Origin of the sequence: Streptomyces parvulus (assembly GCF_014648855.1) — a bacterium.
Taxonomy (GTDB): domain Bacteria; phylum Actinomycetota; class Actinomycetes; order Streptomycetales; family Streptomycetaceae; genus Streptomyces; species Streptomyces parvulus.
Window position 1 is genome coordinate 396,681 of record NZ_BMRX01000004.1, and the last position, 55,208, is coordinate 451,888.

Consider the following 55,208-nt stretch of genomic DNA (forward strand, 5'->3'; position numbering starts at 1 on the left):
AGGTCCTCGTCGAAGACGTTGATGAAGTCGCTGTGGTCGGTGACCGGCTTGTGCAGCTGCTCCGGGAAGGAGTCCACCGCGAACAGCGGCACGGTCCGGCCGCCGTCCTGGAGGCTCGGCGCGTCCACGTCGTACACGACCCGCTGGACCAGGCGCGGAATGGGCTTGAAGCCCTCCGGGCAGCTGCCGTCGGCGGTCGCGAAGGCCATGTGGGTGCGGTGGTTGGCGCTGTCGATGTTGCGGCCGTCCCAGCAGCTCTGGAACGTGAAGGTGCGCACCACGTCGCTGCCGGAGGGGCAGAGCGGGTACTTGTCCTTCAGCTGCCGGTCCTCGAAGCCGGTGCAGCTCCAGGAGGCGTTCGCGTTGGCGTTGCCGTTGACGAACGCCTTCGCGTCGCCGGTGATGATGCGCAGCAGCCGCGGCATCTCCGCGACCTCGCCGCGCTCGTTGCCGACGAAGGTGAGCGTGACCTCGGCCGGCGTGACGATCTCGCCGGCGTTGCCCTCGATGCCGCCGCCGGGCGACTGGGCGTCCTGCTCGGCGGTGCCGTTCTGGAGGCGGATGACGGGCCAGTAGTACGAGGACTTGTCACCCTGGTCCGCGCAGCTGGTCTCGGCGGCGGCCAGGTCCTCGTCGCTGGAGAAGGCGTTGCTGTCCTGGTTGCCGACGTAGTCGTGGAAGTGGTGGGCGCCGTTGCCGACGCCGGGGGCGGCGATCAGGTTGTCCGAGTTGAACAGACCCTCGGCGTTGACACCGCAGCTGGTGGTGAAGGAGCCGTTCGAGGCGGCCTTCTGGCGGGGCGCCTTCGCGACGTTCGGTGCGACGGACTTGATGTCGGCGTAGTCGGCCGCCACCGGGCCGTTGCCCGCCTGCCCGCCGTTTCCGGCCGCGTCGCCCTCGCCCTCCTGCTGCTCCTGTCCCTCCTGCCCCTCTTCCTGCTCCTGCCCCTGATCCCCGCCCTGCTGCTCCTGCTCGTCCGGGCTGCCGCTCCGCGTCTGGTCGGATGCGACCTCGGTGCGGCGCAGCGCGCACGCCGCCAGGGTGTCCAGGCCCTCGGGGCGGTCCCCGGCCTTCTCCATGGCGGCGGCGATCCGCTCGATGGTGGCCGCCCTGTCCCGCTTCAAGGGATCGAGGATGGCGGCCTCGTCGAGCGCGCCGTCGTCCGCGGTGCGGGCGGCTTCCTGGAGTTGGCGGTAGGCGGTCGCGATCTGGCCGTCGAGCTGGGCCAGTTCGGTGTCGACCTCCGGCCGCGCCGGCTCCGGCACCGCGGTCAGCCGCTCGGTGAGGTCGGGGCAGTCGACGGTGGCCGCGATTCCGGAACTGCCCAGGGGCACGGCGGTGCCGGGTTCGGTCGCGGAGGCGAAGACGTTCACGGCCACCAGGCCGCCGCCCCCCAGTATCAGCGCGACCGCTCCGAAGGTCGCGCGCCGCGCCCCGGTCGGGCGTCTGCGCCTGTTGTGTCCCAAGGCGTGCTCCTGTGTCGTGACGGACTCGGGCATGGAATGCCCCCGGCTCCATACGGAAGACGGGGCCGCGGCGTTCAGCCGTCCCGGTGATTCTCAGGAATCCCTCACCTCACGGGTGCGCGACGATCACCCGCGCGGGGCTCGGAGGTGGGCCGTCCGCCCGGGCCGTCGCCCGGCGGAGTCCTTGTCGGAGCGTCGCCCGCGGTGGAACGATGCCGGGGGCACCGGCTCAGCGCACCGAAGGGACCCGTCGTGACCGACGACCAGCACCGGCCGCACCCGGCCGCCGCGTTCGACGCGCTCGGCGCCGAGTACGAGAAGGCGTTCGCCGGGTCGCGGACGCACCGGCATTCGCTGGAGTGGCTGCTCGGGCGGCTCGCGCCCGGCAGCAGGGTGCTGGACGTGGGCAGCGGCACCGGCCGCCCCACCGCCGAGACCCTCGCGGCCGCCGGCCACGACGTGCTGGGCGTCGACGTCTCCCCGGTCATGGTCGAACTGGCGGCCCGGCAGGTGCCGGGCGCCGCCTTCCGGTGCGCCGACATCCGCGAGGTACCGCTGGAGGAGGCCTCGTTCGACGCCGTCTGCGTGTACTTCTCGCTGCTCCAGCTGGACCGGCGGGAGCAGCGGGACCTCGTCGGGCGGCTGGCCCGGGTGGTGCGGCCGGGCGGCCACCTGGTGCTGGCGACCGTGCCGCTGGACGTGGCGGACGCCGACGCCACCTTCATGGGGCAGCCCGTGCGGGTCTCCAGCTTCACCGGGCAGGCCCTCACCGCGTTGACGGAGGAGGCCGGTCTGGAGGTGCTGGAGGAGGAGGCGACGCTGTTCACCCCCGCCCATCCGGACGCCCGGCCGGAGCCGCACCTCTTCCTGCACTGCCGGCGCCCGCTCGCCACCGCGCCGGACGCCTGACCGGCCCGCGCCGCGACCGGCGGCGCTCCCCCGGGCAGCCCCGGATGGGGTAACCCCGCACGCGCACGCCGAGTCCCGCGGCCAGAGTGGGCTGCATGACAGAGCCTGGCGAGCGGCGACGCGGCACGACCTCCACCCGCACCCGCGAACGTCCCGTGCGCGGGGCGCGGGAGGCGGCCCGGCGTGCCGCGGACGCGCTGTCCGAGCTGATCCGGCACCGCCTCGAGGGCGTCTCCGCGGTGTGCCGCAGCAAGGACGAGGGCTGGATCGTCAACGTGGACGTGCTGGAAGTGGCGCGCATCCCCGACACCACCAGTCTGCTCGCCACCTACGAGGTCGAGCTGGATCCCTCGGGCGATCTCGTGCAGTACCGCAGGATCGCGCGCTACCGGCGCGGTGCCCAGGACCAGTGAGCCGGCCGTGAGGCGTGTACCCGGAAGGACCTCCGCATGATCACGTACGACGACGAGGTGGTCTGCGCGCCCCGCGCCGGCACCCTTTACGACGTCCTCGAACTCATCCTCGACCGCGGCATGGTGATCGATGTCTTCGTGCGCGTCTCGCTGGTCGGCATCGAGATCCTCAAGGTGGACGCGCGGATCGTGGTGGCGAGTGTCGACACCTACCTGCGGTTCGCCGAGGCCTGCAACCGGCTGGACCTGGAGCACGACGTCCGCTCCAAGACCGTCCCCGAGATGTTCGGCAGCCCGGTCGCCAAGTCCGTCGGCAAGGCGGGCGCCAAGCGTACGGCGCGCTCCCTGACCGACAAGGTGCGGGACGTGCTCGCGCCGGACGACGACTCGGACGACGCGGATGACGCGGACGACACGGACGAGCTCCCCCGCGGGCGCTCGGCACGCGGCCGGGGCGAGGAGCGCTCCGAGCGGCCCCGCGGCCGCTCGTCCGGGCGGTCCCGTGCCGAGGAGGACCGCCCGCGTGACCGGCCCCGCCGCCGCCCCCGCCGGGAGGACGCATGACCGCGCCCGCCACCACCGGCGCCCCCGGGACCGCGGTGAAGTCGCTCTACGTCTACGGCATCACGCCGGCCGGGATCCGGGCCCCCCGCTCCCCCGGTGTCGACGGCGCCCGGGTACGCCTGCTGACCGGCTCCGGGCTGTGTGCCGCGGTGTCGGACGCGCCCGCTCGGCTCCTGCCCCGGCGCCGCGACCTGCTCGCCCACCAAGCGGTGCTGGACGAACTGGCGGCGCAGGGGCCGCTGCTGCCCATGCGATTCGCCGTCCTGAGCCCACGCGCCGACACACTGCTTACCCAACTGCGTTCCGACGTCGACCACTTGCAGCGGCAGCTCGCCGAGGTACGGGGGTGCGTCGAACTCAACGTCAAGGGGACGGTGGTGCCCGGCCACTTCGCCGACCTGGTACGCCGGGACGACAGTCTGCGGACGCTGGCGCTGCGGACCCGGCGCCGGCCGGACTACGAGGCCAACGTCCGGCTGGGCGAGGCGCTCGCCCTCGGGGTGCGCCGGGAGGCCCGGCGAGCCGCGCGGGAGGTCCTGGACCGGCTGACGCCGCTGGCGGTGCGCGCGGCCGGCGGCACGACCGACGAGCAGCAGGTGCTCAGCACGTCGTTCCTGGTCCGCGCGGAGGACGAAGGACGCTTCCGGAAGGCGGTGGACGCGGGCGCCCGCGCCGTCGGGGGCCGGCTGGCCCTCAGCGTGACCGGCCCCCTGCCCTGCTACAGCTTCGTCGAAGCGCGTCCCGCGCCGGCCGGGCGGTGACCCGGTGGGCATCGTGAGCGGTCTCCTGCTGCTGCCCCTGGCGCCGGTGCGCGGCACGGCGTGGATCGCCGACCACCTGCTCCAGGAGGCCCGGCGCCAGGCCCACGACCCGCGTGCCGTCCAGGCACGGCTGGCCGCGCTGAACCGTGCCCTGGACGAAGGCGCCATCGACGAGGCGGCCTTCGAACGGGAGGAGGAGCGCCTGCTGGCCCTCCTGGAACGTCCGGCCCGCCCGGGCCGCCGTACGACAACCACGGACCGAGCGCAGGGAAGGCACGCATGAACGACAACAGGACGGCCCTCGCGGCGGCCATCGCCGGCGGATACCTCCTGGGGCGCACGAAGAAGGCCAAGCTCGCCTTCGCGGTCGGCTCCTACCTCGCGGGACGGCGCTTCGGCCTGTCGCCCGGCGACCTGCTGTCCCAGGGGCTGAGCGGGCTCCAGCAGACGCCGCAGGTGCGGGAGCTCGCCGAGCAGGTGCGCGGCGAGCTGCTGACCGCCGGCCGCACGGCCGCCACCGCGGCGGCGAACCGGCGCCTCACCGGCCTGGCGGACGTCCTCCGGGACCGTACCGAGGCGCTCACCGGCGAGTCCCTGCGGGACGACGACCAGGACGAGTACGAGGACGACGAGTACGAGGACGACGAGTACGAGGACGACGAGTACGGGGACGACCGGGACGAGGACGCCCGGGACGAGGACGACTACTTCGACGAGGAGGAGCGGGAGGAGGACCGCGAGCCCGCGCCACGCCGTCGCACCGCCAAGAAGGCGCCGCCGCGCAAGTCCGCGGCCCCCGCCGGGAAGCCGGCCCGGAAGGCCGCTCCCGCTAAGAAGGCGACGAAGAAGGCGACGGGGAAGACGGCCAAGAAGGCGGCGAAGAGCCCGGCCAAGAAGGCCGCCAAGAAGACCGCCAAGAAGGCCGCTCCCGCGAAGAAGACCGCGAGCTCGCGCAGGCGGGGAGGTGAGCGCGGATGACCCCCGACCGGCAGGACAAGGACACCCCGTCCCCGCTGGGCAACCTCAAGGACGCCCTCGGCGGGTACCTCTCCGCCTCGGGGCACAGCCTCGTCGGCAAGGCGGGGGAACGCATCGGAGGCCTCACGGACCGCCTGACCGCGTCCGCCGACGGCAACGGCGACGGCAACGGCAACGGCAACGGCGGCTCCAAGGGCGGGGGCTCCTCCAAGAGCGGCGCCGGCAGTGTCAAGGCCACGCACATCATGGAGGTCGTCGACATCGGCGTCCCCCTGCGCACCGTCTACGACCAGTGGACCCAGCTCCAGGAGTTCAGCGACTTCACCAAGGGAGTCCGCAGCGTCAACTCCGAGGACGAGGTGACCAGCAACTGGAACGTCAAGGTCGGCCCGTCCAGCCGCAGTTGGAAGGCGACCGTCCTGGAGCAGGTCCCCGACGAGCGGATCGTGTGGACCTCCGAGGGCGCCAAGGGGAGCACCCGCGGTGTGATCACCTTCCACGAACTGGCTCCCCGGCTGACCCGCGTGGTGGTCGTCGTCGAGTACTACCCGGCGGGCTTCTTCGAGAAGACGGGCAACCTCTGGCGGGCCCAGGGGCGCCGGCTGCGGCTGGACCTCAAGCACTTCGCCCGGCACGTGACGCTGACGGACGAGGAGGAGATCGAGGGCTGGCGCGGCGAGATCCGTGACGGCGAGGTCGTCCGCACCCACGAGGAGGCCATGGAGGAGGAGGCCGCGGACGACCGGGACGACGACGACTACGAAGACGACGAAGACGACGACTACGAGGACTATGAGGACGAGGACGGTGACTACGACGAAGACGACGACGAGGACGAGGACGACGAGGACAGTGACTACGACGACGAGCACGAGGACGACCGCCGTGCCCGCCGGCGCCGCTGACCTCGCGGGGAGCGTGTCGTGACCGACCTCGACCACCGGTACGCGGACCCGGACGGCCTCGCCTACGGACCCGCCGCGGGCAGCCTCGCCGACCTCCTCGAACGCGTCCTCGACAAGGGCGTCGTCATCGCGGGGGACATCAAGATCGACCTCCTCGACATCGAACTGCTCACCATCCGGCTGCGGCTCTTCATCGCCTCGGTGGACACCGCCAAGAAGGCGGGCATCGACTGGTGGGAGACCGACCCGGCGCTGTCGTCCCGGGCCGCGCGGGACTCCCTCGCCGACGAGAACGCCCGCCTGCGGGCCCGGCTCGACGCCCTGGAGTCCTCGCTGGAGGGCGACTCGGCGGACGCCGTCGAGGAGACGTCGGGGGCCGCCCGGTGAGCGCCGCCGAGCGGGCCGAGCCGGGCCTCGTCTGCGCCTTCGCCGTCACCCGCACGCCGCCCGGCCCCACCGCTCTGGCGTCGGTGCCGGGGCACGAGGAGGGCGGTCCGCTGCGCGTGCTCGACGCCGGCGGTCTGTACGTCGTCGTGCAGGACGTCCCCGAGACGCTGTTCGGCGAGCAGGCCCTGGCGGAGCGCCTCAACCGGCCCGCCGACCTGGAACGCTGCGCCCGTGCCCACCACCGCGCGGTCGAGGCCGCGGCGGGAACGGGCGGGCCGAGGGCGGGAGCGGCCGCAGGGGCCGCGGTCGTCCCGCTGCCGATGGCGACGCTCTACCGCGGCGACCGTTCGGCGCTGCGGGCCGTCGACGAGCGGCGGCCGGTGCTGGAGGCACTGCTCGACCGCCTGCGCGACCGCACCGAGTGGGCGGTGAAGGTGCACGCCGCCGAGGGATCGGTCGACGCCGCACCCGGCCCGCCCGCCGGTCCCGAAGGCTCCGGCTCCGGCGGGCGCGCGTACCTCAGCCGTGCCAGCGCCCGGCGACGGGACCGGCAGGAGGCGCACGGGAAGGCGCGGACCGAGGCGGAGGCGATCGACGCGGAGCTGCGCCGCCACGCCGTCGCCGCGACCCGGCACCGTCCGCAGAGCGAGCGGCTCACGGGCCGCCGCACCCCGCAGCTCCTCAACGCCGCCTACCTGGTGGAGAACGCGGACCGCGACGCCTTCACCCGCGCCCTGGCCGCCCTCACCGCCGAGGGCGGCCGTCCGTCCGTGCGCGCGGACGCGTCGGGGCCGTGGATCCCGTACTCCTTCGCGCGCTGGGACGAGGAGCCGGTCCCGGAGACCGGCCGCCGGGAGGTCCCCGCGTGAGCGTCGTGGACACCCGTACGCCGGGCCCGGCGCCCGTGCCGTGGGACGGCCCGGAGCCGTACGCGCCGGCCGGGGTGCCCCTCGTCGACCTGCTCGACCGGGTGCTGGCCACCGGGGTCGTGGTCAGCGGGGACCTGGTGCTGGCCATCGCGGACGTGCCGCTGGTGCGGATCTCGCTGCACGCGCTGCTGTCGTCGGTGAGCGAGCGGATGCCCGCTCCCTGGCCGGACAGCGGACCGTTGTGAGCGCGCCCCGGGCACACGCCGTCGACCTGGACCCCGAGCGGGTCACGAACGACCTGGCCGCCCTCGTGCTCACCGTCGTCGAGCTGCTGCGCCAGCTCATGGAACGGCAGGCCGTGCGCCGGTTCGACGAGGGCACCCTGAGCGAGGCGCAGGAGGACCGGCTCGGCACGGCGCTCATGCTGCTGGACGAGCGCATGGACGACCTGTGCGCCCAGCACGGGCTGAGCCGGTCCGACCTCAACCTCGACCTGGGACCACTGGGACCGCTCCTGGCGGACCCCGAGCCGTAGCTCCCCTCCGGCCGGAAGCCCGGACCACCCGGCACGAGCGATCGCTATGATGACCGTGAATCGCTCAAACGAACATTCCGGGGTGGGGAGGCCTGATGCGGGAGCCGGTCGATCTCAGGCGCCAGCGGATACTGGCGGCGGTGCAGGCACGCGGGACCGCGCGGGTGCGTGATCTGGCCGACGAGTTGCAGGTCTCGGTGGTCACCGTGCGCCGTGACGTCGAGGAACTGACCCGCGAGGGCAGGCTGCGCCGGGGGCACGGGGTGGTCCGGTCGACGCTGCCGGACCAGGAGGCGCCCGCGGACCCCGGCGGCCCGGCCGGGGACCGGGTGGCGGTGGTGGTCCCGGTCCGGCACTCGTACCTCACCGAGACCCTGCACGGGGCGCGCACGGTGCTGGAGGAGTCCGGGCTGCGCATGGCCCTGCACCTGGCGCCCCAGGCGTCCGGCACCGAACGGCCCCTGGTGGAGCGGGCGCTGGCGGACGGCGCGCAGGGGCTGCTGATCGCCCCGCGCTGGCGCCGCCGGGCGGAGGAGGCCGCCGACCACGAGTGGCTCGCCGCGACCGGGGTGCCGACGGTGCTGATGGAGCGGCGGCCGTGGCGGGGCAGCGCCCTGCACGCACTGGACTCGGTGTGCTCGGACCACTGGTACGGCGCCCATCTCGCGGTGGAGCACCTGGTGGGCCTCGGCCACCGGCGGATCGTGTTCGCCACCCGCCACGACAGTCCGACCGCCCGTTCGCTGCGGGCCGCGTTCACCGAGATCGCCGGGGCGCATCCGCTGGTGGAGCGGTGGGCGTGGACGCTCATCTCGCCGGAGGCCGGGGTCGACGGGCCCTACTCCGCGGACGAGTCGGCGGAGCCGCCCGCGCTGCTGCGCGAGGTGGGGGCGACCGCCCTGGTGCTGCACGGCGACGTGGACGCGCTGATGATCGTCCAGCGGCTGGCCGAGGAGGGGGTGCGCGTACCGGAGGACTGCTCGGTGGTGGCGTACGACGACGTGGTGGCGGGGCTGGGTTCGCCGCCGCTGACGGCCGTCGCGCCGCCGAAGGCCGAGGTCGGGCGGGCGGCGGCGGAGCTGCTGCTGCGGCGGCTGGCCGAGCCGCCCGGGAGCCGGCCGGGACGGCGGATCGAACTGCTGCCGCGGCTGATGGTGCGCGGGTCGACCGCGTCTCGCACCGCCGACTCCAACCAATGAGCGTTTGAGCGTTTTATTTTCTTCTGATCGATCTCTTGACCGTTTGAGTCGGGGCGTTCAGGATTCCCGTGTCCCGAACAGTCGTGGCCGCACCTGAGCGGACACGCAGGAGCCGCGGGAGGCGCCATGCCCGGACGACAGAGCCGTCGGTCCGTGCTCGCCGCGATGGCCGCCGTACCCCTGACAGGAGCCCTGGGCGCCTGCAGCGCGGGGAACGGCGCATCGTCGGCCCGCACCGGAACCACCACGCGCGTCACCTTCTGGTCCGCCCTGCGCGGCAGCCAGGAGGTGGTCGACGCCTTCAACCGCACACACCGCAGCATCCAGGTCGACTTCCAGCAGATCCCCTCCGGCGGCCAGGGCGGCTACGCCAAGCTCAGCAACGCCGCCCGGGCGGGCAACGCGCCCGACGTGGCCACCATCGAGTACCCGCAGGTCCCGGGGTACGCGATCGACGGGGTGGCACGCGACATCACCGACCTGGTGAGCGACGGCCTGCGCCGCAGGCTGCTGCCGCAGGCGCTCGCCCTGACCACCTTCGAGGACCGCGTCTTCGCCGTGCCGCTGGACGTCGAGCCGATGGTCATGCACTACCGCGCCGACCTGTTCGACCACTACGGGCTCGGCGTCGCGCGCACCTGGGAGGAGTTCGCCGAGCAGGCCGCGACCGTCCGCCGCAAGGCACCGGACCGGCGCCTGGTGCTCTTCCCCACCGACGGCATGACGCAGATGGCCTGCTACGCCTGGCAGGCGGGCGCCCAGTGGTTCGACACCTCCGGCGGAGCCTGGAACGTCTCCCTCGCCGACGCGCCGTCCAGACGGATCGCGGAGTACTGGCAGCGGCTCATCGACCGGGACCACGTGTTCGTGAACGCGGTCGAGAGCCGGCAGTCCGACGCGCAGATCGGCAACGGGCTGGTCCTCACCCGGCTCAGCGGCGCCTGGGACGCCGGCGCGCAGATGAACGCGCGGCCCGGGCAGAAGGGCCAGTGGCGGATCGCGCCCATGCCGCAGTGGGACACGGGACGTCCGGCGACGGGCACGCACGGCGGTTCCACGTTCGCGGTCACCAAGGACAGCCGGAACCCCGAGGCCGCCATGGAGTTCATCGAGTGGCAGGTCTCCCACCCGGACGCGCTGCGCGCCCGCCTCTCCAGCGGCACCAGCAGTCAGTACCCGGCCGCGCCCGGGCTGGTCCGGGTGGGACGCGAGGCCTTCGACCGGTCGTACTACGGCGGACAGGACATCTACGGCCTGTTCGAGCAGGAGGCCGGGAAGATCGGCGAACAGTGGCTGTGGGGACCGCGGATGAGCGCGACCCAGAAGGTCATGCAGGACTCCTTCGCCCGGGTCGGCGGCGGCCAGGGCAGCCTCCTGGAGTCCCTGCGCACCGCGCAGGAGGGCACCATGCCCGACCTCAAGGCCCTCGGCCTGTCCACCACCCAGCGCACCACCTGAGCCGACGAGAGGCAGGTGACACCCATGACCACGACGACCCACTCGCGGGTGCCGGCCGGCGCCGCACGCGCAGCCGCCCCGCAGCCCTCCGCCTCCGGCGTCCGCGCCCGCAGAGCGGCCAGGAGACGCCGACTGGGCGCCTGCGGCGTCCTGATGACGCCGTTCTTCGCCCTGCTGGTCACCGTCTTCCTCATCCCCGTCGGCACCGCCGTCCACCTGAGCTTCTTCAGCGACGACCAGCCCGGCCTGGGCTTCGGCCCCGAGCGGCAGGTCTTCGTCGGGCTGCGCTCCTACGCGGCCGTCCTCACCGACCCCACCTTCCTCGGCGGGCTCGGCACGGTCGCCCTGTACTGCCTCATCTACATCCCGCTGATGGTCGTAGGCGCGCTCGCCCTGGCGCTGATGCTGGACTCCGGGGTGGTCCGGCTGCGCGCCTTCGCCCAGCTGGGCCTGTTCCTGCCGCACGCGGTGCCCGGCATCATCGCCGCGCTGATCTGGCTGTACCTGTACACGCCCGGCATCAGCCCGGTCATCGAGCTGTTCGCGAAGGGCGACATCACGATCGACTTCCTGGGGGTGCACACGGTGGTCCCCTCCATCGTGAACATCGCCCTGTGGAGCAACCTGGGCTACAACATGGTGGTCTTCTACGCCGCCCTGCAGGCCGTGCCGCGCGAGGTGATCGAGGCGTCCGTCGTCGACGGCGCCGGGCCGGTGCGCGCGGCGCTCCAGGTCAAGACGCCGCTGGTGCGCGCCTCCATCGTGATGGTGTCGATCTTCACCCTGATCTGGGCGCTCCAGCTGTTCACCGAGCCCATGCTGCTCAGCCAGTCCTCACCGATGATCAGCTCCCGGTTCTCCCCCAGCATGTACATCTACGACGCGGCCTTCACCCGCAACAACTACGGTCTCGCGGCGGCCGCTTCGGTGGTCCTGCTGGTGTGCACCATCGCACTGTCCTACGGCGTCACCCGCTTCACCAGCCGCGCCGACTCCGAGGAGGCCCGATGAGCGCCACCGACAGCTCGCTGCTCCGCCCGGGACTGCTCGGCCGCGCCACGGTCAACGTGGTCGTCACCGTCTCCGTCCTCTACACGCTGCTGCCCGTGCTGTGGCTGGTGCTGGCCTCCACGAAGACGCGGGACGCCCTCTTCAGCAGCGACCTGCTCTCCCTGAGCGACTTCTCGTTCCTGCGCAACCTCGACGACCTCTTCGCCATGGACGGCGGGCTGTACGGGCGCTGGTACGTCAACAGCCTGCTGTACGCCGTCCTCGGCGCGGCCCTCGGCGCGCTGATCAGCGTGGCCTGCGGCTACGCCTTCGACAAGTACCGCTTCCGGCACAAGGAGAAGCTGTTCGGCCTGGTGCTGGCCGCGGTCATGGTGCCGCAGACCGTGCTCGCCCTGCCGCTGTACCTGATGGCCTCCGAGGCCGGCCTGGTCAACACCTTCTGGGCGGTCTTCATCCCGGTGCTGTTCAACCCGTTCGGCGTCTACCTGGGCCGGATCTTCGCGCGCGGCTACGTGCCCGACGAGGTGCTGGAGGCGGCCCGGGTGGACGGGGCGGGCGAGCTGACCACGTACGTCCGGGTGGCCCTGCGGATGCTGGGGCCGGGCCTGATCACGGTCTTCCTGTTCCAGCTGACCGCGATCTGGAACAACTTCTTCCTGCCCATGGTGATGCTCTCCGACCAGGACCTGTACCCCGTCAGTCTCGGCCTGTACCAGTGGAACAGCTCGGCGTCCGTCTCGCCCGAGTACTACCCCGTGGTGATCATGGGGTCACTGCTCGCCGTACTGCCGCTCATCCTCGCCTTCGTGCTGCTCCAGCGTTTCTGGCGCAGCGGCCTGACCGCCGGAGCCGTCAAGTGACCGTGCACGCCCCAGGACCCGGCCGCCGGCCCCGTGCCGCCGTGGCCATGTCCGCGGACGCCGCCTCGGCCGTCCTCGATCCCCAGTCCCTCGCCGCCTTCCGCCGGGTCTGCGACCTCGCGCCCTTCCCGGTGCTCGACGACCTCTCCACCGCCCGGGCCGTGTCCGTGCTGGCCGGCGTGGAGTTGCTGGTCACCGGCTGGGGCTGCCCGCCGCTGGACGCGGACGTGCTGCGGGCGGCGCCGCGGCTGCGGGCCGTCGTGCACACGGCGGGCAGTGTCCGCGGGCACGTCACCGACGCGTGCTGGGACCGCGGGATCGAGGTCTCCTCGGCCGCCGCGGCCAACGCTCTGCCGGTGGCCGAGTACACCCTGGCCATGATCCTGCTCAGCGGCAAGCGGGTCCTGGAGCGGGCCCGGGACTACCGGACGACGCGGGCCCGCGGCAACTGGCTGCGCACCTCGCGCGGCGTCGGCAACTACCGGCGCACGGTGGGCATCCTGTCGGCCTCCCTCATCGGCCGCCGGGTGATCGAGCTGCTGCGGCCGCACGACGTCGAGGTGCTGCTGCACGACCCCTACGTGAGCGAGGCCGAGGCCGCCGCACTGGGCGTCGAGGCGGTCGGGCTGCCGGAGCTGTTCGCCCGCTGCGACACCGTGAGCGTGCACACTCCGCTGCTGCCGGCGACCCGGAGGCTGGTCGGACGCGAGCTGATCGAGTCGATGCCGGCCGACGCCGTGCTCGTCAACACCTCGCGCGGCGCGGTCGTCGACCAGGCGGCCCTGACGGACGCGGTGCTGGCCGGCCGCGTCCGCGCCGTGCTCGACGTCACCGACCCCGAGGCGCTGCCGGCGGACCACCCGCTGTGGGACTGCGAGCACGCCCTGATCACCCCGCACCTCGCCGGCTCCGAGGGCAACGAGTGGCGCCGGCTCGCCGACCTGGCGCTCGACGAGACGACCCGCTGGGCCTCCGGGGCCGGCTTCCTCCACCCCGTACGACGCGAAAGGCTGGCGTTCCTGGCATGAGCATCCCGTTCGAACTGCCCACCGAGGACCGTGCGTCGAGCCCGTACACCGGCTACACCCGCGCCCACTGGGAGGCCGTCGCCGACGGGCTGCTGTGGGCGGCGTGGCGCTGGGGCACGCCCGGGTGCGCGCTGCTCGACCTGCCGGGGCGGCCGTCGCGCTCGGGCGTGCGCTCCGACGGCCTGGAAGGGTTCGCCCGGACGTTCCTCGCGGCGGCCTTCCGGGTCACGGGCGCCGGCGGCGAGGACCCGCACGACTGGCTGGGGCGGTATGCGCGCGGCCTCGCCTCGGGCACCCGCACGCCCGGCCGCGACGACGCCGAGTCCTGGCCGCTGATCCTGGACCACGACGTGCAGGGCCAGCCCATGGTCGAGTCGGCGTCGGTCGCGCTCGGCCTGCGGCTGACCGCGCCGTGGCTGTGGAAGAACCTCGACTCCGCGGTCCAGGACCGGGTGGAGGAGTGGCTGCGCGGGGCGCTGCGGCACGTGCCGGCGCCGAACAACTGGTACCTGTTCCCCTACACGGTCGCCGGGTTCCTGGAGTCGGTCGGCCGGGGCGACGCGGAGACGGGCGCGGCGCGGGAGCGGGCGCTGGAGCTGATGGAGGGCTGGTACCGGGGCGGGGGCTGGTACGCCGACGGCGACGGACGCGCCTTCGACCACTACAACGGCTGGGCCCTGCACCTCTACCCGGTGCTCGACGCCCACCTCGGCGGCGACACCGAGGCCCTCGCCCGGTACGGGGGGCGGCTGCGCGCCCACCTGGACGGGTTCGGCTCGATGTTCGGGGCGGACGGGGCGCCACTGCACTACGGCCGCTCGCTGACCTACCGTTTCGCGGCCTCGTCGGCCGTGGGGCTGGGCGCGCTGACCGGGCACACGCCGCTGGCGCCGGGCGCCTCGCGGCGGCTGGTGAGCGGGAGCCTGCGGTACTTCATGGACCGCGGGGCGCTGAGCGACGAGGGGCTGCTGAGCCTGGGCTGGTTCGGGCCCCACGGGGCGACGCTCCAGCCGTACTCGGGCCCGGCCTCCCCGTACTGGGCGTCGAAGGCCTTCGTGTCCCTGCTCGCCCCCGCGGACCACGCCCTATGGACGGCGACGGAGGAGCGCGCGCCGGTGGAGGAGGCGGACCGCGTGCTGGCCCTCGCGGCTCCGGGGCTGCTGGTGCAGTCGACGCGCGAGGACGGGATCGTACGGCTGCACAACCACGGCAGCGACCATGTCCGGCCGCACGAGGGCGAGTCGGCGGCCGAGGACGACCCGCACTACGGCAGGCAGGCCTACTCGACCCGGACCGGACCCACCGCCGGGGAGAACGCGGCCGACAACCATCTGTCGGTGGAGGTCGGCGGCCGGGGCAGCGTGCGGCGGCGGATCCACCCGCTCGGCGCCGGGCAGGGCGAGGGCTGGGGCTGGGCGGCCTCCTGGCACCGGCCCGTGTTCACCGGCGGCGCCCCGATGGTGCCGGGGCTGCGGGTGGAGAGCGTGACGGTGGCGCGGGGTCCGTACGAACTGCGGGTCCACCGGGTCCTCGGGGCGCCGCCGGGTGCCCGGCTGACCCACACCGGGTGGGCCACAGGACCCGAGGAGCCGCTGGTCTCCGCGCTGCACGGACTGCACGGCTGGCTCCCGGGGACGGAGACGGTGCGCGCCCCGCAGGGCACGGCGTTCGTGCCGTGGGCCGAACTGCCCCGGCTGTCGGGCGAGGCGGGGGGCACCTCCGTGCACGTCTGCGTGGCCGTGCTCGCCGGGGAGCCGGTGAACGTCTCCCCCGCCGAGGCCGTCACGGCCGTCGAGGCCGGCGACGGCGGCGTCGAGGTGGTGTGGGCGGACGATGCCGCCCGCACCCGGATCTCGTTCGACCCCGTCACGGTGACGCACGCTCAGGGGGCGGCCGGTCCGGACGCCTAGGACTCGGACAGGACGCGCAGGGCGCCGGGCAGCACCCGCGCGGTGACGGGGACCGCGGCGTCGACCTCGCCGTCGGCGCCGTACGGTATCGCCCGGTCCGCCTCGATGCGGACCTCCCTGCCGCGCACGACGCGGACCTGGGGCCGGTGCACGTGGGCGCCGGTCCCGAGTTCGTTCATCAGCGCGAAGAACAGCCGCCGCGGCGCGTCGTGGATCATCACCACCTCCAGCAGGCCGTCGTCCACCTCGGCGGCGGGCGCGATCAGCCGGTTGAAGCCGTAGTAGCCGGAGTTGGCGGCCACCACCGTGTAGCCGGTGAAGGCGTGCTCCTCGCCGTCGACCGTCACCCGGTAGCGCGGGGCGCGCCACCCGGCGACGGCCCGCAGGGCGCCCGCGTAGTAGGAGGCCGTACCGCGCAGCAGGCGGGCGCTGTTGGCATGGTGGTTGGCGAGCGCGTCGACCCCGGCGTAGACGCTGCCGAGCACGACGGTGCGGTCGTGGACGGCCGAGGTGACCTCGATGGTGTCGACGGCGCGGGGTTCGCCGTCGAGCAGGACCCGGGCGATTTCGGCCGGGTCGGTGGGCAGGCCCAGCGCGCGGGCGAAGTCGTTGCCCCGCCCGGCCGGCACCAGCCCCAGCACGGCGCCGGTGCCGCTGAGCGCGCCGCCGATGCCGCCCGCCATCCCGTCGCCGCCGACGGCGAGCACGATCCGGTCGCGTTCGCCGGCCCGGCGGGCGAGTTCCCGGGCGTGGTCGAGGCTGTGGCTGTACTCGGTCTCCAGCCCCGCGCCCGCCTCCCGCAGCAGCCGCGCCACCCCGAGCAGCGCGGCGGCCGAGGTGGCGCCGCCTGCGGTGGGGTTGACGACGGCGGTGAACTGTCGCATCGATCTGCCTCCGGGCTGACGGGTGGTGCCGACTGTTGTCTCACGGGTGCGGTGGCCGCCGGCCGGCGGGGTCAGTCCGCGGGCAGCAGGACGCCCGGGCTGAGCACTCCGGCGGGGTCGAGGGTCCGCTTGACGGCGCGCAGGGCCTCGATGCCGAGGGGGCCGGCCTCCTGGACGTACCAGTCGCGGTGGTCGGTGCCGACGCCGTGGTGGTGGGTGATGGTGCCGCCCGCGGCGAGGATGGCCTCGTTGGCGGCGTGCTTGGCCCGGGTCCAGTGCGCGACGGTGTCGTCGCCCTGCGCGCAGACGACGGTGAAGTACAGGGAGGCGCCGTTCTCGTAGACGTGCGAGATGTGGCACATGACCAGGGGCGGGGTGCCGGCGTCGGTGAGGGTGCCGGTGAGCGCGTCGCGCACGGCGGCGTAGAGGGCGGGGACGCGGGACCAGTAGGTCGCGGTCTCCAGGGTCTCGGCGAGGGCCCCGGCGTCGAGCAGGGAGTCCCGCAGGTACGGCGCGGAGTAGCGGCCGTGGGCCCAGCGCTCCCCCGGCTCCTCGCCGGCGAAGGTGCCGCCGCCGTCGGCCAGGACCCGGGCGGCCTCCTCGCGGCGGTGCGCGGTGTCGGCCTCGGTGCCCTCGAAGCCCACGACGGCCAGGCAGCCGGCGTCCTGCCGGTCGAGGGAGGCGCCCAGGGCGTCGGGCTGGGCGAGGCCGATGAGCGTCTCGGTCTCGTCGGACAGCCGCAGCACCGTCGGACGGGGGCCGTCCTGGGCGAGCCTGCGCAGGGCGGCGGCGCCCGCGTCGAAGGAGGCGAAGCGCCAGCCCTCGTAGCGGCGGACCTCGGGCACGGGCCGCACCCGGACGGTGACGGAGGTGATGACGCCCAGCGCGCCCTCCGAGCCGAGGACGAGCTGGCGCAGGTCGGGCCCTGCGGCAGAGCGCGGGGCGCGGCCGGTGACGAGGGTGCCTTCGGGGGTGGCGAGGGTGAGGCCGAGGACCATCTCGTCGAAGCGGCCGTAGCCGGCCGAGGCCTGTCCGCTGGACCGGGTGGCGGCGAAGCCGCCGATGGTGGCCCACTCGTAGGACTGCGGGAAGTGCCCGAGGGTGTACCCGTGCGCGGCGAGCAGCGCCTCGGCCTCGGGAGCGCGCAGGCCGGGCTGGAGCCGGGCGGTGCGGGAGACCTCGTCCAGTTCGAGCAGCCGGTTCATGAGGCGCGGGTCGAGTGCGACGAACGGGCCGCGGCGCCCGGGGGCGAGGCCGCCCACCACGGAGGTGCCGCCGCCGAAGGGGACCACGGGCAGACCGTGCCCGGCGCAGGTCTCCAGCACGGCCAGCACCTCGTCGTGACCGTCGGGCAGCACCACGGCGGCCGGGGTGTCACTGACGTCACCGGCGCGCATCAGCAGCAGGTCGGGGGTGGACTTGCCCCGGGTGTGGCGCAGGCGGGTCTCCGCGTCGGTGCGCACGCCGTCCGCGCGGTCGCCGACGGCGGCCGTGAGCGCCCGCAGGACGGCGTCGTCCAGGCCCGGTCCGGGGACGTCGATCTCCGCCAGCGGGAGCGGGGCGGCGTCGAGGGGCTTGACGCCGAGCAGATCGCGCAGCAGCCCGGTCACCGTGTCCGGCAGCGGCGTCGCCCTGGCCGGGTCGCCCCAGCCGTTCCACAGCATGTCCATGGCCTGTCGTCCTCACGGTCGCTTCGGGGGATGCCTGCCGCACCACCCGGCGGGGCGTTACACTGTTACACATGACGCCCAACCGTCACAACCACTCGACCCGGCCGAACCCCTCGGACAACGACGCGGTGCTCGACGCCGTGCGCGACTGCGTGATGGCCGTGGGGGTCCGCCGCACGACGATGACCGACGTGGCCCGCCGGGCCGGCGTCTCCCGGATGACCCTGTACCGGCGCTGGCCGGACGTGCGGTCCCTGGTCGGCGACCTGATGACCCGCGAGTGGATCGCGGTGGCCACCGGTGCCATCCCGGACCCCGTGACGGGTGGCGGCACCCGTGCGCGCGTCGTGGCGGGCATGGTCGCAGGGGTCGAGGCGTTCCGCGCCCACCCGCTCTTCCGCAAGATCGTCGACGTCGACCCCGAACTGCTCCTGCCCTACGTACTCGACCGGCGCGGCGCGAGCCAGGAGGCCCTCCTCGAACTGCTGACCGACGCGCTCGGGCAGGGGCACGCGGACGGGTCGGTGCGCCGGGCGCACCCCGAGCGGCAGGCCCGGTCCGTGCTGCTGGTCGTCCAGTCCTTCGCCCTGTCGCTGCGGACCATGACCGACGAGGACGACGCCGAGCTGACCTCCGCGGCCTTCCTCGCGGAGCTGCGCACCATCCTGGAGAGGACCCTCACCCCATGAGCCCCACCAGCAGCCCCGCCGCCGGGGACGCCTCCCTGTCCGCCGCCCGGCGCTCCCGCGAGCTGGCCGCCTGCGTGGGCGGACCCGTGGTGGACGTGCTGGTCGTCGGCCTCGGCGCGACCGGTGCGGGGGCCGCCCTGGACGCGGCGGCCCGCGGACTGAGCGTCGTCGCCGTCGACGCGCACGACCTGGCCTTCGGCACCTCCCGCTGGAGTTCCAAGCTCATCCACGGCGGTCTGCGCTACCTCGCCTCCGCGCAGCTGGACGTCGCGCACGAGAGCGCGGTGGAGCGCGGGGTGCTGATGGAGCGCACCGCGCCCCACCTGGTGCGTGCCCAGCCCTTCGTGCTGCCGCTGACGCCGCTGGTCTCGCGCGGCCAGGCGGCGCTGGCGTGGGCGGGCTTCCGGGCCGGCGACACGCTGCGGCTCGCGGCGCGCACGGCCCGGGCCACGCTGCCCGCGCCGCGCCGGCTGTCCGCCGTGGAGACCCGGCACCTGGCGCCCGCGCTGCGCTCCGACCGGCTGCGCGGCGGGCTGCTGTCCTGGGACGGTCGGCTCAGCGACGACGCCCGGCTGGTGACCGCGCTGGCCCGGACCGCGGCCGCCCGCGGCGCCCGGATCCTGACCCGGACCAGGGCGCTGGAGCTGACCGGGTCCGGTGCCCGGATCCGCGACGAGCTGACCGGCGAGGAGGGCGTGGTGCGGGCCCGCGCCGTGATCAACGCCTCCGGAGTGTGGGCCGGCGGCCTGGTGGACGGCATCCGGGTCCGGCCCTCCCGTGGCACCCACCTCGTCCTGCGCTCCGAACGCCTCGGCCCGCTCCCGGCGGGTCTGCACGTGCCGGTCCCCGGCGAGACCAACCGCTTCGTCCTGGTACTGCCCCAGGGCGACGGCCGGGTCTACGTCGGTCTGACCGACGAGCCCGTGGAGGGCGACGTCCCGGACGTCCCCGAGGTGCCGGAGACCGACGTGGGCTTCCTGCTCGACGTGCTCGGCTCCGTCCTGGACGCGCCCGTGCACCGCGAGGACGTGGTGGGCGCCTTCGCCGGCCTGCGCCCGCTGCTGGACACCACCTCGCCGGACCGGCCGGGCGGCGCGCCCCGCACGGCGGACATCTCGCGCCGGCACGCCGTGCTCACCTCGTCCGAGGGGGTGGTCACGGTGGTGGGCGGCAAGCTGACCACGTACCGGCGGATGGCCGAGGACGCGGTCGACGCCGCCGTCGCCGCGCGCGGCCTGCGCGCCGGACCGTCCCCCACGGCGAGCCTGCCCCTGGTCGGCGCCGCCGCCCCCCGCGACCTGGCCGCGGTGCGCGCGCCGGACCGCCTGGTGCGTCGCTACGGCACCGAGGCACCGGACGTCGTGGCCCTCGCCGCCCGGGACCCCCGGCTCGCCGAGCGGGTGCTGCCGGGCCACCCGGTCACCGGCGCCGAGCTGCTGTGGGCCGTGCGGCACGAGGGCGCCCTCGACGAGTCCGACCTCCTCGACCGGCGCACCCGCATCGGCCTGGTGCCCGAGGACCGGGCGGCGGCGCTGGACGCCGTACGCGGCCTGGTCGGGGAGGCCATGGCCGGGCGGGCCGGGTAGGGACGCGCTGCCGGCGGGGGCCCGGTCAGGCTGCCCGGTCAGGCCCCCGGCTGTTCGTCCTGGACGGCCCTGCGGACGTTCTCCTCGGTGGTGTCCCGGGACCCGCCTCCCTCCTTCACGTACTCCGCCATCGCGGTCCGCGCGTCCCGGTCCAGGTCGCGCCAGGCCCGCACGGCGGTCTCGTAGGTGTCGGACTGCCGCGGGGTCCACCGGTGCTGCGTGGGCGGCCCGTACGAGTCGCGCAGTTCCTCGACCCGGTGCTGCGCCAGGTCCGCCGCGCGACGCTTGTGCACGAGCTCCTCGAACGTGTGCTCCTCCACACTTCGACGGTAGTCAGCCGAGCGCCGTCGCGCGCGTCGAACCGGGTGCCGGGCGTCCCGTGGGCACGGGTCCGCGCAACTGGGCCCCACGGACGGCGAAGGGCCTTAACATCAAGCCACCATCGACGGCCGGGCATATGCGAGAGGTGAGGGAAGCGTGGCGGAGACCGAGGGACCGGCAGTACCCGAGCGGCTGCTGATCACCCGTACCACCACGGGCGACGGCGTCAGCATCGTCATCCTCACCGGGGAGGTCGATCTCGACGGCAGCGGCCGGTTCCGCGACGTCCTGCTGTCGTCGGTGCAGTCCTCCCCGGGCACCGTCGTCGACTTCGGCGAGGTGGGCTTCCTGGACTCCAGCGGCATCAACGTCCTGATCACGGCGCACCGCGAGGCCGAGTCCCTCGGGGTCTGGCTCCGGCTGGCGGCGCCGCGGGACCCCGTCGAGCGGGTGCTGCGGCTCGTCGGCGTGGACGGGCTGATCGACTGCTTCCCCAGCGTGGAACAGGCGCTGACCGGCTGAGGCGGGTCAGGTCAGCGGCAGCCGCGCGTACACGGTCTTCCCCTTGGTGTGCGGCCTGGTGATCACCTCGCCGCACAGCCGGGTGACGATCTCCAGGCCGTGCCGGCCGACGCGCACGGGGTCGCGGGGCAGGAAGGTGGGAAAACCGTCCCCGGTGTCGGACACCGCGATCTCCACCCGGTCGCCCACCAGGGTCAGCGCCAGCCGGCACGGGCCGGGCGCGTGCCGCAGGGCGTTCGTCACCAGTTCGCTGGCGACCAGGCGGGCGGTGTCGAGGAAGGTGTCGGCCGGGGCGACGCCCAGCTCGGCGAGGTGCGCGACGAAGCGGTGCACGACGTCCCGGGAGGCGGGGATCATCGCCGAACCGCCCGTGAACTCCACCACCGTGGAGACGGCGGAGGCGTCCGCGGCATCGGGTCCGTGCGCCGGAGTCATACTGAGCCTCACCGTCCGGTCGGGGCCGTGTGGGGGAGCGAGGTCCCGGCCCCACACGATACGCACCGGCGGGTCGCGCACGACTCGATTGCCCCAACTTCCGCCGCCCGCGCCGCCTTTCGGACAGGCGCCGGCGGGGAGGCCCGGACCGGTCAAGGGGCGGTGCGGCCGCCCGCAGCGGGCGCGGCGGAGCCCGAGCCCTCGATGCCGGGCTCCGTGGTCCGCACGTCGACGCCGAGGTCGGCGAAGCGCTGGAAGGGTCACCCGCGCGGACCGACCGCGTGCGCGATCCGGGTCCGGTGGCGCATTCTTGCTGTGTCGACCGCGCGGCGGCGCACGGACGAGGTGGGGCCGATGAGTGCAGGCGCCGAGGATGCGGGCCGGACGCCGGGACGGCTGACGGCGCCGCTGGTCGACGCCTGCGTCCGGGCGATCGAGGCCGCCGACGGCCGGGTGGGCGGGATCTACCTGCGCTCCGGCACCCCCGGTCTGCTGCGGCTGGCCGTGCTCACCGGGCTGCCCGGACCACTGTTCCGGCCCTGGTGGCGCCTGCACGCCGACAGCCCCTTCCCGGTCGCCGACGCCTACCGCCTGGGCGTCCGCGTCGTGCTGCCGGGTGCCGCCGAGACGATGCGCCGCTACCCGCAGTTCGCGGCCGGCCTGCCGTTCCCGTTCGGGTCGCTGTACGTGCCGGTCGCCGGGACGAGGCGGACGTACGGCGTTCTCACCGTCCTGCGGCCCCCCGCATCGGACGCCGCCGAGGTGCTGGAGGGCGCCGACCGGATGGCGCCCCTGGCCGAGGAGCTGGGCGCGGCCCTGGAGCGACTGGACGAGGACCGCGCCGCGCCGCCGGTGCTCTGGGAGGGCGAACCGCTCTGCGTGCGGCCGCCGCCCGCCGCACGGCACCCGCGGCACACCGGGAGTTTCGCCTGGGACCCGGCGACCGGCGCCGTCACCCTCGACGAGCCGCTGTGCACCCTGCTCGGCCTGCCGCCCGGCCCAGCCGGACCCCCCACCGGCCTCGCGGCGCTCACCGCCGTACTAGCCGCCGGCGACGGGCACAGGCTGGCGTCCGCGCTGCGGGAGACGGCCACGGGGGCACCGCCGGGGCTGCCCCTGCACGTGCGTCTGGCGGACGGCGGCGCCCCGCGCCTGGTCGAGTTGTGGCGGGCCCCCGGAGCCCGGAGCGACGACGTGACCGTGCGGGGAGCGGTCCGGGACCCCCTCGCCGGCGGCGTGGCCGACGCCGCCGCCGACCTGCTGCCCGAGGGGGTGTTCTGCGTGGACCGGCTGGGCACGGTCGCCTACGCCAACCCGCGCGCCGCCCAGCTGCTGGGCCGCCCCCGGGCGGCGCTCGTCGGGCGCTCGCTGTGGGAGGCGGTGCCGTGGCTGGACCAGGCCGCCTACGAGGACCACCTGCGCGGCGCGCTGCTCTCCCCCGACCCGGTCCGCTTCCACGTCCGGCGCCCGCCCGACACGAGCCGCCGCACCGCGCCGCAGCCCTTCGAGGGCGACTGGCTGGCCGTATCCGTCCACCCGGGCCCCGATCTCCTCGCGGTCACCCTGCGGCCCGCCAACCGCGTGGCGGACGCGTCGGCCGGCCTCACCCCGGAGCACGGGGTGCCCGAGGCGGAGCCCGAGACCGGCGCCCCCGCCCCGCCGGTCGCCGCGACGGCGCCCGAGTACCGCCCGATCGTGCTGGCCGTCGCGCTCACCGAGGCGGTCACCGCGCGCCAGGTGTCCGCCGTGGTCGTGCGCGAGCTGCTCTCCGCCTTCGGCGGCCGCCGCCTCGCCATCTACCTGCTCCAGGACCGCCACCTGTACCTGGCGTGGGAGACGGGCTTCCCGCCGGGGTTCCTCGCTCCCTTCGAGGGCGTCGCGCTGGACGCCCGGCTGCCCGGCGTCGAGACGCTGACCAGCGGCCGGCCGCTCTTCTTCGACTCCATGCAGGACCTGGCCGCCGCCTACCCCGGCATCCCGCTGGACGCCACCGAGGGCGCCCGCGCCTTCCTGCCGCTGATCGCGTCCGGGCGCCCGGTCGGGTCCTGCATCCTCGGCTTCGACCGGGCGCGCGGCTTCAGCACCGAGGAACGCACCGTGCTCACCGCGCTCGCCGGGCTGATCGCGCACGCCATGGAGAAGGCCCGGCGCTACGAGTCGGAGACCGCGCTGGCCCGCGGCCTGCAAGGCGTCCTGCTCCCCCGCCGGCTGCCCGCCCACCCGCTGCTGGAGACCGCGGGACGCTACCTGCCCGGCACCGAGGGCATGGAGGTGGGCGGGGACTGGTACGACGTCGTCGCCTCCGGGGACGGCATGGCCCTGGTCATCGGCGACGTGCAGGGGCACGGCGTGCAGGCGGCGGCCACGATGGGGCAACTGCGCAGCGCGGTGCGGGCCTTCGCCCTCGGCGACCGTCCGCCCGACGAGGTGATGAGCGGCGTCAACCACCTGCTCGCCGACCTGGACCCGGGCCTGTTCGCGAGCTGCTGCTACATCCGGCTCGACCCCGCCACCGGCCGCGCCCTCGCCGCGCGCGCGGGCCACCCGCCGCCGCTGCTGCGCCACCCGGACGGACGCACCGAGGCCCTGGACCTGCCCGGCGGCGTGGTGCTCGGCGTGGACCCCGGGGCGCCGTACCCGCTGACCGAGTTCCGCGTCGAGCCGGGCGCCGTCCTCGCCCTCTACACGGACGGACTGGTGGAACGCCCCGGCGGCGACATCGACGACGGCATCACCGCCCTGCGGCTGGCCCTGGCCAGGGCGGGCGCGCCGGCCGCCCGGTCCGGCGGCGGCGCGCTGGCGGGCGTGGCGGACCGCCTCGTCGTGGCGGCCCGCCACACGAAGGACCGCGCCGACGACATCGCCCTGCTGCTCGCCACCCGGCGCCCCCCTCCCGGGCACCCCGGGTGACCCGGTCCGCGGCCGCCGCGGCGGCCGGCCGCGCCACCACAGGGGGTGCCCCTCGCCTCACGGGGCCCGGCAGTGTAGACATGGGCACATGGTCCGACTGAGGGGTCGATCGGGAGAGCGGTCACCCCGTCGTCCCAGCGGCCCGCTCTCCCGGCACCGGGGGGACGCGGACCCGACACGGCGGGGGGCGGACGCGGGGCGGCGTGACTCCGCGCTGCGCCGGGTGCTGTCCGGACGCAGCGTGGCCGCCCAGGTCTTCGCCATGAACGTGGTCATCGTGCTGCTGCTGGTGGTGGCCGCGGCGGTCGCGCTGGTGCTCCAGGTACGGCACGACACCACCGTGGAGGCCCGCAACCGGTCCGTCGCGGTGGCCGAGACGTTCGCCAACTCCCCCGGCATCCGGGAGGCGCTGCGCTCCCCCGACCCCACGGCCGTCCTCCAGCCGCGCGCCGAGGCGGCCCGCAAGGCGACCGGCGTCGACTTCGTGGTCGTCACCGACACCGACGGCGTGCGCTACACGCATCCCAAGCCGGACCGCATCGGGCGGCAGTTCGTCGGGAACATCGCCCCGGCGCTGGACGGGAAGACGGTCACGGAGGAGGTCGACGGGACCCTCGGCCCGCTGGTCCAGGCGATCGTGCCGGTCGAGGACCCTGACGGCACGGTCATCGGCCTGGTCTCGGCCGGGATCACCACGGAGAACGTGGGCGGCGCCGCCGAGCGGCAGCTGCCGCTGGTGCTGATCGTGGCGGCGGTCGGGCTGGCCGTGGCGACGGCGGGCACCGCCCTCGTCAGCCGCCGGCTGCTGCGCCAGACCCACGGCCTGGGGCCACGCGAGATGACCCGGATGTACGAACACCACGACGCGGTGCTGCACAGCGTCCGCGAGGGCGTCCTCATCGTCGGCCCGGGGGGCGGTCTGCTGCTCGCCAACGACGAGGCCGTGCGACTGCTCAACCTGCCGCCCGACAACGAGGGGCGCGACGTCCGCGACCTCGGCCTGCCCGCCGACACCGCGGAGCTGCTGGCGTCCGGACGGGAGGCGACCGACGAGGTGCACCTCGTCAAGGACCGGCTCCTGGCGGTCAACCAGCGGCCCACCGACGTGCGCGGCGGCCCGGCGGGCAGCGTCGCCACGCTCCGCGACTCCACGGAGCTGCGGGCCCTGTCCGGCCGCGCCGAGACGGCCCGGGAACGCCTCGACATGCTGTACGACGCGGGCGTCGGCATCGGCACCAGTCTCGACGTCACCCGCACCGCCGAGGAGCTGGCGGAGCTGGCCGTGCCCCGGTTCGCGGACTACGTCAGCGTGGACCTGTTCGACGCCGTGCTCGCGGGCGGCCAGCCGGAGGGCGTGACGGCGCTGCACCGCACCGCGCTCGGCGGCGGCACCGGGGACGTCCCGCTCTACCCGGTGGGCCACCAGCTGCGCTACGTGGAGTCGTCCCCGCAGGGCCGGACCCTGCGCACCGGCGCCCCCCTGCTCGAACCGCGCCTCGACGTGGCCGCCGGCTGGCAGGCGCAGGACCTCGAACGGACCGCGCAGGTCCTGGAGTACGGCATCCATTCGCTGATCACCGTGCCGCTGCGGGCGGGCACGCTGGTGCTCGGGGTGGTCAGCTTCTGGCGCCGCGAGACGCCCGAGCCGTTCGACGAGGACGAGCTGGCCCTCGCCGAGGAGCTGGTCGCGCGGGCCGCGGTCTCCATCGACAACGCGCGCCGCTACACGCGCGAGCACAGCATGGCGGTCACCCTCCAGCGCAGCCTGCTGCCCCGCCGCATGCCGGACCAGAACGCCCTGGACGTCGCCTACCGGTACCTGCCCGCCCAGGCGGGGGTGGGCGGCGACTGGTTCGACGTCCTGCCGCTGTCGGGGGCCAGGGTCGCGCTGGTGGTCGGCGACGTCGTGGGGCACGGACTGCACGCGGCGGCCACGATGGGGCGGCTGCGCACGGCGGTGCACAACTTCAGCGCCCTCGACCTGCCGCCGGACGAACTGCTCGGCCTGCTGGACGAGCTGGTCGGCCGCATCGACCAGGACGAGCAGACCGACGACGGCACCGCCCCCGTCACCGGCGCGACCTGTCTCTACGCGATCTACGATCCGGTCGCCGCCACCTGCGTGATCGCCCGCGCGGGCCACCCGCCACCGGCGCTGATCGGGCCCGACGGCAGCGTGGAGTTCCCCGAGGTGCCCGCCGGTCCCCCGCTGGGGCTGGGCGGCCTGCCGTTCGAGACGACCGAGCTGCGGCTCGCCGAGGGCAGCCGGCTGGTGCTGTACACCGACGGTCTGGTGGAGGACCGGGAGCACGACATCGACGTGGGCCTGGAGCAGCTGCGCCGGGCGCTGGAGACGGCCGGCGAGACACCCGAGGAGACCTGCCGGACCGTCCTGGACGCCCGGCTCCCGGACCGGCCGGGCGACGACATCGCCCTGCTCGTGGCCCGCACCCGCACCCTCGGCCCCGACCAGGTGGCCGAGTGGCAGGTGCCGTCCGACCCGGCCGCCGTCGGCGAGGTGCGCTCCCAGGTCACCCGGCGGCTGACCGAGTGGGGACTGGACGACCTGGCGTTCGCCACGGAGCTGATCCTCAGCGAGCTGGTCACCAACGCCATCCGGTACGGCGGCGAGACCGTCCACGTGCGGATGCTGCGCGACCGGAGCCTGGTCTGCGAGGTCTTCGACAGCAGCAGCACCTCGCCCCACCTGCGCTACGCGGCCATGACCGACGAGGGCGGGCGCGGGCTGTTCCTGGTCGCGCAGCTCGCCGAGCGCTGGGGCACCCGCTACACGCCGGCCGGCAAGGTCATCTGGGCGGAGCAGCCCATGCCGTGACCGGGTGGGCGGCGCCGCCCCCCAGGTCCGTACCGAATCGTGCCCGACGGGTGTCCAGCACGCCCGGCATCTGGTAGGCAACTTTCCTATCAGTGCCCGGCACTCCCACCCCCCACACCGACTGGAGATTCCGTGAGGCACCTCTTCAGCGACCCCGCGCCCGGCGCGGGCACCTCGCGCCGTACCGTGCTCGCCATGGCATGCGCGTCCCTGGCGACCCTCCCCCTGCTCTCCCCGGCCCGGGCCGCGGCCGCGCCCGCGCGCGTCTCGGGGCTGGACGACCCGGCGAAGAAGGAGATCGCCATGCAGCTCGTGTCGAGCGCGGAGAACTCCTCGCTCGACTGGCGGGCGCAGTACCGGTACATCGAGGACATCGGTGACGGCCGCGGCTACACGGCGGGCATCATCGGCTTCTGCTCCGGCACCGGCGACATGCTCGACCTGGTGGAGCTGTACACGCAGCGCAGCCCCGGCAACGCGCTGGCCCCCTATCTGCCGGCGCTGCGCCGCGTCGACGGCACCGACTCGCACGAAGGGCTCGACCCGGGATTTCCCGAGGACTGGCGCCGGGCGGCCGACGACCCCGCGTTCCGCGGCGCGCAGGACGACGAGCGCGACCGCGTCTACTTCGGTCCGGCGGTACGCCAGGGGCAGGCGGACGGGCTGCGCACGCTGGGCCAGTTCGCGTACTACGACGCGATCGTCATGCACGGCGGCGGCAGCGACCCGCTGGGCTTCGGCAGCATCCGCGAGCGCGCCCTCGGCCGGGCCCGGCCGCCGGCCCAGGGCGGCGACGAGGTGACCTACCTGCACGCCTTCCTCGACGAGCGGGTGTGGGCGATGCGGCAGGAGGAGGCGCACAGCGACACGAGCCGGGTCGACACGGCGCAGCGCGTCTTCCTCGACGCGGGGAACCTGGACCTGGATCCGCCGCTGGACTGGCGGGTGTACGGGGACAGTTACCACATCGGCTGAGGCCGCCCCGTCCCCGCCGGGGCGACGGCACGACGCGGGCCGCGGACCCGGCCGTGTGCCGGTCTCCGCGGCCCGCGTCGAGCGGGATGTCTCCCGGTGTCAGTGCCGGAAGGCGTCCTTGCCCTTCTCCTTGGCCTGCCGGGCGTCGCCCTTCGACTGCTCGGCGCGGCCCTCGGCCGTCATCCTCTCGTTGCCGACGGCCCGGCCGACCGTTTCCTTGGCCTTGCCCTTGGCCTGCTCCATCTTGGCCTTCGACTTCTGGTTGCCGGCCACAGTGACTCACCTCTCGGCGCTCGTTTGCATGGTCTGCGACTGCGGGTGCCCGCTGGAGCGGCGCCAAACCTGCGAGGTGCCGAGGGGTGTTCACGGGCCGCCGGGGTAGAGGACGGACAGGACAGAGCAGGACCGTCGTCGACTCGGAGGGACGTCATGGCCGGAGTACTGGACCGGATCAAGCGGTTCGCGCGCAGCCCGCAGGGGCGCAGGGCGGCCGAGCAGGTGCGCCGGGCCGCCGCGGACCCGCGCCGCCGCGCACAGGCCCAGCAGATGCTGCGCAGGCTCGGCAGCAAGCGGCGCTGACCCCTTTGCCGGACGGCGGCCCCCGCGCCCGTCAGCCCTGGCCGGCGTGGGTGTGGCTGTGGGACGTCTCCGGCGGACAGCCGGCCTCCTCGGCGGGGACGTCCCGGCGCCAGTCGCGGACCGCGACGGTCAGCGCGCACAGCATCGCGGCGACGGCGCACCCCACCGAGAGGGCCACCGCCTCCTGGTAGTCCTCGTGGGTGGCGTTCAGGGTCAGGTAGAACAGACCGGGAAGCGCGGCGGTGCCGACGGCGCCCCCGAGCCGCTGCCCCGTCTGGAGGGCGCCGCCCGCGGCGCCGGCCATCCGCACGGGGACGTCGCGCAGCGTCATGGTGATGTTCGGCGAGATCACGCAGCCGCTGCCGATGCCGGCCAGGAGCAGGGCGGGCACCGCGTACCAGGCGGCCCGGTCGGCGGGCGCCAGCCAGAGCAGCAGGGCGGTCGCCCCGAGACCCGCCATGACGGCGACGAGCCCCCAGACCGTCAGCAGCCGGCCCAGCCGCTCCACCAGCCGGCCCGCCACGGCCGCGGCGGCGGCCGATCCCACGGCGAACGGGGTGACCGCGAGGCCGGACATCAGCGGCGAGAAGCCCAGGCCTCTCTGGAAGAACAGCGCGAACACCAGCCACACCCCGCTGAAGCCGACGAAGTACAGCGCGGCCAGGCCGGCGCCGGTGGCGTACCCGCGGGTCTCGGTGAGCAGGCCGGGTTCCAGCAGCGGCTGGCCGCCGCGGCGGGCGACCCGCCGCTCCCACCGGGCGAAGGCGGCCAGGACGACGGCTCCGGCGGGGAACAGCCACCACACCTTGGTCAGGCCCCCGCTCTCGGCGAGGACCAGCGGAAGCATCAGGGCGAGCATGCCGGTGCCGAGCAGCGCCACCCCCACCGGGTCGAGCCGTCCGGGGCCGCCCGGCGCCACCCGGGGCAGCAGGCGGAAGCCGAGCACCAGCGCGACCACGCCGACCGGCACGTTGACGTAGAAGATCCACCGCCAGCCCTCGGGGCCGGCCAGCGCGAGGATGAGGCCGCCGACGACGGGGCCCACGGCGCTGGACACGCCGACGGTGGCGCCGAAGAACCCGAAGGCGCGCCCTCGTTCCGCACCGTGGAAGAGCTGCTGGATCAGCGCCGAGTTCTGCGGGGCGAGGCTGCCCGCGGCGACCCCCTGGAAGATCCGGGCGAGCACCAGCAGCCCGATGCCGGGGGCCGCTCCGGCGGCGGCGCTGAAGAGCACGAAGGCGGCGAGGGCGGCGAGGAACACCCGGCGCCGGCCGAACGCGTCGCCGATCCGGCCGGCCGTCACCAGGGTCAGGGCGAAGGCGAGCGCGTAGCCGGAGACGACCCATTGCACGGACGCCGCCGAGGCGTGCAGCCCCTCCTGCATCGACGGCAGGGCGACGGCGACGATGGTGACGTCCAGGAGCGTCATGAAGCCGGCGACCAGCGTGACCCACAGGGCCCGCCAGCGGTTCGGATCCGAGCTGTCGTCCGGACGCTGCACGCGCGCTCCCCTCGTCGGACGGCACGGGCGCGACCGCCGCGCCCCGTGCATGCGTCACCCGTGACGGGGGGTTCAAACCCGGACGCAAAGTCCAACCATGAGATCCCATAAGCCGCTCTTATGGCCTCATAGACCGGACCCGCGTACCGACTTAGGCTTGCCTTAGCTTAGGCTTCCCCGTGAGTCGATCTGTCACCGCTCGAAGGGAACCTGAACATGCCCCGCCCTCTGCGGGTGGCCATCGTCGGATCCGGTCCCGCCGGAATCTACGCCGCCGACGCCCTGCTGAAGTCCGAGGTTGCCGCCGACCCCGGCGTTTCCATCGACATCTTCGAGCGCATGCCCGCCCCGTTCGGACTCATCCGTTACGGCGTCGCGCCCGACCACCCCCGGATCAAGGGCATCATCACGGCCCTGCACCAGGTGCTCGACAAGCCGCAGATCCGTCTCTTCGGTAACGTGAACTACCCGACCGACGTGAGCCTGGACGACCTCCGCGCCTTCTACGACGGTGTGATCTTCGCCACGGGCGCCACGGCCGACCGCGACCTCAAGGTCCCCGGCTTCGAGCTGGACGGCTCCTACGGCGCCGCCGACTTCGTCGCCTGGTACGACGGCCACCCCGACTACCCGCGCACCTGGCCGCTGGAGGCCGAGAAGGTCGCCGTGCTCGGCGTCGGGAACGTGGCCCTGGACATCGCGCGCGTCCTCGCCAAGACCGCGGACGAGCTGCTGCCGACCGAGATCCCGCCGAACGTCTACGAGGGGCTCAAGGCCAACAAGGCGCTGGAGGTCCACGTCTTCGGCCGCCGCGGCCCGGCGCAGGCCAAGTTCAGCCCGATGGAGCTGCGGGAGCTGGACCACTCCCCCAACATCGAGGTCATCGTCGACCCCGAGGACATCGACTACGACGAGGGCTCGATCGCGACCCGGCGGGGCAACAAGCAGGCCGACATGGTCGCCAAGACGCTGGAGAACTGGGCGATCCGCGACGTCGGCGACCGGCCGCACAAGCTGTTCCTGCACTTCTTCGAGTCGCCCTCCGAGATCCTCGGCGAGGACGGCAAGGTGGTCGGCCTGCGCACCGAGCGCACCGCGCTGGACGGCACCGGGAACGTCAAGGGCACCGGCGAGTTCAAGGACTGGGACGTCCAGGCCGTCTACCGGGCGGTCGGCTACCTCTCCGACCAGCTGCCCAAGCTGCCCTGGGACATCGACTCCGGCACGGTTCCGGACCGGGGCGGCCGCGTGATCCAGGAGTCCGGCGAGCACCTGCAGTCGACGTACGTCACGGGCTGGATCAGGCGCGGCCCGGTCGGCCTGATCGGCCACACCAAGGGCGACGCCAACGAGACGGTGGCGAACCTGCTGGACGACTACGCGAACGGCCGTCTGCAGACCCCCGCCTCGCCCGCGCCGGAGGCCGTGGACGCCTTCCTGGCCGAGCGGAACGTCCGCTTCACCACCTGGGACGGCTGGTACAGCCTGGACGCCGCGGAGAAGGCGCTGGGCGTGCCGTTCGGGCGGGAGCGCATCAAGCTCGTCGAGCGCGAGGACATGCTCCGCGAGAGCGGCGCCTGATCGCCGACGTCCGGGCCGTATCGGCCCGGTGGCCGGGCCCGGCGGGGAGCCTCCCGCCGGGCCCGCGGCCGTCAGACCTCCAGCTCGGCCTCGATGCGGCGGAGTTGGTGGCGGGCCATCGCGAGGTTCGCGCGGCTCGCGTCCAGCACCAGGTACAGGAACAGCCCGTTGCCGCCGCGCCCCCTGAGCAGGCGGATCATGTGGTACTGGGTGCTGAGGGTGATCAGGATGTCCTCGATCTCCTCCTTCAGGCCGAGGTGCTCCATGGTGCGGAGCTTGGCCCGTACGACGTCGGTGTTCCCGGCGGCGGCGACCTCCAGGTTGAACTCCTTGGTCCCGCCCAGCGTGCCGAGCGCCATGCCGCTGGTGTAGTCGACCAGTGCGGCGGCGGACGCTCCGTCGATGGAGCTGAGGCATTCCTTGAGCGAGGTCTCCAGGTTGGCCATGGTGGGTTCCCTTCCGGACGTGATGGGTGGGTGATCGTTGGTCTAGGTGGGCCGGCGGTGGCCGCCGGTCTGGGGGGACGGCCGGTGCGCGGGCCGTTGCGGGGTGCGCACCGGCAGGGTGCCGATGGGCCGGGCAGGGTCGGCGGCGGACGCCGGCACGGGGTCCGCGGCGGCCGGTGCGCGGCCGCGGTCCAGCCCGGTGTGCGCCGCGACCAGTTCGCCGATGCGGGCGCCGCTGCGCCGGCCCTCCAGGTGGAGCCGGCCGACGTTGACCCGGCCGTCGGCGAGCAGGGTGAGGACGGCGGCGGGGCCGGCCGCGTAGGTGGCGACGTAGCCGTCGGCTCCGCGCAGCAGCAGTTCGCGGAAGCCGCCGCGCGAGGTGGCCTCGGCCATGCGGTGCGCGACGCCGAGGGCGGCCGCGGTGAGCGCGGCGAGGCCCTCGGGTTCGGTGCCGGGCGCGTCGTGGGCGAGGACCAGTCCGTCCACGGTGGCCGCGAGTGACCCGGTCAGCTGGGGCACGCGGTTGCGCAGTCGGTGCAGTTCGTCCAGGACGTCGCTCTCGACGGCCATGAGCAGTCTCCTTTCGGCACGCTGACGGCGCGCGCGGATCACAGGGCCTCCAGGGCGTCTCGGAGCCGTCGCAGCAGGGCCGTGTCCGGGTCGTCCCACCCGGTGCCGGCCGGGTCGGGGCCCGGTGCCGGGACCGGGGCGGTCTGCGGGGCGGTGGGCGGGGCGGCGGCGACGAGACCGTCGGCGGCCAGGCGGCGCAGGTCGACGAGGATGTGGTACGTGCGGCAGGCGAGCGACGAGGCGATCTGGGCGGCGGTGCGCACGCCGTCGACCTGGGTGAGGGTGCGGCCGCGCCGGGCCGGCAGACCGGGCCGCCCGGCGCCCGGCACCCGGGTCAGCGGGACGGTGTCGATGGCGGGGTCCGGATGTATCCGGTCCAGCAGCGCGCGCCGCCGATCGGACTCGCGGACGACCGCGTCGACCGGCACCGAGCGGACCGCGCCGAGCCAGTGCACCGCGCCGGGCCGGAAGCGGTGCGCGCGGGTGTCGTGGGCGAGGACGAAGTACGCGGCGTCGAACAGCGCGCCCAGGTGGCAGACCTCCAGCGCGCCGGCGGCGAGCCGCCCGCTGTCCACCAGCCGGTGACCCACCCGGTGCTGGGCACCGCCGCGGTCGACCGCGTCCCACCAGCCGTCGGAGGGGACGGCGCCGCTGCGGGTGAGCAGGGCGCCGAGGTCCGGGGTGAAGGCCGACTCGGCGTGCACGACGCGGCCGGCGGAGAGGTAGACGATGCCCCGCTCGCCGGAGAGGGCGCCGGTCGCCCCCTCGGCGGCCAGCGCGCCGAGGGCCGCCGACGTCGTCTCCTGGGTGGCCCAGGTGGTGGTCACCCTGGTCATCCGAGCACCAGGCGGTCCGCCATCTCCGCGAGGCGGATACGGGCCAGCGCGAGGTTGCCGTCGTCGCGGCCCAGCCAGAGGTGGAGGAAGACGGTGCTGTCGAACGGTGTGCTGACGAACCTGAGCAGGTGGTATGCGTCCGCGGTGGTGGCGATCAGGTCCTCCACCGGGGGCTCCTTGCCCGCTTCGGCGGCGGCACCGGCCGTGGCGCCCGCCGCGAGGGAGCCGCTCTCGGCGACGTGCCGGGCCAGTTCGGCGGTCTCGGCCGCCGTGGCCTCCCAGTCGCCGCCCGGTGCCTCACCGACGGCGCCCAGGGCGAGCCCGCTGATCCAGTCGACCAGCGACGCGCCCCGCGCGCCGGGCAGTCGCATGGCTTCCAGCAGACTCTCGTCGATTCCGGGCACGCCGGATCCCCTCCCCCTGCACGGCTGTACCGCGAACGTGACGCCGAGACTACGGAAAGTGCGCGCATCCGGTGAGCGCTTTGGCATTTTCCAGAGGAACGTGCGCGCGCTGCGGCATACTGCGGTATTTCGGCCGCGGCGGGCCGGAGTTGGCGGCGCGGCAGGGAGACGGACGCGGGCAGGACCGCCCCGGTGCGGATGGTGGGCGGGCCTGCCCGGCGGGCCCGGTGTGCGGACGCCGGCGCCCCGCCCGCCACGGGTGAACGGCCGCCGTCCCGGGTGTCCCGCGCACACCCGGTGCGCACCGGCCGGAACACGGGGGGCGTGCGGCGGCCGTGACGGGCAACCCGCACCCTCATGGCCCGACTGCACCTTCCCCACAGCCGAAAGCGTCACCAGGACGACCGAGCGGACGAGAAGCCGGACGCGACGCCCCCCGAGGACTACGGTCCGGACGCCTCCACGGAGCGCGCCGCCCCCGACTCCCCCGTCCAGCTGCCGGGCAAGTCCTGGACCGCTCTGGTGAAGCGCGTGGTCGCGGAGTTCCAGGACGACGAACTCACCGACCGCGCGGCCGCCTTGACCTACTACGGCGTGCTGTCCATGTTCCCGGCCCTGCTGGTGCTGGTCTCGATGCTCGGTGTCGCCGGGCCCTCGGCCACCGAGGAGGTCCTGAAGAACATCCAGCAGCTGACGCCCGGTTCGGTGCGGGACATCGTCACCGACGCGGTGGAGCAGTTGCAGGCCAGGGCGGGGCTGGGCTCCGTGCTGGCGGTGGTCGGCCTGGTCGGCGCCGTCTGGTCGGCGTCCGGCTACGTAGCCGCGTTCATCCGCGCGGCCAACGCGGTCTACGACGTGCCCGAGGGGCGGCCGATGTGGAAGGTGCTGCCGCTGCGGGTGGCGCTGACCGTGGTGCTGCTGGTGCTGGCCGTGGTCAGCGCGCTCATCGTCGTGTTCACCGGCTCCCTGGCGCAGCAGGCGGGCACCGCGCTCGGCATCGGTGACACCGCGCTGACGGTGTGGTCCTTCGCCAAGTGGCCGGTGCTGGTCCTCCTCGTCGTCTTCATGATCGCGATCCTCTACTGGGCCACGCCCAACGCCCGGGTCAAGGGCTTCAAGTGGGTCTCGCTCGGCAGCGTGGTGGCGCTGCTGATCTGGCTCGCCGCCTCCGCCGGGTTCGCCTTCTACGTCGCCAACTTCGGTTCGTACAACAAGACGTACGGGACCCTGGCCGGTGTCATCGTCTTCCTGGTGTGGCTCTGGGTGACCAACCTGGCCATCCTGCTGGGCCTGGAGTTCGACGCCGAACTGGCCCGGCAGCGGGTGATCGCCGGCGGCCACCCGCCGGAGGAGGAGCCGTACGTGGAGCCGCGCGACACGCGGGCCTGGGACGACTCGGACCACCGGGAGGCGGCCGCGGGGCAGTGAGCGGGCGTCCCTAGGGCAGGATCGAGTCGACGTAGCCGCCGTCCACGCGGACGGCGGCTCCCGTCGTGGCGGAGGCGAGGGGCGAGCTGAGGTACACCACGAGGTTGGCGATCTCCTCCGGCTCGATCAGCCGCTGGAGAAGGGACTGCGGGCGGTGCTCGCGCATGAAGACGCGCTGCGCCTCGTCCCAGGGCAGGTCCCGGTCGACCAGCTGGTAAACGAAGTCCTCCACGCCCTCGGTGTGGGTGGGTCCGGCGATGACGCAGTTCACCGTGGTGCCGCTGCCCGCGGCCTCCTTGGCGAAGCCGCGGCCGACCGCGAGCAGGGCCGTCTTCGACACGCCGTAGTGGATCATCTCCGCGGGGATGACCACGGCCGAGTCGCTCGCGATGTACAGCACCCGGCCCCACCCCCGGTCCCTCATCCGGGGGAGGTGGGCGCGCGTCAGCCTGACGCCGGCGAGGACGTTGATCTCGAAGTAGCGCCGCCACTCGTCGTCGCTGATGTCCAGCGCGGGCACGGCGCCGAACACACCGAGGTTGTTGACCAGGATGTCGACGTCGGGCAGCGCCTCCAGGGCCCGCGCGGCCCCCTCCTCGGTACCGAGGTCGGCCGCGACCGGCACGAAATCGCCGCCCGGCACCTCGGCGCGCAGTTTCGCGACGGCCTCCTCCAGGCGGCCGGCGTCGCGCCCGTTGACGCCCACGGTGGCGCCCGCCCGGGCCAGGCCCGCGGCGATCGCCGCGCCGATGCCCTGCGAGGATCCGGTCACCAGTGCGGTTCGTCCGCCGAGGTCGAGGTTCATGGGGTCGCTCCTTCTCGTGCCGTACGGTCGGTCGGGTTACTCCTGCCCACCCTCGCCCACGACCCACCCGCGTCCCGCCGGCCGCACCCCGCACCACGCCGCGGCCCGCCCGGTCGGCGGACCCCCGGATACCACCCGCCGACCTGCGGAGCCGATACTTGCCTACGTCCCTGTCCCTGCTGCCCGATGGACCCATGCCACCCTCTCCCAGCGCCCGCCCCACGACGCCGCCCACGCTGTGGGCGTCCCGCGGCCGCCACGTCGGCGCCGCGGCCGAGGACACCGTCCGGCACACGCTGGAGCGGCTGAAGAAGGACCGCGTCCTCGACGACTTCCTGGAGCCTCCCGACGAGGCACCGGCCGACGGGCTCCCCGGCCGCCGCGTCTTCGAGGCGCGCTGGCGGGTCCCCGAGTCGGTGACCGTGCGGGCCCGACTGATCCTGGAGCCCGCCTCCGCGGGCGGGCAGGAGTGGACGCTGCTGGCCGAGGCGGAGGAGGCCTGGGACCCGGGGTGGCCCTCCCCCGCCACGATGTTCTGGCCGGACGACCCGGACGTCACCTGGGACCGGGACGCCGCCACGGGTCTGCGGCTGCGGGGCATCAACACGCTGCCCGACGACGACAAGGCCGTACGCCGGCTGCTCAAGGAGGCCGGGCGCAGCCCCTGGAACATCCACGTCGTCGTGCACGAGGCGATGACCACCGACCACCGCGGCCGGGTCCCGCTGGCCCGGCGGCTGCCGCCCGGTCTGCGGCACCGCGTGGTCGAGCACCGCGCCGCGCCGCAGCAGCTGCGGGTCGTGAACTGGGCGCTGGAGGACTTCGGCGTCCAGGTGCCGCGCGGCGGCGCGGTGGTGCTGCCCGGCACCCCGGCCCCGGCCGGCTACGACGCCGACGCGTTCTCCGTACGCACGGTGTTCCTGGACGGCTCCGAGCCCACCGGGCTGATCGCCGCGGTGACGTCCTTCGACGCCCTGGAGCGGCCGCTGCCGCAGGACGCGGTGGCGGATCTCGCCTCGCTGCGGGAGGAGTGGCGGCTGCTGACCCTCCAGGAGGAGCTGGAGCGCGAGCGCCGGCTGGTGGCCATGTACGCCGAGGCGCTGGAGGCCATGACGCAGTCCAGGGACCTGTACCGGGAGGCGGCCGAGCGCGCCGCGGAGGCCCTGGCCGGCTACCGCGAGTCCGCCGGGGCGGCGCCGGCCGTACCGGCGCCGTCCGCCGAGACCTCACCGGCCTCCCCGCTGCGGGGGCTGACCCGCACCCTGGAGCGGTTCAGGGTCGCCGCCCGCCCGCCGCGGGCGGAGGCACGGCAGGACCCGGCGGCGGAGACACGGCAGGACCCACCGGCGGAGAGCCCGGAAGCGGTCCGGCCGCCGGGCGGCGCCGCCGACTGAGGGCACCCTCACGTGTCATCCGGCGCCAGGTGGATACGCGGACGGCCACATCACTAGGCCCGTCCCGGAAGGTCACCCGCCATGGACAGCCGGCACGACAGAGCCCCCGACTCCCGCACCCCGGAGCCCGAACGGTCGCAGACCACGCTCCGGGTCAACGGGAAGCCGCACACCCTCATGGTCGACCACCGCCGGGTCCTGCTGGACCTGCTGCGCGAGGATCTGGGGCTGACCGGCGCCAAGAAGGGCTGCGACCACGGCCAGTGCGGCGCCTGCACGGTCCTGGTGGACGGGCGGCGCATGAACGGCTGCCTGCTCCTCGCGGTCGCCCTGGACGGCAGCGAGATCACCACCGTCGAGGGTCTCGCGGGGGACGGCGAGGACCTGCACCCGTTGCAGCAGGCCTTCCTGGACCGCGACGCCTTCCAGTGCGGGTACTGCACGCCCGGCCAGATCTGCTCCGCGGCCGGGGTGCTCGCCGAGGCCGCGGCCGGGCATCCGTCCCACGTCACCGACCCCGCGGCACCCTCCGGGGAGCCCGTCGCGCTGGGCCGGGAGGAGATCCGGGAGCGGATGAGCGGCAACCTGTGCCGCTGCGGGGCGTACCCCCGCATCGTCGACGCGGTCGAGGACGTGATCCCGTGAAGCCCTTCGCCTACGTGCGTGCCGGCAGCGTCGAGGAGGCCACCGACGCCTTCGCGGCGCACCCCGGTGCCCGCTACCTCGGCGGCGGCACCAACCTCGTCGACCTGATGAAGCTGGGCGTGGAGGCGCCGGCCGCGCTCGTCGACGTGACGCGGCTGCCGCTGGACGCGGTGGAGGAGCTGCCCGACGGCTCGCTGCAGGTCGGCGCGACGGTCCGCAACAGCGACCTCGCCGCCCACCCCGTCGTCCGCGACCGCTACCCCGCGCTGTCGCAGGCGCTGCTGGCGGGTGCCTCGGGGCAGCTGCGCAACGCGGCCACCACCGGCGGCAACCTGCTCCAGCGCACCCGCTGCCCGTACTTCCAGGACCGGTCCAAGCCCTGCAACAAGCGGGAGCCGGGCAGCGGCTGCGGCGCGCTGGAGGGGGTGCACCGGGACCACGCGGTGCTCGGCCACTCCGACCAGTGCATCGCGACCAACCCCTCGGACATGGCCGTGGCGCTGGCCGCCCTGGACGCGCGCGTGGAGCTGACCGGTCCCGACGGCTCCCGGAGCGTGCCCGCCGCCGACTTCCACCGGCTGCCGGGCATGCACCCGGAGCGGGACACGGAGATCCTGCCCGGCGAGCTGATCACCGGCGTCCTGCTCCCCGCCGCAACGGCAGGCCTCCCGTCGGCGTACCGCAAGGCCCGCGACCGGGCGTCGTACGCCTTCGCGCTGGCCTCCGTCGCCGTCGTCCTGGACGTCGGGGACGGGGTGGTGGAGCGGGCCGGCATCGCCTTCGGGGCGCTGGCCCACCGGCCCTGGCGCGCCCGGCGGGCGGAGGACGCCCTGATCGGCGCCGCCCCGACGACGGCGGCCTTCGAGCACGCCCTGGACCTGGAGCTGGCCGCCGCCGAGCCGCTGCGGGACAACGCCTTCAAGGTGCCGCTGGCCCGCCGGATCGCCCTCGACGTGCTGAGCCGGCTCGCCCCGCCCGCCACGACCTGAACCCGGCGTTCTTGAGGAGGACTCCATGACCGCCACCGAGACCGTCCTGGGCGCGCCCGCCGAGCGCAGGGAGGGACGGGAGAAGGTCACCGGCACCGCGCGGTACGCCGCCGAGTACGACTCCGCGGACCGCGCCCACGCCTGGCCCGTGCCGGCCACGGTCGCCCGGGGCCGGGTGATCGCCGTCGACGCCGCGGCGGCGCTCGCGCTGCCCGGCGTACTCGCGGTGCTCACCCACGAGAACGCGCCCCGCCTGGGCGACCCCGACGATCCCGTGCTGGCCGTGCTCCAGAACCCACGGGTGCCGCACCGGGGCTGGTTCGTGGCCCTGGTGGTGGCCGAGACGCTGGAGGCGGCCCGCGCGGGAGCCGGCGCCGTCCGCGTCACGTACGAGACGGAGGGTGCCGACGTCACGCTCACCGCCTCGCACCCGGAGGCGTACGTGCCCGATTCGGCCAACGGCGGGTTCCCGGCCGTCACCGAGAAGGGCGACCCGGACGGCGCCTTCGCCTCCTCGGCGGCCCGGCTCGACGTCGGGTACACGGTGCCGCCGCTGCACAACCACCCCATGGAGCCGCACGCCGGCACGGCGCGCTGGGAGGGCGACCGGCTGACGGTGTACTCCTCCAGTCAGGGCACCTCGGCCGTGCGCGCCGAACTCGCCCGTCTCTTCGGCCTGCCGGAGGACCGCATCACGGTGCGCTCGGAGCACGTGGGCGGCGGTTTCGGCTCGAAGGGCACGCCCCGGCCCGAGGTGGTGCTCGCCGCGATGGCGGCCCGCGAGACGGGACGTCCGGTGACCCTCGCGCTGCCCCGCCGCTACCTGCCGGCGGTCGTCGGACACCGTGCGCCCACGCTGCACCGGCTGCGGCTCGGGGCGGACGCGGACGGCCGGCTCACCTCCTTGACGCACGAGGTGACCACGTACACCTCGCGGGTCAAGGAGTTCGTCGAACAGGCGGCGGTGCCCGCACGCGTCATGTACGCCGCTCCCACGATGCGCACGCTCCACCGCGTGGCGGCGCTGGACGTACCCACGCCCTCGTGGATGCGCGCACCCGGCGAGTGCCCCGGCATGTACGCCCTCGAGTCGGCCATGGACGAGCTGGCCGTCGAGGTCGGCGTCGACCCGGTGGAGCTGCGGATCCGGAACGAGCCGGAGACCGAGCCGGAGAGCGGGAAGCCCTTCAGCAGCCGGAGCCTGGTGGAGTGCCTGCGCGACGGGGCCCGCCGCTTCGGCTGGGAGCGGCGTGACCCGCGTCCGCGTTCTGGCGAGGAGGGCCCCCTGCTGATCGGCACCGGCGTCGCCTCGGCCACCTATCCGGTCCTGGTGGGGCCGGGCGTGGCGTCGGCGCGTGCACTGCCCGGGGGAGACTTCCTGGTCCGGGTCAACGCCACCGACATCGGTACGGGTGCCCGGACCGTGCTCGCGCAGATCGCGGCCGACGCCCTCGGCGCCCCGCTGGACGCGGTCCGGGTGGAGATCGCCGACAGCGACATCGGCTTCGGCTCGGTGGCCGGCGGTTCCTCGGGCACCGCCTCCTGGGGGTCGGCCGTGCACGAGGCGTGTGCCCGGCTGTCCGGCATGCTGGCCGGGCGCTCGGAGCCGCTGCCGGAGGAGGGCCTGGTGGCCGAGGCCGACACCTCGGGCAAGGCCGACGCCGAGAGCCCCTACGCGCGGCACGCGTTCGGCGCGCACTTCGCCGAGGTCGCCGTCGACACGGTCTCCGGCGAGGTGCGGGTGACGCGGCTGCTGGGCGTCTTCGCCGCGGGGCGCATCCTCAACGCCCGCACGGCGCGCTCCCAGTTCATCGGGGGCATGACGATGGGCCTGGGGATGGCGCTGACCGAGGACAGCACGATGGACCCGGCGTTCGGCGACTTCACCCAGTCCGACCTCGCGTCGTACCACGTGCCCGCGCACGCGGACGTCGTGGCGCCGGAGGCGTACTGGGTCGAGGAGGCGGACGACCACCTCAACCCGATGGGCAGCAAGGGGATCGGCGAGATCGGCATCGTGGGCACGGCGGCGGCCGTGGGCAACGCCGTCCACCACGCCACCGGCATCCGCTTCCGCGAACTCCCCCTCACCCCGGACCGGGTCCTCACCGGCCTCCTGGAACACGGGCACCCGGCGGGGATGCTGGGGGTCTGAGCGGAGGAACGCCGGGCTCGCGAGGCGGCTTTCGGCCTGACGCGCTCCCCGTGTGAGCCCAACACGCGGTCCGCGCAGGGCGGTTGCTCCTGCGCGGACCACGTGGTGATCGAACGGGCCGGACTCAGTCGCCGGCGCCCGCCGTGGCAGTCACGCGGCGGGCCGGACGCCGTCGGCGGACGGCGTCCCGCGCGGCCACCCGGACGCACAGTGCCATCAGGGCGACGAGCGACGCCGCCACCGCGACCGCGACCGCGGCCCACAGGGGCACCGGCGTCAGGTCGACGACCCGGGAGACCGGGGAGGAGGGTGTCGCGCTGCCGTAGAGCTTGGCCGCGGCCAGCGCCGCCGGGACCACGACCCCCGCCGCGAGCAGCGGCACGGCGGGCCGCACGGTCAGCAGCAGGGCCAGCACCAGGCAGAGCGCCGACAGGCCGAGGGCGACGCCGTAGACGCCGGCGGAGGCGCCGGCGCGGTGGAAGGGGAAGAAGGCGACGCCGCAGCCGGCCAGGACGGCGACGGTGAGCCAGGCGGGCCAGGCAGGACCGCGGGCGGTCCGGCGGACGGCGCGCTCCCGCAGACGGTCGCGCCCCGCGCTTCCGCGGCCGCGGCCCGCGTCCTCGCGGTCGCGCTCCCGGCGGGCCGGGCGCGCCGCCTTGCCGCGTTCCCGGCCGCGGCGGTCCGCCGCGGCGAAGACGCCGGTCCGTCGTGCGGGGCGGCCGGCGGGCCCGCGGCCGCGGGCGTCGTGGCCGTCGTCCTCGTCGGGCGCGTCCTGCTCCGCCCGCAGCTGACGAGCGTCGGGGCGCTCCGGGCGTTCGTGTCCGTCCTCGGCGAGCCTGCCGATCAGTTCGACGAGTTCCTCGACGGGCCGTCCGGTGGCGGCGGCCCGTACGGCCTCCCGCCCGCAGTGCGGCTCCAGGGGCGTGCGGTGCAGCAGTGCCATGAGCCGGGTGACGTCCTCGACGGAGCGGCACTCGGCGGCGGCCCGGATGGCCTCGTCGGCACTGTCCGGTTGGCGCGGCGGCCGGGTCAGCAGGCCGACCAGCCGGGTGACGTCCTCGACGGAGCGGTTGACGCCGACGGCACGGAGCGCGTCGACCGTGGCCTGCGCGTACTGCGGGGACCGCTCCAGCGTGGTGATCAGGTCGACGACCTCGTCCAGCGGGCGGTCGGCCACGGCGGCGCGCACCAGGTCGCCGACGGGGTCCCCGTAGGCGCGCTCCTCCGCGTCTGCGGCGGCGCGCTGGTGGCGGCCGGTCTCGCGGGCTCCGGGCTCGTGGCGGTCCGGGTCGTGGGGGCGAGCGTCGTGGGGGTCGAGGTCGAGCAGGTCCTCGTCCAGCAGGTCGTCGTCGAAGAGGCCGGGGCCGGGGAGGTCGGGGCGGTCCGCGTCGTGCGCCCGCGGTTCGTCGAAGCCGGTTTCCCAGATGTCCGCGTCCCGGACGTCCGGGTCCCGCACGGAGGCGTTCCGGCCTCCGGGAGCCGCGCCGGACAGCCGCGCCGTGCCCGTGCCCGTCGTCGTCTCCCCGGTGGGCAGGTCGAGGGCGGATATGGCGTATTCGGGCGAACGGGGTGATGAAGAGCCGGTGGTCATGGTCCCTCCGGGTGGTGGGGGTGCGGCCGCCCTGCGTCCCCGACGTGCGACACGCGCTGTGTGCTGCCCATTTCTAGGCACGCCGGGCGGACGCTGCCACTCCGGGTGGGCCACAGGGATGAGAGACGTCACACTCCGGTCTTGCCGCCGCCCGGAACGGGCATCCGGTTCAGTGGGCGCGCGCCGCGCGCCCGGAGGAGGGGACCCGTGGACACGACCACAGTGGTGATTCTGGTGGCGGCGCTGCTCGCGGCGCTGGTCCTCGCGGCGGCGGTGGCCGTCCTGGTGCGCCTGGTGCGCACGCGACGTGATCTCAAGCGGGCCGGGCTGCCCACGGGTCCGCGCTGGGTCTTCTGGGGCGCCGTCCTCTATCTGGTGCTCCCGGCGGACCTGGTGCCCGATCCGGTCTACCTGGACGACATCGGAGTCCTGCTCCTCGCCCTGCGTTCCATGCGCGGCTCACTCGGCGGCCGGCGGGCCGGAATCGCCCCGCACGAGGGCACCGGCTCGCCCGGTGATTACGCAGCGTAAGGAAACCAATCACCCGTTCGATTCGTATAAGTCTCTGGAAGCCGAAGGAAGTCGGCGGACCAGGAGACGGCGCGATGGGGTCGTCAACTGATCGGCACAGCACCGACTAGGGAGAGACGATGCAACCGTTCGCGCTCAACTACGCACGGCCCGCAGTGGAGTTGGAAGCCACCACTCCGTACGTCTACGACTCCGGGCTGCAGTTGAACGTGCTGCTGGACGGGCGGGTGGCCGCCTGTGACCACGCACTGCTGAGAGAACTGGGGACCACGACCTCCACCGCGGGGTCGAAGACGCACTTCGACGACTGAACACGGACCGCCGAGAATGACCGTGTTGATCCTGACCAGTGAAGAGGACGTCACCGCGGACATGGTGGTGGTGCACCTGAACGCGTCGGGAGTACCGGTGGTACGCCTGGATCCGGCGGATCTGACCGATTCCGTCGCGCTCTCCGGCGAGTTCACGCACGGCTCCTTCCGGGGCCATCTGTCCGCGGGAGGACGCCTGGTGAGCATCGGCGGGCTGCGGTCCGTCTGGGTGCGCAGGCCGGGCGGCGCGGCCACCCGGGCCGCGGAGCCGTCCGCGTGGCTGACGGAGGAGGCGGGGCAGGCGCTGTACGGCATGCTCCGGGGCAGCGGCGCCCGCTGGATGAACCAGCCCGACGCGGCGCACCGGGCCCGCTACAAGCCGTGGCAGCTGCGGCTGGCGCAGCGGTGCGGGCTTCCCGTGCCGGCCACGCTGATCACGACGTTCCCGCGGGCGGCGCGCGAGTTCGCCGAGCGGTATCCGGACCTGGTGGTCAAGCCCGTCTCGGGCGCGCACCCCCAGGATCCGCCCCTGGCGGTGCCGACCAGCCGGGTTCCGCCGGAGACGGACTTCTCCGCCGTGGCGCACGGGCCGACGCTGCTGCAGCGCCGGGTCGCCAAGCGGGCGGACATCCGGCTGACCGCCGTGGGGGGCGAGTTGCTGGCGGCGCGCAAGAGCGCGCTCGCGGAGCCGGACACCAGCGTGGTGGACGTCCGGTTCGCGGAGTCCGACGAGCCCTGGCGCCCGGTGGAGGTGCCGCCGCGGGTGGCGGAGACGGTCCGCGCCTATCTCGACGGCGCGGGGCTCGCCTATGGCGCCCTGGACTTCGCCGAGGACGGCGACGGCACCTGGTGGTTCCTGGAGTGCAACCAGTCGGGGCAGTTCGGCTTCGTCGAGGTGGAGACGGGGCAGCCGATCGCCCGGACGATCGCCGAGTGGCTGGCGCGTCCGGGCGCGGAGGACGAGGCGGACGCGGGCGGGCCGGGTACGGCCGCGGCGGGGTGAGGGCCCGCGCCTCGGTGGTGCGGTATGTCAGTGGGGCCGTGGGCCCGGCAGCAGGGCGGTGCGCTGCCAGCCGGCGCCCGGGGACGGCTGCCGCCCGGGAACGGGCAGGTGGCCGGTGCCGGGCAGGTGGCCGGGGGTGTGCAGCGGCCGCATGACCACCTCCAGCTCCCTGCTCACGCGCTCGGCGTCCCGCCGCACCTGCTCGGGGACGTCACCGCGTTCGGCGACGAGTCGGTCGTAGATGGGGGAATCCTGGAACACCCGTCAACGCACCTTTCGTGTCGTCCGCCCCCGCACGGGGGCGCGACTGAGCATTCTAGGCGCCCCGCCACCCGGGAGTGCGCATTCCGCCCGGAAGGTGACGAGGGCTCAGGCGCCGGTGGTGGATCCGGGCCGGACGACCATGAGGACGGTCACGGTGGCCCACAGCAGGTTGAACAGGCCGGTGAGCATGGCCAGCCGAGCGGTGCGGGCGCGCTCCACGGGCCGCCGGTCGGCCAGTTCCGCCAGCAGTTCCTCCTGGCGCGGGAGCACGAAGGCGACCAGCAGGCCGGCGGCGACCGCGGTGAGGATGAGGGACGTGACGAGCCAGGCGTCGCCGAGTACGCCCATCGCGGCCGCGGTGGCCAGGCCGAGGACGGGCACGGCGATGCCGAGACCGGCGTAGACCCGGCAGATGCGGTGCAGCAGCCCGACGGTGCGGACGTCGCCGGGGCCGGCCTGCTCGCCCGCCCCCGCTCCGGCGGGCACGGACACCGGCGCCTTCCGGACGGCGGCGGGGAACATGCTGGCCGCCACGGTCACGGGCCCGACGGCGACGATGGCGGCCAGGACGTGGAGGGACAGCAGGATCTTGGTCATCGCTCGGGGCTCCGGAGGCAGGATCGGTCGGTGCGGGGGTGCACACCCACGCTAGAAAGCGCGGGACCGGTCCCACAGAGGCAGGAACGACAGCTTCCAACGGATTCCCGCCGGGGCCCGCACCACGGTCCGTGGCGCGGGCCCCGGGTGCGTCGGGTCAGACGGCCAGCGACAGGCCGCGCTCCTCGCCGGAGTCGGCCGAGGGGACCTCCGGTACCGGCCGGCCCTTGGCGAGCAACAGCAGGTCCGCCTTCGCCACCGCGTCGTGGACGCTGGTCGTCGCCATCATCACGCAGAGCGTGTAGCTGACGTCCGCGAGATCCCGCGCCGTCGCCGGGTTCTCCCTCTCCGCCTGAGCGATCCGCAGCGTCGCGTACCGCGTGAGCAACTCCCTGACGACCTTCGGGTCGGGTTCGAGCACGAAGCGCCCCTCTCTCGATTTTCACTGCGCATGCCCGCACCCGACCGGAACAATCACATCACGGGTACTCCTGCTCGCAATTGACGAGATTCTGCCGCTCGCTGTCCGGCCTTCACCCCGAATCAACCACTAGTTGGTTGAAATCGGTCGGAACGTTCACTGGGTGCCCGGCGGTGCCGATCGGGTCCGATCGGACCCGATCGGAGGGGAGACCCGCGCCTTCTCCCCCGTGGAGGGCGCGGGTCTCAGTCTCCGAGTGTGCGGGCGAGTTCGGTGGTGGCGCGCGTGATCTCGCTGTCGTCCTCGGCGAGCAGCCCCTCCAGCTCGTCCCGCCGGGCACGGACCGCCTGCCGTGCGGCGCGCTCCCACGCCACCGGGTTCTCGCGGTGGTTGAGCAGCTTGGGGTAGGCGGTGGCGGTGGTCTCCCACTGCCGGGCGTCGGCGATGTTCTTGAGCAACTGGATGATCTGCGCCCGGCAGCTCACCTGGGGACGCTGTGCCAGCTCCCAGAGGAAGGGGACGGTCGCCGCGGTCGCCTGGTCCACGACGAAGCCGTACTGGCAGATGCGTTTCCGCAGATCCCCGAGGGCGGCCCGGGCGGCTTCGGCGTCGCCCCAGGCGACCTTGCGCAGCAGCCGGGGAATGGCCGCCGCCGAGCCGCTGGAGTCCTTGATCTCGCCCCAGGGCACGCCGTCGAGTCCGGCGAGGAGGGCGGGGGCGCGGTGGTGCGAGCCGGGCGTCTGCGGCTGTCGGTCGGTGCGCTGGATGCTCGGCTCGGGTGTCGGAGCGCTGCGCATGGTGGGGGCCCTTCCGCGGCAGTCGGGTCAGGTGAGGGGGCGGGTCGACAACTTGGCCCAGACCGTCTTGCCCGCCGGAGGTCTCGGGGTCCAGCCCCACTCCTGCGCGAGGGCGTCGACGATGTACAGGCCGCGTCCGTGCTCCCGGAGCTCGGTGTCGTCGCAGGGGTGGAACACGGGGGCGTCGTCCCCGGGGTCTGACACGGCCAGCGTCAGGTGGCCGGGGTCCAGGGAGAGTCCCAGCCGGACCTCGGGTGGGCCCGCCGGCGCCGAATGCACCGCATGGGCCACGGCGTTGGAGACCAGTTCCGTGATGACCAGGACCGCGTCATCAGCCCGGTGGTCGAGGGACCACCCGCGCAAGGTGTCCCGGGCGAAGACCCGGGCCCGGGCGAACCCCTCCCCGCTGCACGCCACGCGCAGCACCGCGGAGGCGGGCAGATCGCCGCCGGGGACGGGGCACTTGACGTACGGAGCGGTGAGCGGCCACTCGGCGCGGCCGACGGCTCCCCGCAGCGAACGCGGAAGCACTCCGGGCCGACTCGCGGCAGCGGTCTCCGACAGGGGTTCGCCGGGCGACCGGAGCCTTGGATGCGCAGGTGACGGCACAGCATCTCCCTGATGCGACATCAGAATCAGGCGTCCACCGAGGGGTTGACGCCACGGCTATTATCCACGCTGAGAGCGATCGCGTGCAATTGCACGAGAAATTGCGCGAAAAAAATCGGATGGGAGCGGACGAGACCGGAATCACTCGGTCCGCTCCCCCGAAACGGCAAGGAGACCGCGGTGCCATCAGTGCGCAACGGAGTGCAGGCCAGTCTGCTGGACGCCCGCTGGAAGAAGAGCCGGCACAGCAACGCGGAGGGCAACTGCGTCGAAGTCGCCCTCGTGGACGGGGGCATCGCGATGCGCAACTCCCGCTATCCGGACGGCCCCGCCCTCGTCTACACCTCCGCCGAGCTGGCCGCCTTCCTCGCGGGGGCGAAGGAGGGCGAGTTCGACCACCTGCTCTGAGGCGGCGGGGACGGGAAGCGGAGGCCAACTACCCGATTCTCACGGGTGGATGCGCCCGGCAGGGGTGGGATGAGATAGTCTTTCCCTCAAGTCTGCCGGTCTGCTGGGAGCCAGGATGTCCGCCGCGTCGCATCGCATCTCCCGTCTCGAACCCTACCTGGACCGGGCCGAGCCGGCTCCGACCCTGCTGAAGATGCTCGTCGGCGTGCAGCTGGCGGGATTCCGCGAGGACGCCGGCCTCTCCCAGGACCAGGCCGCACGCGCCCTCGGATTCAGCCCCGCGAAGCTCTCGCGCATCGAGTCCGGCAAGGGCCGCAGGCCTCCGACGGAGACCGACGTGCGCGCCCTGCTCGAGAAGTACGGCACCGATCCGTACGAGGCGTCGGTCCTGCTCAAGCTGTTGCAGCGGGCCGGTGAACCGGGCTGGTGGCAGCGGTACGACAAGCGGCTGATGCCCGAGTGGTTCGACCGCCTCGTCGGTCTCCAGGAGGCCGCCTCCACCATCCGCACCTTCGAGATCCAGTACGTCCCCGGACTGCTCCAGACCCCGGCCTACACGCAGGCCGTGGTCGAGCGCGGGCTGCCCAACGCGCCGGCCGCCGAGGTCGGACGCCGTGTCGAGCTGCGCAAGCGCCGCACGGAACTGCTGGACCGCGAGGACGCGCCGCAGTTGTGGGCGATCATCGACGAGTCGGTGCTGCTGCGGGTGCTGGGCAGCCGGGAGGTCATGCGCGAGCAGCTCGCGCACCTCGTCGCCATGGCGAGGCGGCCCCGCGTGACGCTCCAGGTCGTGCCGCTGGACGTGACCAACGCGTCGGCGCCCGCCATACCGGTCACGTATCTCCGCTTCGGCGGCGCCGATCTGCCCGACGTGGTCTACCTGGAGCACATCAGGAGCGCCAACTTCCTCGAGGACCGGGACGAGACCGAGGAGTACCGGGTCGCCCTCGACCGGCTCGCCGACGAGGCGCTGACCCCGCGCGAGACCCTGGACCGGCTGGACCGCACGATGGCGGAGCGTTACGGGGACGAGTAGCGGGACGCTACCGAGAGCCATGTGGAGGGCCCCGCGCCTGATGCGCGGGGCCCTCCACGTGGTGCGTTCACGCCGGGTCAGCGCAGGCGGCCCAGACCGCCGAACTCGATCCACTCCTCGGTGAGCTGGCGGGGCGCCACCTCGGTGTCCGGACGCCAGGTGGAGACCTCGACCAGGCCGGGCTCCAGGATCTCCATGCCCTCGAAGTACGCCTCGACGTCCTTGGGTTCGCGGACCCGGCCCCAGTGTCCCTGGGTCGCCTGGTTCATGAAGTCCGTGACGAACTTGCGTACCTCGGCGTCCTCGCTGACCAGCTGGCACATCACCGCGTAGCTGCCGGGGACGAGCCGCTCGGTGACCCGCCTGATGACCGCCTGGGGGCCGTCTGTGTCGCTGTCCGGGATGCAGTGGAAGACCGAGTTGAACAGCACGGCGACCGGCTGGGAGAAGTCGATCAGGCGCCGGGTCTCCGGGTGGGAGAAGATCTCCTCGGTCGACCGCATGTCGGCGTGGATGACGGCGGTCTGGTCGTTCTGGTCGAGCAGGGCCCGGCCGTGGACGAGCACCATCGGGTCGTTGTCCACGTAGACGACGCGGGAGTCCGGGGCGACGCGCTGGGCGACCTGGTGCACGTTGTCCTGCGTGGGAAGGCCGGATCCGTGGTCGAGGAACTGGCGGATGCCGTAGTCCTGCGCGAGGGTCCTCACCACCCGCTGGAGGAAGCGCCGGTTGTTGAGGGCGAGGCGGCGCGTGCTGGGCACGACCTTGTCGAGTTCACCGACCGCGGCCCGGTCGGCCGCGTAGTTGTCCTTGCCGCCCAGGTAGAAGTCGTACATCCGGGCGGCGGTGGGTACGTTGGAGTCGATCTCCGTGGACAACTGCTTGTCGGCCTGCATCGTTCCCCCAGCTCCGTACGGGCGCCAACTGGACTGGCATGACTGAGAGTACATCCTAGAGACCGGGTGGACGGCGAAACCAGGGGGCGGATCAAGTGGCCGTCAAAGTCCTTGCGGCTACGGACAGTTGACGGCCACTCGTCCCGTCAGCCGCGGCCGGCCAGGTAGGCGTCGGCGCCGGGTGCCTTGTGGGCCTCTTCCACGCCGACCACGCCGCCGATGGCCTTCGCGTCGGGCTTCAGGACGTAGGTGGACCGGCTGGCGGGCGCGGTCACCAGGGTGAAGTCCTGCGGGGTGCCGAGGCCGGTGTCGGCGTTCTTCTGCGAACGGTGCGCCTTCACCACGTCGGCGCGGGCGAGGCTGCCGGCCTCGCAGGCCTTCTTCAGGTCGGCGCCCATCAGCTTGGCGGCGTTGTAGCCGGAGAGCACGCCGGAGTCGACCAGTTCCCCGGGGTACTTCTTCCCGTAGTCGGCGACCATCTTCTTCACACCGGGCAGGTCGGAGCTGACCGCCGGTGCGGCGCTGACGACGTGGACCATGCCCGCGAGCGCCGCGGCCGCGGGCGTCTTCATCAACTGCGGTGCGTAGCCGGGGGCGCTGCTGACGATCGGCACCTTCAGGCCGCGGGCGGCGGCCACGCCGGCCAGCGAGGCGGTCTGCGCGGGACCCGCGCTGATGAGGACGGCCTTCACGCCGGCCTTGCTCAACGCGGAGACCTGGGCCGACAGATCGGTGTCGGTGGCCTTGATCTTCTGCCCGACCACCTTCATCCCCGCCTCCTCGGCGGCCCACTCGGAGCCCTCCAGGGCGTTGGCGCCGTAGTCGCCCTCGAAGTACACGTGGCCGATCGTGTCGCCCTTGGCGAGCTTCTTGGTGCGGGTCAGGAAGTCGACGGCGGCGATCATGTCGAGGTCGTAGGTGGTGCCGAGGACCTGGACGGAGTCCCGGCCGAGCAGGGAGGCGGCCCAGGCCTGCGGGAAGGTCAGCATGTGGTCCCGCTCGATGTCGTCCAGCAGGGCCGCGACCACCGGTGAGCCGATGACCTGGGGCAGGGCGACGACGTCCGGCGCGATGTCGGCGTAGGCGGTGACGGCCTTCTGCACGTCGTAGCCGTGGTCCTTGACGACGATCTCGACCTGTCTGCCGCAGATGCCGCCCGCGGCGTTCGTCTCGTCGGCCCACATCTGCTGCGCCTGCACGATGCTCTTGCCGAGGGTGGCGTAGGGGCCGGTGAGGTCGGTGAGCGCCCCCAGCTTGATGGTCTTCTCGCTGACGCCGGGGCCGGCCTTGACGCCGTCGGCGGCGTCGTCGGTGCTTCCGCCGTCCGCCTTGGAGCTGCATGCGGTGCCCGCGAGCAGCACGGCGGCCAGTGTCGCCGCCAGGGCGGCGGTCCGGGCGGTGCGGGGCCTGGGGTGCGTGACGTTCACGGGGTGTGCTCCTTGGCTCGTGCGGGGTGGGCGGTGGTGGTCGGGGAGGAGGGCGGGGGCGGGCCGGCGGCGGGTGGCCTGCGGCGCAGGCGGGCGCGGGTGCGGCGGGCCAGTCCGTGCAGGCCGTCGGGGGCGTAGAGGAGGATCACGACGATGGCGGCGCCGTAGAGGTAGCGGGACGCCTCGGTGGGGCCGATGGATCCGCCGCCGGAGCCCGGGGTCGCCACCAGCGGCAACTGGTCGGCGTAGCGCGTCATCAGCAGGGGCAGCGCGGTGACGAAGACGGCACCCGCGGTGGCGCCGGCGACCGAGCCGAGTCCGCCGATGACGATCATGGCGAGGTAGTCGACGGAGAGGGCGAGGGAGAAGTAGTCGGGCACGACGCGGCGGAAGGAGAGCGCGAGCAGGACGCCGGCGAGACCCGCGTACATGGAGGAGACCACGAAGGCCGCCGAGCGGTAGCGCGCGACGTGCACGCCCATCACGGACGCCGCCGTCTCGCTGTCGCGCAGGGCGACCAGGGCGCGGCCCGGACGTCCGCGCAGCAGCCCGCGGGCGGTGAACCAGGTGACGGAGAACAGGACGAGGCCCAGGTACCAGAGCCGTTCCTCGGCGCCGAACGGCACGCCCAGGAGCGTCAGTTCGGGGTCGCTCTCGGCGAAGGTGAAGCCGCCGAGTTCCAGCGGCGGGACCGAGCGTCCGTTGAAGCCGCCGGTGACGGAGTCCGCGGTGAGCAGCACGTGGTGGCCGAGGAAGACCAGGGCGAGGGTGGCCACGCCCAGGTAGATGCCCTTGACCCGGCCTGCGACGGGACTGAACAGGCCGCCGGCGGCCCCGGCCAGGAGTACGGCGAGCAGCGCGGCGAGGGAGGGCGGCAGACCGGGGCCGGGTTCGCCGGCCAGCCACACGTAGCCGTACGCGCCGACCGCGAGGAAGAAGGCGTGGCCGAGGGAGAGCTGTCCGGCGCTGCCGCTGAGTAGGCCGAGCCCGATGGCGCCGATCGCGGCGGCCATGGAGAACAGGCCGATGCGCAGCCAGAAGGCGTCCAGGTAGAAGGGCAGGGCGCACAGGAGGAGCAGGGGCAGGAGGAGGCCGCCGCGTCCGAGGAGGCGGGAGAGGCGGTCAGACACGGGCCGCTCCCTTCGCCGCGAAGAGACCGGCCGGACGCACCAGCAGGACCAGCACCATCACGGCGTACGGCGCCACGTCGCCGAAGCCCTCGCCGAGGACGTGCAGGTCGCTCTGGTAGCCGGCGACGAACGCCTCGGTGAGTCCGATGAGCATGCTGCCGACCAGGGCGCCGACCGGCGAGGCCATGCCGCCGAGGATGGCGGCCGGGAAGGCCTTCAGGGCGATCTGGCCGGTGGTGCGCTCCAGGCCGGGCGCGGGGAAGGCGACCAGGAAGACGGCGGCGAGGGCGGCGAGTCCGCCGGCCAGGCACCAGGCGGCGGTGCGCACCCGGGTCAGCCGTACGCCCATCAGGGCGGCGGCCTCCGAGTCCTCGGCAGCGGCGCGCAGCGACAGTCCCCACGAGGTGAACCGGAAGAGGGCGAAGGCGCCGCCGATGGCGAGGCCGGAGACCAGGATCGCGGCGACGCGGCTGTCGGCCACGGTCACCGGGCCGAGGTCGGTCACGGCGTCGCCCCAGGGGTCGCCGAGCGGGAGCAGGTCGCCGCCGATGCGCCGGGCCAGGTCGGTGACGAGGACGATGTCGATGCCGATGGTGACGATGGTCTGGACGTGCGCGGCGTGCGGGTCTCCCCCGCCGACCGGCTGGAGCAGCAGCCGGTCCAGCGCTCCCGCCACGGCCGCGGTCACGAGGACGGCGACGGCCAGCGCACCGGCGAAGCCCAGGTCGTCGTGGAGGACGGCGACGAGGTAGCCGCCGAGGAGCAGCAGGGAGCCGTGGGCGAAGTTCAGTACGCCGGAGGCCTTGAAGATGGTGACGAAGCCGAGCGCGATCAGGGCGTAGACGGAGCCCAGGGCGAGGCCGTTGAGGAGGTTGTCGAGGAAGGCGCTCATGCCGCGTCCTCCGTGGTGGTGCCGAGGTAGGCCCGCAGCACCTCGGGGTCGCGGCGGACCTCGTCGGGGGTGCCGTGGGCGATGGCCCGGCCGAAGTCGAGGACGGTGACCTCGTCGGCGAGCCGCATCACCAGGCCCATGTCGTGCTCCACCAGGACGACGGAGAGGCCGAGTTCGGCGCGCACCTCGCGGACGACCTCGGTCATGCGGGCGCGTTCGGCGGCGTTCATGCCGGCCACGGGTTCGTCGAGCAGCAGGACACGGGGCTCCAGACAGAGGGCGCGGGCGAGTTCGACGCGCTTGCGGTCGCCGTAGGAGAGCAGGGCGACGGGTGAGTCGAAGTGGGGTGCGAGGCCGACGAGTCCGGCGATCTCGCGGGCGCGGGCGAGGTGGGCGCGCTGCTCGCGCACGGCACGCGGCAGCCGCAGGGCGCTGGCGGCGAACCCGGCGCGGGACAGGGCGTGGCGGCCGAGCATCAGGTTGTCGGCGACGGTGCCCTGGGTGGTGACGATGTTCTGGAAGGTACGGGCCACGCCGAGCGCGGCGATCCGGTGCGGGGCGAGCCGGGTCAGCTCGGCGTCGCCGAGCCGTACGGTGCCGGCGGCGGGGCGGTAGAGCCCCGAGAGGACGTTGAAGCAGGTGGACTTGCCGGCGCCGTTGGGGCCGATCACGGCGTGCACGGAGCCGGGGGTGACGGTGAAGGACACGTCGTCGAGGGCGACGAGGCCGGCGAAGCGCACGGTGACGCCCCGGACTTCGAGCGCGGCGGGGGCCATCACGCGGCCCCCTGTCCGTCGGTCCGGCCGTCGGCGGTCTCGCCGAGGTAGAGGCGGCGTACGGCGTCGGTCCGGGCGAGTTCCGCGGCGGGACCGGACAGCCTGACCTCGCCGACCTCCAGGACGTGGGCGTGCTCGGCGAGGGACAGGGCCATGCCGGCGTTCTGTTCGACCAGGAGCACGGCGGTGCCCTGGGCGTTGATCTCGCGGACCACCCCGGCGATGCGGTCCACCATCATCGGGGCGAGGCCGAGGGAGGGTTCGTCCAGGAGGAGCAGGCGGGGCGCGGCCATCAGGGCGCGGCCGATGGCGAGCATCTGCTGCTCCCCGCCGGAGAGCAGTCCCGCGGCCTGGCGGGGGCGTTCGGCGAGCCGGGGGAAGAGCGCGAAGACGCGGTCCCTGCCCTCGCGGACCTGGGCCGGGGCGCGCCGGCCGAGGCCGAGCCCGCCGGCCCGCAGGTTCTCGTCGACGGTGAGTCCGGCGAACACCCGCCTGCCCTCGGGCACCTGCACCACTCCGGCGCGTACGGCGGCGACCGGGTCCCGGCCGTCGAGGGCCGTGTCGCCGTAGCGGACGCGGCCTCCCGTGATCGCGCCGCGGTGCAGGCGCAGGGTGCCCGAGACCGCCCGCAGCAGCGTCGTCTTGCCGGCGCCGTTGGCACCGAGCAGCGCGACGACGGCGCCGTGCGGGACGGTCAGGGACACGGAGCGGAGGGCGGACAGCGCGCGCCCGTACGTCACGTCGAGGCTCTCGACGTGCAGCGCGGGCGCGCCGTCCGGTGGTGCTGCGGGCATCGCGGCTCCTTGGTACCGGCCGAATCGGCACGGTGACGGGTGAATGGGGGGAGCTCACGACAGCACGGACACGGGTGCCCGTACAGGGCGGCGGGGCCGGATCGCTGCGGGGTCCCAGTCCGGGGGCGGAGAGTCTGTGCGGATGCCCAGAGGTGCGGCGCGCCCGGCGGGCCGGGGTTCTCGGCGGGGGTCGTGGTGCCCCGGCCGCCGCGGGCGGGACGTGGCGGTGCCGTCGCGCGGCCGGGGCGGTCGCGGCCGCGCGCGGGCCGGGGCGAAGGGGGTGACACGCAGTCGGCCGGGCGCGAGGGGGA

Annotated in this window: 59 protein-coding genes (1 of these 59 only partly in view); 35 read left to right on the forward strand and 24 right to left on the reverse strand. The window is 74.2% G+C overall.

The genetic code is table 11. From position 1 onward, the window contains the following. Positions 1–1,499: the 5' portion of a DUF1996 domain-containing protein gene (locus IE108_RS09655; protein ID WP_189397603.1), read on the reverse strand. Its footprint begins 691 nt before the window's first position; 1,499 of the gene's 2,190 nt are visible here — the first part of the coding sequence; the start codon lies at positions 1,497–1,499; its stop codon lies off the left edge, out of view. Between the two features lie 219 nt (positions 1,500–1,718). Between IE108_RS09655 and IE108_RS09660 the strand changes: the two genes are divergently transcribed. The 17 genes from IE108_RS09660 to IE108_RS09740 all read left to right on the forward strand — a co-directional run bounded on the left by IE108_RS09660 (position 1,719) and on the right by IE108_RS09740 (position 15,253). After that, positions 1,719–2,375 (forward strand): class I SAM-dependent methyltransferase, encoded by a 657-nt coding sequence (locus IE108_RS09660; RefSeq protein ID WP_064731251.1) that lies wholly within the window; start codon positions 1,719–1,721, stop codon positions 2,373–2,375. A gap of 95 nt (positions 2,376–2,470) precedes the next feature. After that, on the forward strand, positions 2,471–2,788 hold the full coding sequence (locus IE108_RS09665; RefSeq protein ID WP_064731250.1) for a gas vesicle protein GvpO: 318 nt from the start codon (positions 2,471–2,473) through the stop codon (positions 2,786–2,788). Positions 2,789–2,824: 36 nt separating this feature from the next. Next, the gene (locus tag IE108_RS09670) at positions 2,825–3,352 is read left to right on the forward strand and encodes a gas vesicle structural protein GvpA (protein WP_064731249.1); all 528 of its coding nucleotides are present in this window, start codon (positions 2,825–2,827) and stop codon (positions 3,350–3,352) included. Further along, positions 3,349–4,113 (forward strand): GvpL/GvpF family gas vesicle protein, encoded by a 765-nt coding sequence (locus IE108_RS09675; protein WP_064731248.1) that lies wholly within the window; start codon positions 3,349–3,351, stop codon positions 4,111–4,113. Before IE108_RS09670 ends, IE108_RS09675 begins: the two co-directional genes overlap by 4 nt. Before the next feature lie 4 nt (positions 4,114–4,117). After that, the gene (locus tag IE108_RS09680; RefSeq protein WP_064731247.1) at positions 4,118–4,396 is read left to right on the forward strand and encodes a gas vesicle protein GvpG; all 279 of its coding nucleotides are present in this window, start codon (positions 4,118–4,120) and stop codon (positions 4,394–4,396) included. Continuing rightward, positions 4,393–5,091, forward strand: coding sequence for a hypothetical protein (locus tag IE108_RS09685; RefSeq protein WP_064731246.1), 699 nt, complete (start codon positions 4,393–4,395; stop codon positions 5,089–5,091). The genes IE108_RS09680 and IE108_RS09685 overlap by 4 nt, the downstream gene beginning before the upstream one ends. Further along, on the forward strand, positions 5,088–5,996 hold the full coding sequence (locus tag IE108_RS09690; RefSeq protein ID WP_064731245.1) for an SRPBCC family protein: 909 nt from the start codon (positions 5,088–5,090) through the stop codon (positions 5,994–5,996). The genes IE108_RS09685 and IE108_RS09690 overlap by 4 nt, the downstream gene beginning before the upstream one ends. An 18-nt stretch (positions 5,997–6,014) precedes the next feature. After that, positions 6,015–6,383: a gas vesicle protein gene (locus IE108_RS09695; protein ID WP_064731244.1), complete on the forward strand. Its 369-nt coding sequence runs from the start codon at positions 6,015–6,017 to the stop codon at positions 6,381–6,383. After that, positions 6,380–7,252, forward strand: a complete 873-nt coding sequence (locus tag IE108_RS09700) for a GvpL/GvpF family gas vesicle protein (protein WP_064731243.1) — start codon at positions 6,380–6,382, stop codon at positions 7,250–7,252. Before IE108_RS09695 ends, IE108_RS09700 begins: the two co-directional genes overlap by 4 nt. A gap of 35 nt (positions 7,253–7,287) precedes the next feature. Continuing rightward, positions 7,288–7,497 carry a gas vesicle protein gene (locus IE108_RS09705; RefSeq protein WP_064732090.1) on the forward strand — a complete coding sequence of 70 codons (210 nt, stop codon included), beginning with the start codon at positions 7,288–7,290 and terminating at the stop codon, positions 7,495–7,497. Beyond that, a complete protein-coding gene (locus tag IE108_RS09710) occupies positions 7,494–7,787 on the forward strand; it encodes a gas vesicle protein K (protein ID WP_064731242.1) in 294 nt (97 codons plus the stop codon). Before IE108_RS09705 ends, IE108_RS09710 begins: the two co-directional genes overlap by 4 nt. A 95-nt stretch (positions 7,788–7,882) precedes the next feature. After that, positions 7,883–8,986, forward strand: coding sequence for a substrate-binding domain-containing protein (locus IE108_RS09715; protein ID WP_064731241.1), 1,104 nt, complete (start codon positions 7,883–7,885; stop codon positions 8,984–8,986). Between the two features lie 126 nt (positions 8,987–9,112). Next, positions 9,113–10,444 carry an ABC transporter substrate-binding protein gene (locus IE108_RS09720; RefSeq protein WP_064731240.1) on the forward strand — a complete coding sequence of 444 codons (1,332 nt, stop codon included), beginning with the start codon at positions 9,113–9,115 and terminating at the stop codon, positions 10,442–10,444. Between the two features lie 24 nt (positions 10,445–10,468). After that, complete coding sequence (locus tag IE108_RS09725; protein ID WP_064731239.1) at positions 10,469–11,455, forward strand: carbohydrate ABC transporter permease; 987 nt, start codon at positions 10,469–10,471, stop codon at positions 11,453–11,455. Beyond that, positions 11,452–12,315, forward strand: coding sequence for a carbohydrate ABC transporter permease (locus IE108_RS09730; RefSeq protein ID WP_064731238.1), 864 nt, complete (start codon positions 11,452–11,454; stop codon positions 12,313–12,315). The genes IE108_RS09725 and IE108_RS09730 overlap by 4 nt, the downstream gene beginning before the upstream one ends. Beyond that, the gene (locus IE108_RS09735) at positions 12,312–13,343 is read left to right on the forward strand and encodes a hydroxyacid dehydrogenase (RefSeq protein ID WP_079163765.1); all 1,032 of its coding nucleotides are present in this window, start codon (positions 12,312–12,314) and stop codon (positions 13,341–13,343) included. Before IE108_RS09730 ends, IE108_RS09735 begins: the two co-directional genes overlap by 4 nt. Then, positions 13,340–15,253, forward strand: coding sequence for a DUF2264 domain-containing protein (locus tag IE108_RS09740; protein WP_064731236.1), 1,914 nt, complete (start codon positions 13,340–13,342; stop codon positions 15,251–15,253). Before IE108_RS09735 ends, IE108_RS09740 begins: the two co-directional genes overlap by 4 nt. On the opposite strand, the gene IE108_RS09745 is transcribed toward IE108_RS09740, so the two are convergent. Both IE108_RS09745 and IE108_RS09750 read right to left on the reverse strand, forming a co-directional pair. Then, positions 15,250–16,137: a YegS/Rv2252/BmrU family lipid kinase gene (locus tag IE108_RS09745; RefSeq protein WP_064731235.1), complete on the reverse strand. Its 888-nt coding sequence runs from the start codon at positions 16,135–16,137 to the stop codon at positions 15,250–15,252. The two genes, IE108_RS09740 and IE108_RS09745, sit on opposite strands and share 4 nt — an antisense overlap. Positions 16,138–16,208: 71 nt before the next feature. Beyond that, positions 16,209–17,807, reverse strand: a complete 1,599-nt coding sequence (locus IE108_RS09750; RefSeq protein WP_064731234.1) for an FAD-binding oxidoreductase — start codon at positions 17,805–17,807, stop codon at positions 16,209–16,211. 71 nt (positions 17,808–17,878) lie between these two features. On the opposite strand from IE108_RS09750, the gene IE108_RS09755 reads away from it, so the two are divergent. Both IE108_RS09755 and IE108_RS09760 read left to right on the forward strand, forming a co-directional pair. Continuing rightward, on the forward strand, positions 17,879–18,496 hold the full coding sequence (locus tag IE108_RS09755) for a TetR/AcrR family transcriptional regulator (RefSeq protein WP_064731233.1): 618 nt from the start codon (positions 17,879–17,881) through the stop codon (positions 18,494–18,496). Beyond that, a complete protein-coding gene (locus tag IE108_RS09760) occupies positions 18,493–20,082 on the forward strand; it encodes a glycerol-3-phosphate dehydrogenase/oxidase (RefSeq protein ID WP_064731232.1) in 1,590 nt (529 codons plus the stop codon). The genes IE108_RS09755 and IE108_RS09760 overlap by 4 nt, the downstream gene beginning before the upstream one ends. A 38-nt stretch (positions 20,083–20,120) precedes the next feature. Here the strand turns inward: IE108_RS09760 and IE108_RS09765 are convergent, their stop codons facing one another. Next, positions 20,121–20,375 (reverse strand): hypothetical protein, encoded by a 255-nt coding sequence (locus IE108_RS09765; RefSeq protein WP_064732089.1) that lies wholly within the window; start codon positions 20,373–20,375, stop codon positions 20,121–20,123. A 184-nt stretch (positions 20,376–20,559) separates the two neighbouring features. Here IE108_RS09765 and IE108_RS09770 point away from each other — a divergent pair, with 184 nt between their 5' ends. Continuing rightward, positions 20,560–20,925 (forward strand): STAS domain-containing protein, encoded by a 366-nt coding sequence (locus tag IE108_RS09770; protein WP_064731231.1) that lies wholly within the window; start codon positions 20,560–20,562, stop codon positions 20,923–20,925. A 6-nt stretch (positions 20,926–20,931) separates the two neighbouring features. Here IE108_RS09770 and IE108_RS09775 read toward each other — a convergent pair whose 3' ends face one another. After that, positions 20,932–21,360: an ATP-binding protein gene (locus tag IE108_RS09775; protein WP_064731230.1), complete on the reverse strand. Its 429-nt coding sequence runs from the start codon at positions 21,358–21,360 to the stop codon at positions 20,932–20,934. A gap of 354 nt (positions 21,361–21,714) precedes the next feature. On the opposite strand from IE108_RS09775, the gene IE108_RS09780 reads away from it, so the two are divergent. The 3 genes from IE108_RS09780 to IE108_RS09790 all read left to right on the forward strand — a co-directional run bounded on the left by IE108_RS09780 (position 21,715) and on the right by IE108_RS09790 (position 28,081). After that, entirely contained in the window at positions 21,715–24,270 is a 2,556-nt protein-coding gene (locus IE108_RS09780) for a SpoIIE family protein phosphatase (protein ID WP_064732088.1), read from the forward strand. Positions 24,271–24,358: 88 nt separating this feature from the next. Further along, the gene (locus tag IE108_RS09785) at positions 24,359–27,106 is read left to right on the forward strand and encodes a SpoIIE family protein phosphatase (RefSeq protein WP_079163764.1); all 2,748 of its coding nucleotides are present in this window, start codon (positions 24,359–24,361) and stop codon (positions 27,104–27,106) included. A gap of 132 nt (positions 27,107–27,238) precedes the next feature. Continuing rightward, positions 27,239–28,081, forward strand: coding sequence for a chitosanase (locus IE108_RS09790; protein WP_064731229.1), 843 nt, complete (start codon positions 27,239–27,241; stop codon positions 28,079–28,081). A gap of 99 nt (positions 28,082–28,180) precedes the next feature. On the opposite strand, the gene IE108_RS09795 is transcribed toward IE108_RS09790, so the two are convergent. Beyond that, a complete protein-coding gene (locus IE108_RS09795) occupies positions 28,181–28,354 on the reverse strand; it encodes a CsbD family protein (protein ID WP_064731228.1) in 174 nt (57 codons plus the stop codon). Positions 28,355–28,510: 156 nt separating this feature from the next. On the opposite strand from IE108_RS09795, the gene IE108_RS09800 reads away from it, so the two are divergent. Then, complete coding sequence (locus IE108_RS09800) at positions 28,511–28,660, forward strand: hypothetical protein (RefSeq protein ID WP_107420345.1); 150 nt, start codon at positions 28,511–28,513, stop codon at positions 28,658–28,660. A gap of 31 nt (positions 28,661–28,691) precedes the next feature. Here IE108_RS09800 and IE108_RS09805 read toward each other — a convergent pair whose 3' ends face one another. Continuing rightward, positions 28,692–30,161, reverse strand: coding sequence for an MFS transporter (locus IE108_RS09805; protein ID WP_064731227.1), 1,470 nt, complete (start codon positions 30,159–30,161; stop codon positions 28,692–28,694). 216 nt (positions 30,162–30,377) lie between these two features. On the opposite strand from IE108_RS09805, the gene IE108_RS09810 reads away from it, so the two are divergent. Beyond that, positions 30,378–31,742 carry an FAD-dependent oxidoreductase gene (locus IE108_RS09810; RefSeq protein ID WP_064731226.1) on the forward strand — a complete coding sequence of 455 codons (1,365 nt, stop codon included), beginning with the start codon at positions 30,378–30,380 and terminating at the stop codon, positions 31,740–31,742. A gap of 71 nt (positions 31,743–31,813) precedes the next feature. Here IE108_RS09810 and IE108_RS09815 read toward each other — a convergent pair whose 3' ends face one another. From IE108_RS09815 to IE108_RS09830, 4 genes are read right to left on the reverse strand one after another with little or no spacing between them, the layout of a single operon-like run. Continuing rightward, positions 31,814–32,188 carry a roadblock/LC7 domain-containing protein gene (locus tag IE108_RS09815; protein ID WP_189397604.1) on the reverse strand — a complete coding sequence of 125 codons (375 nt, stop codon included), beginning with the start codon at positions 32,186–32,188 and terminating at the stop codon, positions 31,814–31,816. Positions 32,189–32,230: 42 nt separating this feature from the next. Then, complete coding sequence (locus IE108_RS09820; protein WP_064731224.1) at positions 32,231–32,758, reverse strand: roadblock/LC7 domain-containing protein; 528 nt, start codon at positions 32,756–32,758, stop codon at positions 32,231–32,233. A gap of 38 nt (positions 32,759–32,796) precedes the next feature. After that, positions 32,797–33,594: a hypothetical protein gene (locus IE108_RS09825; protein ID WP_064731223.1), complete on the reverse strand. Its 798-nt coding sequence runs from the start codon at positions 33,592–33,594 to the stop codon at positions 32,797–32,799. Then, complete coding sequence (locus IE108_RS09830; RefSeq protein ID WP_064731222.1) at positions 33,591–33,998, reverse strand: hypothetical protein; 408 nt, start codon at positions 33,996–33,998, stop codon at positions 33,591–33,593. The genes IE108_RS09825 and IE108_RS09830 overlap by 4 nt, the downstream gene beginning before the upstream one ends. A gap of 357 nt (positions 33,999–34,355) precedes the next feature. Between IE108_RS09830 and IE108_RS09835 the strand changes: the two genes are divergently transcribed. After that, positions 34,356–35,426, forward strand: a complete 1,071-nt coding sequence (locus IE108_RS09835) for a YihY/virulence factor BrkB family protein (protein ID WP_064731221.1) — start codon at positions 34,356–34,358, stop codon at positions 35,424–35,426. Positions 35,427–35,436: 10 nt separating this feature from the next. Here the strand turns inward: IE108_RS09835 and IE108_RS09840 are convergent, their stop codons facing one another. Beyond that, entirely contained in the window at positions 35,437–36,231 is a 795-nt protein-coding gene (locus tag IE108_RS09840; RefSeq protein WP_064731220.1) for an SDR family NAD(P)-dependent oxidoreductase, read from the reverse strand. A 194-nt stretch (positions 36,232–36,425) separates the two neighbouring features. On the opposite strand from IE108_RS09840, the gene IE108_RS09845 reads away from it, so the two are divergent. The 4 genes from IE108_RS09845 to IE108_RS09860 all read left to right on the forward strand — a co-directional run bounded on the left by IE108_RS09845 (position 36,426) and on the right by IE108_RS09860 (position 41,414). Continuing rightward, complete coding sequence (locus tag IE108_RS09845; RefSeq protein ID WP_079163763.1) at positions 36,426–37,625, forward strand: hypothetical protein; 1,200 nt, start codon at positions 36,426–36,428, stop codon at positions 37,623–37,625. Positions 37,626–37,706: 81 nt separating this feature from the next. Continuing rightward, positions 37,707–38,270 (forward strand): (2Fe-2S)-binding protein, encoded by a 564-nt coding sequence (locus IE108_RS09850; protein WP_064731219.1) that lies wholly within the window; start codon positions 37,707–37,709, stop codon positions 38,268–38,270. Continuing rightward, positions 38,267–39,259, forward strand: coding sequence for an FAD binding domain-containing protein (locus IE108_RS09855; protein WP_064731218.1), 993 nt, complete (start codon positions 38,267–38,269; stop codon positions 39,257–39,259). Before IE108_RS09850 ends, IE108_RS09855 begins: the two co-directional genes overlap by 4 nt. Before the next feature lie 25 nt (positions 39,260–39,284). Continuing rightward, on the forward strand, positions 39,285–41,414 hold the full coding sequence (locus IE108_RS09860) for a xanthine dehydrogenase family protein molybdopterin-binding subunit (protein ID WP_064731217.1): 2,130 nt from the start codon (positions 39,285–39,287) through the stop codon (positions 41,412–41,414). 124 nt (positions 41,415–41,538) lie between these two features. On the opposite strand, the gene IE108_RS09865 is transcribed toward IE108_RS09860, so the two are convergent. Beyond that, positions 41,539–43,005: a hypothetical protein gene (locus IE108_RS09865; RefSeq protein WP_064731216.1), complete on the reverse strand. Its 1,467-nt coding sequence runs from the start codon at positions 43,003–43,005 to the stop codon at positions 41,539–41,541. 207 nt (positions 43,006–43,212) lie between these two features. Between IE108_RS09865 and IE108_RS09870 the strand changes: the two genes are divergently transcribed. From IE108_RS09870 to tgmB, 3 genes are all read left to right on the forward strand, one after another. Then, entirely contained in the window at positions 43,213–43,536 is a 324-nt protein-coding gene (locus tag IE108_RS09870) for a YkvA family protein (protein WP_064731215.1), read from the forward strand. A 119-nt stretch (positions 43,537–43,655) separates the two neighbouring features. Next, a complete protein-coding gene (gene tgmA, locus IE108_RS09875) occupies positions 43,656–43,847 on the forward strand; it encodes a putative ATP-grasp-modified RiPP (RefSeq protein WP_003978169.1) in 192 nt (63 codons plus the stop codon). A gap of 16 nt (positions 43,848–43,863) precedes the next feature. Next, entirely contained in the window at positions 43,864–44,850 is a 987-nt protein-coding gene (gene tgmB, locus IE108_RS09880; protein WP_064731214.1) for an ATP-grasp ribosomal peptide maturase, read from the forward strand. A gap of 27 nt (positions 44,851–44,877) precedes the next feature. On the opposite strand, the gene IE108_RS09885 is transcribed toward tgmB, so the two are convergent. The 5 genes from IE108_RS09885 to IE108_RS09905 form a co-directional block, all read right to left on the reverse strand. Continuing rightward, on the reverse strand, positions 44,878–45,111 hold the full coding sequence (locus IE108_RS09885; RefSeq protein WP_064731213.1) for a hypothetical protein: 234 nt from the start codon (positions 45,109–45,111) through the stop codon (positions 44,878–44,880). A 108-nt stretch (positions 45,112–45,219) separates the two neighbouring features. Continuing rightward, positions 45,220–45,711, reverse strand: coding sequence for a hypothetical protein (locus IE108_RS09890; protein ID WP_064731212.1), 492 nt, complete (start codon positions 45,709–45,711; stop codon positions 45,220–45,222). A gap of 157 nt (positions 45,712–45,868) precedes the next feature. After that, complete coding sequence (locus tag IE108_RS09895; protein WP_064731211.1) at positions 45,869–46,132, reverse strand: DUF5133 domain-containing protein; 264 nt, start codon at positions 46,130–46,132, stop codon at positions 45,869–45,871. A 245-nt stretch (positions 46,133–46,377) separates the two neighbouring features. Further along, positions 46,378–46,929, reverse strand: coding sequence for a hypothetical protein (locus tag IE108_RS09900; RefSeq protein ID WP_189397605.1), 552 nt, complete (start codon positions 46,927–46,929; stop codon positions 46,378–46,380). A gap of 27 nt (positions 46,930–46,956) precedes the next feature. Continuing rightward, positions 46,957–47,538, reverse strand: a complete 582-nt coding sequence (locus IE108_RS09905; protein WP_064731210.1) for an ATP-binding protein — start codon at positions 47,536–47,538, stop codon at positions 46,957–46,959. A gap of 180 nt (positions 47,539–47,718) precedes the next feature. On the opposite strand from IE108_RS09905, the gene IE108_RS09910 reads away from it, so the two are divergent. Further along, positions 47,719–47,946 carry a DUF397 domain-containing protein gene (locus IE108_RS09910; RefSeq protein ID WP_064731209.1) on the forward strand — a complete coding sequence of 76 codons (228 nt, stop codon included), beginning with the start codon at positions 47,719–47,721 and terminating at the stop codon, positions 47,944–47,946. Positions 47,947–48,061: 115 nt separating this feature from the next. Beyond that, complete coding sequence (locus tag IE108_RS09915; RefSeq protein ID WP_161341493.1) at positions 48,062–48,982, forward strand: helix-turn-helix domain-containing protein; 921 nt, start codon at positions 48,062–48,064, stop codon at positions 48,980–48,982. 77 nt (positions 48,983–49,059) lie between these two features. On the opposite strand, the gene IE108_RS09920 is transcribed toward IE108_RS09915, so the two are convergent. The 6 genes from IE108_RS09920 to IE108_RS09945 form a co-directional block, all read right to left on the reverse strand. Continuing rightward, positions 49,060–49,878 carry an SAM-dependent methyltransferase gene (locus tag IE108_RS09920; protein ID WP_064731207.1) on the reverse strand — a complete coding sequence of 273 codons (819 nt, stop codon included), beginning with the start codon at positions 49,876–49,878 and terminating at the stop codon, positions 49,060–49,062. 146 nt (positions 49,879–50,024) lie between these two features. Next, positions 50,025–51,305, reverse strand: coding sequence for an ABC transporter substrate-binding protein (locus IE108_RS09925; RefSeq protein WP_064731206.1), 1,281 nt, complete (start codon positions 51,303–51,305; stop codon positions 50,025–50,027). Further along, complete coding sequence (locus IE108_RS09930) at positions 51,302–52,435, reverse strand: branched-chain amino acid ABC transporter permease (RefSeq protein WP_064731205.1); 1,134 nt, start codon at positions 52,433–52,435, stop codon at positions 51,302–51,304. The genes IE108_RS09925 and IE108_RS09930 overlap by 4 nt, the downstream gene beginning before the upstream one ends. Continuing rightward, the gene (locus IE108_RS09935; protein ID WP_064731204.1) at positions 52,428–53,327 is read right to left on the reverse strand and encodes a branched-chain amino acid ABC transporter permease; all 900 of its coding nucleotides are present in this window, start codon (positions 53,325–53,327) and stop codon (positions 52,428–52,430) included. Before IE108_RS09935 ends, IE108_RS09930 begins: the two co-directional genes overlap by 8 nt. After that, a complete protein-coding gene (locus IE108_RS09940; RefSeq protein WP_064731203.1) occupies positions 53,324–54,103 on the reverse strand; it encodes an ABC transporter ATP-binding protein in 780 nt (259 codons plus the stop codon). Before IE108_RS09940 ends, IE108_RS09935 begins: the two co-directional genes overlap by 4 nt. Further along, positions 54,103–54,897, reverse strand: a complete 795-nt coding sequence (locus IE108_RS09945; RefSeq protein WP_064731202.1) for an ABC transporter ATP-binding protein — start codon at positions 54,895–54,897, stop codon at positions 54,103–54,105. Before IE108_RS09945 ends, IE108_RS09940 begins: the two co-directional genes overlap by 1 nt. Between the last annotated feature and the right edge of the window lie 311 nt (positions 54,898–55,208).

Excerpts from the sequence above, each read along its gene's own strand:
- IE108_RS09840 (WP_064731220.1), bottom strand. The coding sequence starts at position 36,231 with ATGAACCTCGACCTCGGCGGACGAACCGCACTGGTGACCGGATCCTCG.
- IE108_RS09725 (WP_064731239.1), top strand. The coding sequence starts at position 10,469 with ATGACCACGACGACCCACTCGCGGGTGCCGGCCGGCGCCGCACGCGCA.
- IE108_RS09755 (WP_064731233.1), top strand. The coding sequence starts at position 17,879 with ATGACGCCCAACCGTCACAACCACTCGACCCGGCCGAACCCCTCGGAC.
- IE108_RS09810 (WP_064731226.1), top strand. The coding sequence starts at position 30,378 with ATGCCCCGCCCTCTGCGGGTGGCCATCGTCGGATCCGGTCCCGCCGGA.
- IE108_RS09665 (WP_064731250.1), top strand. The coding sequence starts at position 2,471 with ATGACAGAGCCTGGCGAGCGGCGACGCGGCACGACCTCCACCCGCACC.
- IE108_RS09720 (WP_064731240.1), top strand. The coding sequence starts at position 9,113 with ATGCCCGGACGACAGAGCCGTCGGTCCGTGCTCGCCGCGATGGCCGCC.
- IE108_RS09820 (WP_064731224.1), bottom strand. The coding sequence starts at position 32,758 with ATGGCCGTCGAGAGCGACGTCCTGGACGAACTGCACCGACTGCGCAAC.
- IE108_RS09685 (WP_064731246.1), top strand. The coding sequence starts at position 4,393 with ATGAACGACAACAGGACGGCCCTCGCGGCGGCCATCGCCGGCGGATAC.
- IE108_RS09750 (WP_064731234.1), bottom strand. The coding sequence starts at position 17,807 with ATGGACATGCTGTGGAACGGCTGGGGCGACCCGGCCAGGGCGACGCCG.
- IE108_RS09835 (WP_064731221.1), top strand. The coding sequence starts at position 34,356 with ATGGCCCGACTGCACCTTCCCCACAGCCGAAAGCGTCACCAGGACGAC.
- IE108_RS09785 (WP_079163764.1), top strand. The coding sequence starts at position 24,359 with ATGGTCCGACTGAGGGGTCGATCGGGAGAGCGGTCACCCCGTCGTCCC.
- IE108_RS09800 (WP_107420345.1), top strand. The coding sequence starts at position 28,511 with ATGGCCGGAGTACTGGACCGGATCAAGCGGTTCGCGCGCAGCCCGCAG.
- IE108_RS09865 (WP_064731216.1), bottom strand. The coding sequence starts at position 43,005 with ATGACCACCGGCTCTTCATCACCCCGTTCGCCCGAATACGCCATATCC.
- IE108_RS09890 (WP_064731212.1), bottom strand. The coding sequence starts at position 45,711 with ATGACCAAGATCCTGCTGTCCCTCCACGTCCTGGCCGCCATCGTCGCC.
- IE108_RS09845 (WP_079163763.1), top strand. The coding sequence starts at position 36,426 with ATGCCACCCTCTCCCAGCGCCCGCCCCACGACGCCGCCCACGCTGTGG.
- IE108_RS09825 (WP_064731223.1), bottom strand. The coding sequence starts at position 33,594 with ATGACCAGGGTGACCACCACCTGGGCCACCCAGGAGACGACGTCGGCG.
- IE108_RS09715 (WP_064731241.1), top strand. The coding sequence starts at position 7,883 with ATGCGGGAGCCGGTCGATCTCAGGCGCCAGCGGATACTGGCGGCGGTG.
- tgmB (WP_064731214.1), top strand. The coding sequence starts at position 43,864 with ATGACCGTGTTGATCCTGACCAGTGAAGAGGACGTCACCGCGGACATG.
- IE108_RS09780 (WP_064732088.1), top strand. The coding sequence starts at position 21,715 with ATGAGTGCAGGCGCCGAGGATGCGGGCCGGACGCCGGGACGGCTGACG.
- IE108_RS09850 (WP_064731219.1), top strand. The coding sequence starts at position 37,707 with ATGGACAGCCGGCACGACAGAGCCCCCGACTCCCGCACCCCGGAGCCC.
- IE108_RS09670 (WP_064731249.1), top strand. The coding sequence starts at position 2,825 with ATGATCACGTACGACGACGAGGTGGTCTGCGCGCCCCGCGCCGGCACC.
- IE108_RS09740 (WP_064731236.1), top strand. The coding sequence starts at position 13,340 with ATGAGCATCCCGTTCGAACTGCCCACCGAGGACCGTGCGTCGAGCCCG.
- tgmA (WP_003978169.1), top strand. The coding sequence starts at position 43,656 with ATGCAACCGTTCGCGCTCAACTACGCACGGCCCGCAGTGGAGTTGGAA.
- IE108_RS09945 (WP_064731202.1), bottom strand. The coding sequence starts at position 54,897 with ATGCCCGCAGCACCACCGGACGGCGCGCCCGCGCTGCACGTCGAGAGC.
- IE108_RS09745 (WP_064731235.1), bottom strand. The coding sequence starts at position 16,137 with ATGCGACAGTTCACCGCCGTCGTCAACCCCACCGCAGGCGGCGCCACC.
- IE108_RS09915 (WP_161341493.1), top strand. The coding sequence starts at position 48,062 with ATGTCCGCCGCGTCGCATCGCATCTCCCGTCTCGAACCCTACCTGGAC.
- IE108_RS09815 (WP_189397604.1), bottom strand. The coding sequence starts at position 32,188 with ATGGCCAACCTGGAGACCTCGCTCAAGGAATGCCTCAGCTCCATCGAC.
- IE108_RS09860 (WP_064731217.1), top strand. The coding sequence starts at position 39,285 with ATGACCGCCACCGAGACCGTCCTGGGCGCGCCCGCCGAGCGCAGGGAG.
- IE108_RS09940 (WP_064731203.1), bottom strand. The coding sequence starts at position 54,103 with ATGGCCCCCGCCGCGCTCGAAGTCCGGGGCGTCACCGTGCGCTTCGCC.
- IE108_RS09935 (WP_064731204.1), bottom strand. The coding sequence starts at position 53,327 with ATGAGCGCCTTCCTCGACAACCTCCTCAACGGCCTCGCCCTGGGCTCC.
- IE108_RS09690 (WP_064731245.1), top strand. The coding sequence starts at position 5,088 with ATGACCCCCGACCGGCAGGACAAGGACACCCCGTCCCCGCTGGGCAAC.
- IE108_RS09775 (WP_064731230.1), bottom strand. The coding sequence starts at position 21,360 with ATGACTCCGGCGCACGGACCCGATGCCGCGGACGCCTCCGCCGTCTCC.
- IE108_RS09760 (WP_064731232.1), top strand. The coding sequence starts at position 18,493 with ATGAGCCCCACCAGCAGCCCCGCCGCCGGGGACGCCTCCCTGTCCGCC.
- IE108_RS09730 (WP_064731238.1), top strand. The coding sequence starts at position 11,452 with ATGAGCGCCACCGACAGCTCGCTGCTCCGCCCGGGACTGCTCGGCCGC.
- IE108_RS09675 (WP_064731248.1), top strand. The coding sequence starts at position 3,349 with ATGACCGCGCCCGCCACCACCGGCGCCCCCGGGACCGCGGTGAAGTCG.
- IE108_RS09920 (WP_064731207.1), bottom strand. The coding sequence starts at position 49,878 with ATGCAGGCCGACAAGCAGTTGTCCACGGAGATCGACTCCAACGTACCC.
- IE108_RS09900 (WP_189397605.1), bottom strand. The coding sequence starts at position 46,929 with ATGCGCAGCGCTCCGACACCCGAGCCGAGCATCCAGCGCACCGACCGA.